This window comes from Prosthecobacter sp. (assembly GCF_044232965.1).
Classification (GTDB): domain Bacteria; phylum Verrucomicrobiota; class Verrucomicrobiia; order Verrucomicrobiales; family Verrucomicrobiaceae; genus Prosthecobacter.
This window is the reverse complement of sequence record NZ_JBIIKX010000003.1, coordinates 1-57,399: the sequence shown is the minus strand read 5'-3', so window position 1 is coordinate 57,399 and position 57,399 is coordinate 1. Positions and strand designations below refer to the sequence as shown.

Here is a 57,399-nt window from a genome sequence, read left to right as displayed (position 1 = left end):
TCGAGGTCGATTTCGGCGCGGTCCACATGCAGCAGGCTGTTGGGCTTGCCTTTGGCAAGAGCGGCGGCCTCCTCACGGTTGACGACATCGTACGGAACGGCGGCGACTTCGGGGGCGAACTTGGGGGCGGGGACGAGACCTTTGAATGTGCGAATGCGCATGATTCGAGATAAAACGCGGGGGGTGCTTGTCAATCCGCACTCTTGGGCTGAGCTGCCTCAAAGCTCTCCCGCGCCACTTTTCGCGCGGCGGAGACGATGTGGGTGCAGGCTTCGATGCAGAGCAGGGGGATCGCGTTCGAATCGTGATTCGGCTGCGTTTTTGACGCAGCTTCGTTGGCCATTGGTTGTGAGGTCGTCAGCGGCCACAAAATGCGGCGCAGGCATTTCGTGTTCGCGCAGCATTTGCCGATCATGGCATGCGCCTGATCATCGGTGATGTTGTTGGCGAAGCGATACATGCCGGTCTGACGGCCGAGCACCTCCCGCAGCGGCACCGAGGCCAGTTTGCCCTGCTCCAAGGCATGCGCCATGCCGAGCGCGGCAGGATAGAAGAAGTCCAGGGCCAGGCGCAGCTCGTCGAGCGTGGCGAGATCGAGCCTCCACCCGCGATTCAACGTGGGCGCGGAGTGCAGCGGACGAAAAGCGCCGCTGGCGTCATTGCGCGCGATGAACAAGGCATCATGAGCCGCGTGATGGACTTGCAGGCCGTCTTGATCGCGATCCGCGATGTGACAGAGCGAAAAACTGCCATCCGCATTCGTGGCGATGGCGATTTCGCCGATGGAGTCGCGACCTTGCTGCAACCACGCGGCTAGCGTGTCATTCAACGGCGAACCGCGAACCGTGAACTGCGAACTGATCCGGTGCTTTATGTCAAAATCATTCACTTGATCCAGAATCACGTCCGCCATGTGCGGCTCGGTGCCGATGGCACCGCTGTAGTAGAGCAGGCGGCCTTGAAGCTGGTGGGGATTGTGATGGAAGACGCCGCTTTCACTCAGGGCGGCACCGATTTCCTCGCGCATGCCGAGCAGGACGGGGATGTCTTGGAAGCTGTGCAGGCCGTCGGCGATGAAAAACGGGACGATGACGACATCGGGCGAGGTGGTCAGTTTGGCCCATTCGGCGACGAAGGGAGCTTCCTCCATGTAAGTGTCAATGACCTCGGCAAATCCATAGTGACCGCCACGGATGAGGGCGACCTGGTCCTGGATGGCCTTGGTGGAGTTTTCGTTCAGGCTGGTGCCGTGACCGACGATGACGAGGCTGGTGCGATCACGCGGCACGCCGGGAGCCACTTCATCCGCACGCTGCAAGATGAGGCGCGTCATGTTCGGGTGGATGCCCACGGGATCGCAATAATAGATCGTTTTGCCATCGCGGTGGGTGACCGGGCCGTCGAGTCGCAGTTCACGCGGCAGCACCTGCTGGCAGAAGTAGCCTTCACTGATGAAGTTCGGCACGATGTAGATGACATCGCTGTCCACCATTTCGAACACCTCGCGCATGTTCGGCTCCTCTTTCCAAAAGCAGCAGGCGACTTCACGAAAAATGCCGCGCTGGCGGATGGCGTCGGCGTGCAGGTGTGTCGGGGCGCTGGAGTCCGGGTTCACGGTAGAACCGTGACCGACGATGATAAGGGCGGCGTGCTGATGGGAGTTCAAAGGCTTGAAGGAAGGTGGGGATGGCGAATGCAGAATGACGAATTAAGTCCGAATTACGACCGTGGCGTCATGGTTGGAAGCAATTCGTCATTCGGCATTCGGATTTCGTCATTTTCCCTCACCCGTGGCGAAACCGGATGTCGCGGATCTTGGCGTCGGGCAGTTTGGCCTGCAGGCGCTTGAGGATTTTGCCTTTTTCGAGCATCAGCGCATGATGGGCGGTGGGCTGCATGAGGCGCACGGTCAGCACGCCGCGCTCGATGGAGTCCGGGCGCGAGAGTTTGAACAAGAAAAGGCCAACGATCTCCTCCCAAGCCTCAAGCACATCCTCCAGCTTCACACGATTGGCCAAACCACACTGCGCGACGATTTTCGGAGCCAGATCGGCCACGCTCAGCGTGGGCAGGTCCATCAGCGGCCCGTCCGCCACGCCACGCCAAGCCGCCACCAGCCGGTGGCGCAGGATTTGGTGGGCGGTGGGTTTACGGTCGCTCATGGGCCGCAGGCTAGCCGGTAATGAGCCGGTGCTAAATCACAAAATCACCTTTTGCAGGTGGGTGACGGCGCTGGCTTTTTGCTGTGTCCATCTTCGCTTAGCGAAGTGGTACCCCCGGTAGGATTCGAACCTACGACAAATTGATTAAGAGTCAACTGCTCTACCAACTGAGCTACGGAGGCATTGACTGTCGCTTGCGAGACAGGGTCGGTGAAGGGCGCGAGTAATAGCCGTCTCAGCCCATCGTGCAAGCGCGTTTTGCCCGCTCACGGTGAAACTTTCAGGTGCTGGAGCAGAAACTTGACCGCATCCGGCTTCGGTTCTTGTGCATCCTGTGCCACGATGCAGGGCACACCATCCGCAGAGCACTCTTTTTGAACTTCGCGGGCATGGTGAATGCAATGCAGCCACTCGCCGCGATTCGTGGGGGCCGGCACGACCTGAGGATTGCTCAAAAACAGCGGAGGATCATCCTTGGTGATCCAGTGCAGCATGTCGCACTCTCGCAGGATGGTTTGCCCCTTTTCGGTGCTGAAATCGGCCGTCGAGGAGAGGTGGTAAAACAGCGCACCCTCGGTCTCGCTGGTGTTGAACTCCGGTTTCGCTGGACCGAGGAAGGATTCCCAGCGCGTAAGGTTGTAGGTGGCCTGGGTGCCGTTGCAAACCGCACAGCTCAGACGTGTCGATTCGCGCAGCACGGGGTCGCTTGCCTTCGGATCAGCTAGATCATCGTGCGTGGCCAGCCAGAGAGACGTTCCGGCCCCGGCGGAGCCGCCCATGGAGGCAAACCGCGTTTTATCCAGCTTCCACTCACCCGCCTTGGACCGCACAAATTGCACGGCGCGGGCGCACTGCCGCAGGATGTCCTGGATCGGCATGGCATCGAGAAACGGATAGTTCACCGCCACGCATGACACGCCGCTGGCGAGGAGCTGGCTCATTTGTTTGTCGGATGCCCAGCGGCTCTTGTCCCCGTTCCGAAATCCGCCGCCGTGAATCATGAACACCACCGGCATCGGCTGCTCGGACTTCGCCAGATAGAGGTCGATCTTGTTCCGCGCATGTGGGCCGTAAGCCACATCAGAGAAATCCGGTTTGAGGCCGTTTGTCGCCGGCTTTGCCTCCCCGCCTGGCTTTTTCTTCATCTTCGCTAGAAAGGTGCGGCCTTCGTCGAGTGAGAGCACACCGTCCTTGTTCGTATCAGCCTCCGGGTAGCGTTTCAGCCCTTCACGGAGCTGTTCGTTGTTTTCGGAAGTGACCTGCGCGGCTGCAACGACGGCTAGGGTGAGGAAGATGATCCCATGTTTCATGACGCCGATCACAACGACTTGGCGCCTGCGTGTCCAGCATGAAATTTGCATGCCTTTGCTCCGGCCTCGTGGTAACTCCCGCTCATGCGTCTTCTGTTTTTTGCATTTCTCGTTTTGCTTCATTTTGCTGCTGCTGCCGAATTACCGCTCAGCATTTCGATTTCCGGCGAGGCCGGGCCTTACACCAAGGAACGTTGGAAGGCCGACTGGCCGGGCTGTGAGTTTGAAGGCGGGATCAAAGAAGGACGTGTGACTGTGACTGAGCGTGAATCGCAAAAATGGCTTCGCGTGAACTTCACCACCGGCAAGATCGGCCCCGAGGAAGGCGGTGCGGGCTGGCGCATGCCGTTTGGCAGGCATGAGGCGGCGGAGATGAGTTACACGCTCCGCTTTAGCAAGGACTTCGACTTCGTTAAAGGAGGCAAGCTGCCCGGACTCTGCGGCGGACCTGAAAACGTGAGTGGAGGACGACCAGCGAACGGCAAAAACGGCTTCTCCGCCCGCCTGATGTGGCGCAGGGATGGACGCGGCGAGGCCTATGTCTATCACAAGAATCAAAAGGGCGATTATGGCGACAGCTTTGCCTTTCCCGCCGACTTCCGTTTTCCCACTGACTCACCAGTCAAGGTGCGCATCGCCGTGAGCATGAACACGCCTGGAATACGCGACGGTGTATTGCGAGTGTGGATCGATGAACAGCTTCTCGTCGAACGCACCGACATGGAATGGCGCAGCGTGGATACCTTCGGTGTGGACGGACTCTACTTCGAAACTTTTCACGGCGGCGGTGACAAGTCTTGGGCTCCGACAAAACCTTGTTGGGCCGAGTTTGCGGAGATGAAGGTGAAAAAATAACCGCCTGAGTCTTTCAGAAAGGTTCAACTGAAGCATTGACCTTCTCCGGCCAAACCGGGACACTCGGGCTCATTGCAACCAGGGAGGTCAATCATGAACGAACCGCAATCCCGTCGCGAGTTCCTTGCCGATGTCGGCAAAGGCACTCTTCTCGCCACCATCGGCCCCGCGCTGGCCGCTGAACTTGGCATCACCACGGCTGGTGCTGTCGAAGCTCCAGCGGTTCTCAACTTCGGCGGCATGGAGTCGCTCGTCTGCTTCATGCAGGAGACGCCTGTGTCGAAACTCCAGCCCGCGCTCGCCGCGAAGCTCAAGGACGGCGTGCCATTGAAACAACTCGTGGCCGCAGGCGTGCTCGCCAACGCGCGCACCTTTGGCGGTGAGGATTACATCGGCTTCCACACGCTCATGGCGCTGCATCCCGCGCTGAGAATGGCCGGTTCCATGCCGGACAAACAGGCGGCGCTTCCAGTGTTCAAGGTTCTTTATCGTAACACCAACCGCATTCAGGAAAACGGTGGTCGTGATGAGGAGGTGCTGCATCCCGTGGCCGCAGGTTCGGACAAACCAAACGCGCAGCAACTTCACGACACGGTGAAACGCAAAGACACCGCCGGTGCGGAGAAAATGTTCGCCACGATGATGCAAAACAGCGCGGACGACGGTTTTAACGCGCTGCTCGAATGCGTGCAGGACAATCCCGAGGTGCATCGCACCGTGCTGCCGTATCGCGCCTGGGATCTGCTCGATCTCGTGGGCCGTGAGCATGCCACCACCCTGCTGCGCATGTCGTTGCGCTACTGTCTGAACTCGGAAAAGTATCGCCGCCCTGAATGGGACGAGCACAGCAAGGCGTTGACGAAGCTGATCGACGAACACAAGCTCATGGGACGCGACCCCGGCACGCGCTCGATGGAGGACGGTGTCATGGAGAAGCTCAGCATGACCATCTTCAGCGACACGCCCGAAACTGCTGCCGGCGCGGTGGCCGCCGCGCTGGCGGAAGGATTTGATCCGCATGAAATCGGCGAGGCCATCTCGCTCGCGGCGAATCAACTCGTGCTACGCGACCATGGCCGCCCGCCGGAGTGGGAGTCACCCGGCAAACCGGCTGGCAGCACGCACGGCGACTCTGTTGGCGTGCATGCGAGCGATTCGGTGCATGCGTGGCGCAATCTCTCGCAGGTTAGCAAAGGTCGAAATGTCTTCGCCTGCCTCATCCTCGGGGCTTGGCAGGTCGCGCGTGATCGCGGCGGTAATGGCGTCCAGCGTTTCCTCGAATGGGAGCCGCTTCCTGTGAAGCGCCAGATCAGCGCGTCCACGGATCAGGCGAAACTGCTCGCCGAGCTCGATGAGAATATCCGCCTGAATCTCCAAGGTCACGCCGCTGGCGTGGTGCATCGCTGTGGCATGCAGGGGATCGCCCCGGAGGCTGTGTTCCAGACCTTGCTGCGCTACGCCGTCAGTGAGGATGGCGCGCTGCATGCGGAGAAATACTTCCAGACTACCTGGGACGAGTTTCACCGCACGCGTCCCGCCTTCCGCTGGCGTCACCTCATCGCGCTCGCCCGCGTTACTGCCAGTGAGTTTGGTCGTCCGGCACCCGGACAGGCGGAGGCGCGTGAATTGCTCGGCGTTTGAGCCACCATTTCATCCTTGCAGCCCAGGGTTCGCCAGAACCCTGGGTTTTGCTTTTGCTACACGGTTCAGCCATGCCGCCCTTTGAACGTCAACTCGGCGATGCCGCTCTTGTCGAGCCCGCCGAGGCCCAGCGTGACCATTTTTTCATACTGCGCCTTCGTGGCGTCGTTGAGCGGCAGATTGAGGCCGACGGTCTTCGCCACATCGGCGGCGATGCCGCTGTCCTTGGCGGCGTGTTCGGCGGAGAACCAGCAGTCGTGCTCGCGGGCCACCATGTCGCCGCCGTCGGTTTCCAGCACGCGGGAATTGGCGCCCGTTTGGCTGAAGACCTCGCGGATCATGTTCAAATCGTGGCCGAGGGCGTCTGCGAGGCCCAAACCTTCGGCCAGACCGGCGGTGTTGATGTTCATGACCATGTTCACCAGCGCTTTCACTTCCGCCGCACGGCCCGGACCGCCGATGAAGCGGCGGTTCACGCTCATCTGCTCGATCATTGGCTGCACCTGCTGGTAGATCGCTTCATCACCGGCCAGCATGAGGTAAAGCTTGCCTTCGCGTGCATGACTGATGCTGGAGGCCATGCAGGCTTCCAAGCTGTGCGCGCCGACTTTTTCAGCGGCGGCATAGACCTCGCGATGGATCGCGGGAGAGAGCGTGGCGCAGTTGATGAAGATCTTGCCCTTGGCGTTGGTGAGCAGGCTGTCGCCACTGCCGAAGAAGATGCCGCGCATGGAGGCGTCATTGGTCACGACGGTGAAGATGACATCCGCCGCTGCGGTGACATCGGCCAGCGTGGTGCAGGCTTTGCAGCCGAGTTCGGCGGCCAGTTCAGCGGCGGCCTGCGTGTTCACATCGAGCACAGCGGTGACGCTGTAGCCCACTTCTTTGAGGCGGCGGGCCATGTTGGCCCCCATTTTGCCGACTCCGACGAATGCAACGGTTTGGGACATGAGATGGAAGATAGTGATGGGTTGTGAGTGAGGAGCAGAACGGTCAAGCTTGTCAAAAGGGTCAAGTGTGTGACTTGAACTCTGGATAAAACGGATTGTGCGCCTTTTCCTCTCCGACGGTGGTCAGTGGGCCGTGGCCGGGGCAGAGGACGGTGTGATCTGGCAAAGTGAAGATTTCCTTTCGGTTCGTGGCGAGGGCGTCGCTGAACGAAACCATGCCGCCGCCCATGCTGGAGGCGAATAGGGCATCGCCCACGATGGCGACTGGTTTGGACAAACCGCTGACCACATAGGTGATGCCGCCCTTCGAATGGCCCCAGGTGCTGCGAGGCTCGATTTTCAGGCCGCCGCTCTCCCAGGACTCTGTTTCGCCCAGTTCAAAGGTTTTGGCCCCGGCGCAGGCCTCACGCGCATGCACAAAGACGGTCACGGCTCCATCGGCGGACAGTTTGGCCAGATCCATGATGTGATCGGGATGTGTGTGCGTGAGGAAGATGAGGCTGAGGTTGAGGCCGTGCTTCTCGATGAAGTCGATCATCGGTCCGGCATCGGCCCCCGTGTCAAAGGCGACCGCGTTCTTCGTTTCGGCGTCCCACACGAGGTAAGCGTTCACCGTCATGTCGTGATACGTCGTGTTGAACTGCGCCAGGCCCGGCAGGCTGAGGTCGGCTGGTTTCCAGGCGTTGTGCGCCATCGTGGCGAGCGAGGGACCGTGCAGGTTCAAATGTGGGGCGATCTTGAGCAGCACCGCGTCATCCACCGCGCCGGATTTGGCCGCCGCAATCGCTTCAGCGCTTGCACCAGACTTGGCGGTGAGATCAGCATCGCTGAGGCCAAGTCCGCGCATGGACTTGGCGATGACATCGTTGAAAAGGTCTTCGAGAGGAATCGACATGGGCCGCGATTCAATGCGATCTGGCTGCGATGGCAAGACTTTATGTGCCGCTGTGCAGAATCGCTGCCTTGCGAGTTGGTGAAAGGCAAGCCGTCAGGCAGTCCCGCAAATCAGGGGGCTTTGGTAGTTTTTGTGAGTTTATTCATTTCCAAAAGCCGTGGCAGTATAGGACTCTTGTTTCGCCTTACCATCTCGATGAATTCGAGTCGTTCCTGTTCTGATTTCAGACGACGGGGCAATCCATAGAAAAAAGGCCGCTTGTACATCCAGACATCGAGTGATTGCCGGGACTTTTCGTGATGGAAGCTTTCGTGTCCCATTTGAAAGACAAAAGAGTGGTATCCTTCAGGGTAGATTACAGGCCCTTCCCGTTCTCCAATTTGGTAAATGCCAGCAAGGTAAGGTGCGGAAACGTATGCGATGAGCAGGCAGGCTACCAAAGTGCTACGGCGGTGCTTCATGGGGCTATGCATTCGATCAAGTGATTGGTTTATAGGAGAAACCGTCCCGTCACGCTGTTCTCGTTCGCTGCAATCTGCCTCGGCGTTCCCGTGGCGAGGATGTGGCCGCCTTCGGTGCCGCCGCCGGGGCCGAGGTCGATGATCCAGTCGGCGCAGCGGATGACGTCGAGGTGGTGCTCGATAACGATGAGGGTGTTCCCGGCATCGCGCAGACGCAGCAGGACCCCGAGCAGCGTCTGGATGTCGGCGCTGTGGAGGCCGGTGGTGGGCTCGTCGAGAACGTAGAGTGTGCGGCCAGTGCTGCGTTTGGCGAGTTCGGCGCTGAGCTTGATGCGCTGGGCCTCGCCGCCGGAGAGCGAGGCACCGCTTTGGCCGAGCTTGATGTAGCCGAGGCCGGTGTCTTCGAGCGTGCGCAGTTTTGGGGCGATGGCGTTGTTGCGGTCAAAGAAGCGTGCGGCTTCGCTGACGGTCATTTCGAGCACGTCGGCGATGTTTTTGCCTTTGAAGGTGACCTCCAGTGTTTCCGCGCCGTAACGGCGGCCTTTGCAGGACTCGCAGGTGACATAGACATCGGCGAGGAAGTGCATGTCGATCTTGATGACGCCGTCGCCCTCGCATTTTTCGCAACGACCGCCGGGGGTGTTGAAGCTGAAGCGTCCGGCATCGTAACCGCGCATGCGGGCGAGCGGAAGCTGCGCGAACAGCTCACGGATGGGGCCAAACGCGCCGGTGTAAGTGGCGGGATTCGAGCGCGGACTGCGGCCGATGGGCGACTGGTCGATGACGACGACTTTGTCGAGATGTTCGAGGCCAGTGATGCGCTCGTGCTTGCCGGGGATGTCTTTGGCGTCGTAAAAATGGCGGCGCAACGCGCGCATGAGGATGTCATCGACCAAGGTCGATTTGCCACTGCCAGACGGCCCGGTGACACAGGTGAAGCTGCCGAGCGGGAAGACGGCGGTGACATTGCGCAGGTTGTGCTCGCTGGCACCGTGGATCGTTAACGAGTTCTGGGTTCTGGGGCCTTGGTTCTCGGTCAAGAGCGTTTGCGGCAATGCGGTGGCCTGGATACGGGTTTTACCGCTCAAGTAGGAGCCGGTGATGGAATTCGGATTCGCGGCGATTTCAGCGGGCGTGCCTTGGGCGACGAGCTTGCCGCCATGCGGGCCGGCGGCGGGGCCGAGTTCGATGATGTGATCGGCGGCACGCATCGTGGCCTCATCGTGTTCGACGACGAGCACGGTGTTGCCGAGATCACGCAGGCGTAGCAGCGTTTGGATCAAGCGCTCGTTGTCGCTGGCGTGCAGGCCGATGCTGGGCTCGTCCAAGACATAAAGCACTCCCGCAAGTCCGGCTCCGATTTGCGAAGCGAGACGAATGCGCTGCATCTCGCCGCCGGAAAGCGTGCCGCTTTCGCGATTCAACGCGAGATAGCCGAGCCCGACTTGCTCCAGGAACTCGATGCGCTTCGCGATCTCACGCTGCAACTCGCCCACATACACTTTCTGCTGCTCGGTGACTTCCAAGTCGCGCATCCAGCCGAGTGCATCGCGGATTTGCAGCGAGGTGAGCTCGTGGATGTTGAGTTCCTTCGCCTGTGAACTCAATCGGACCGCCAGCGACTGCGGTTTCAACCGTTTGCCATCGCATGTCCCACATGCATGCGGATTCATGAGTCGCGTGAGGGCGGCTCGCAGCGCGTCGCTTTCGGCGCTTTGATAAAGACGGGCGATTTCGGGCAACAGGCCTTCAAACGGTTTCGCCACGCTACGTGTGTGGTCGGATTTCTTCCAACCCGTGGCGATGGCAACATCGCCGGTGCCGTGAAACAGCGCGTCTTTGAAGGCCTGCGGCAGAGTTTGGAAAGGAACATCCATCGCGGCACCGAAGTGCTTCGCCAGTGCTTCCACGCTTTGGTTGAAAATGACGCGAACCTTTGGATGTCGCGCCCACCAAGCCTTGATCGCGCCATCGGCGAGTGATTTGGATTCGTCAGGCACCAGCAGCGTCGCATCCGGCGTCGGGATCATGCCGGTGCCTTCGCAGGTGGGGCAGGCACCGAGATGCGTGTTGAAGGAGAAATGCTGCGGCGTGAGACGCTCAATGACGTAGCCGGTGCGTGGATTGGCGAATGCGGTGGTGTAGCTGAGGATTTCATCGCTGCCGTCGAGGTTCACGAGGAACTGCACCTCGCGCTCGTTCCAGTGTAGCGAGCTTTCGATGGCCTCCATGAGCCGCTGGCGTGAATCTGTGCGCAGCACGAGGCGGTCGATGACGATCTGCACCTGCTGCTGTTCTTCGGCGGCGAGTTTGAGCGAATCCTCCAGTTCCACGATTTCGCCATTCAAACGCACGCGGACGAAGCCCTGGCGTTTGAGCTTTTCAAACAGCGTGCGTGTGTCCGCGCCGTTCGCTGGAGGTTGCGGGGAAAGCACCATGACGCGCGTGCCTTCACCGAGCGCCAAAACCTTGTTCGCGATCTCCGGTGGCGTGCTGCGAAGGAGTTTTTCGCCGGTTTGCGGGTCGTGCGGCTGCCCGGCCACGGCGTAGAGCACGCGGAGGTAGTCGTAGATCTCCGTCACCGTGGCGATGGTGCTGCGCGGGTTCGGATTCGAGTGAACCTGCTCGATGGCGACCGCCGGAGAGAGCCCTTCGATGAAATCCACGTCCGGCTTCTGCATTTGGTCGAGAAACTGCCGTGCGTAGGCCGATAGGCTCTGCACATAGCGTCGCTGCCCCTCGGCAAACAGCGTATCAAACGCCAGCGACGACTTCCCGCTGCCGCTCACGCCGGTGAGCACCACGAGCTTATGCCGTGGGATGTCCACGTCAATATTCTGGAGGTTGTGCTGCCGTGCGCCACGCACGCGGATCACGTCTTCTGGCATGCGTCACACAAGCCGCGTGGGGCAGGGGAGATCAAGCCCAAGAAATGCGGGGCCGGGCCGTTGCTTGGCTGGAAGTGTCACCGGGGTTGCAATTCACCGCCGTCCTCCTAAACTCCACCTACCATGAAACCCCTCATCGTCATCATCCTGGCCGCCGCCGTCGGCTACGTCGCCTACGAGTATGTGTATCCGCCCTTCGCTGATGCCATGAAGTTCACGAAGCATGTGCCGCCAGCGCCGCCGAAGAAGGTGGTGGCCGCCGCCCCGGTGCCAAAGCCGGTTGTCAAAGAGGAGCCAAAGCCCGAGCCGATGGCGGAGGTCAAGCCCGAGCCAAAGCCCGAGCCGAAGCCGGAGATGCCGAAGCTGCCCGAGCCGCCGCCGCCTGACCCGAACGCTTTCGTTGCTCCTGTCTTCCCCTCAGTCGATGAGGTCACAAAGAACTGGGCTGCCGTGCCCAAAGGCTTCTTCACCTCGCCGAAGCAGGTGACGATGAAAAAGGATCTGGAAATCAAGATGCAGATGGGCAAGGCCACCGCCGCCTCCAGTTTCAAAACCGGCGCGAAAATCTTCGTCATGGGGCAGCAGGGCGCAAATCTCGAGGTCGGTGCCTCCCCAGGCTCCCCCATGCGCGGTCTGGTGGCCATGGATGACACCGATTTCAAAGAAGTCTTCGCCGCCGCCTACGAGCAGATCAAAGTCGCCCAGACCGAGCAGGCCCGCAAAGCGCACGAATACAAGCTCGCCGCCGCCGACCGTGCCAAGAACGCCCCGGCCATGACCACGGGAGGCAGCGCCAGTGACGACAAGCCGGCCAAGGCCGAGGACGGCACCTACCCGCTTCTGGTTGCCAGCATGAAGGCCGGCGAGGTCACCGAGATCAAGCTCGACAGCATCAAGTCCTGGGGAGACGTGCAGCGTGAAAAGATCGACGGCGCGGATTACTGGACGGTGAATGTGAAATACGAGACCCAGACCATGTTTGGCAAGTTCGAGACCGAGGCCCAGGCCCGCATCAAAAACGGACGTGTCGAAAAATGGGTGTACACCGGCTCCGGCGAAGTCGTCCCCTGACACGGGCACGCCAAGGCACCACCCGGTGAACTTGCCCTGAGATCAAATCGAGTGCATCAGGCGGGCGCAAACCAGCGCCCGCTTTTTCGTCACCCTCGTAGAATCATTCATCGCTTCCTTCCCATTCCCCGCATTCTTGTCTGATGAAAGTCATCCGCCCCACCGATCCTGACTACGCCAGCGCCATCACCGCTTTGAATCGTCGTGCGGAGGCCAGCGATGCCGTGCGAGAAGTCGTGGCAGGTGTCATCAAGGCCGTGCGTGAGCGTGGTGATGCCGCCGTGCTCGAACTCACCGAGAAATTCGACGGGGCCAAACTTACCGCAGGGCAAATGCGCATCCCACAGGCCGAACTCGATGCCGCTTGGAATGCTGCCGATGCCACGTTGAAGAGCGCTCTCGAAGCCTCGCATCGCAATGTGATGGCCTTTGCCAAACGCAGCATGCGCCAGGCCTGGAGCTACCAGAATGAGCAGGGTGCCGATGTCGGCGAAGTCTTCCACCCCTTCGAGCGCGTCGGTTGTTATGTGCCCGGCGGCACCGCGCCGCTGGTTTCGACCTCCATCATGACGGTCACCTTCGCTGCGGCGGCCGGAGTGCCGGAAATCGTCGTCTGCACGCCCTGCGGGCGGGATGGCAATGTCAATCCCGGCCTGCTCGCGGCCCTGAAACTCGCCGGAGCCACCGAGGTCTATAAAATCGGCGGTTCGCAGGCCATCGCCGCGCTCGCCTTCGGCACAGAGACGATTCGCCCTGTCACAAAGATCTTTGGCCCCGGCAACAGCTATGTGGTTGAAGCCAAGCGTCAGGCATTCGGCGTTGTTTCCATCGATCTGCTGCCCGGGCCCAGTGAAGTCCTCATTCTCGCCGACAAATCCGGCAATCCCGCCTTCATCGCCGCCGACATTCTCGCTCAGGCCGAACACGGCAAGGACAGCATGGCCGGGTTCATCACCGATGACGCCACCTTGCTCGACGCTGTCGTCGCAGAGGTGGATTCGCAGTCAAAAACGCTCAGTCGCCAAGCCCAGCTAGCCCCCGTGCTCGAAAAAGGCGTCTTCTGCATGCTCGTGCCGAGTTTGAAAGAGGGGGCGCGCCTCGTGAATGATTTCGCGCCCGAGCATCTCACGCTCATCACCATGCGGGAAGATGTCATCCTGCCGCTCATCCGCACCGCTGGTGCCATCTTCCTGGGCAATCACTCGCCCGTCGCCGTGGGCGATTTCCTCGCCGGGCCCAGCCACACGCTGCCCACCGGCGGTTCCGGCAAGTCCTTTCCCGGCATCACCGCCGACATGTTCCAGCGTCGCACCAGCATCATCCGCCTGGATCGTGAAAGCTGCGTCAAATCCGAGCCCATCGTTCGCGCCTTCAGCAAGGTCGAAGGCCTCGACGCGCACGGCCGTTCCGTTTCCATCCGCTGCTCATGAAATGCCTCGTCCTTCTCGCGGGCCTGCTTCTTGTCTCTTGCGGCAAAGAGGAGGCGAAACCGCAGCCCCAGGCGGTCGTGACTCCCAAACCCGCGCCCGAAAAAAATGCGCCGCCGCCCGTTCCCCAAGGCAAACTGCCCGTGATGGACCTGGAGAAAGCCAAGTTCATCGCCGTGCCGAATACGCCCAAGGATCCCGAGGTCAAAAAAGCCGAAAAGCCTGCGGTGGAATCCAAGAAGTGATGCTGGAGACGCTCCCGCAAATCCCATAAGACCGTTGGGCTTGGAGAGCGGTTGTTGCCGCTCTGTTTTTGCCCAGCGCTCGATTTGATCCTCAGGGTGCCTGGGCAGCGATGTCTCGGATCAACAGTCTTGAAAATAAAGGCAACACAGGAAGCTCTGAAGAGCCGTAAACCAAAAGGAGGATCGCGATGATTAAGTATTTCAGGTCCTTCATCACAGATGGAACCGCATTCATCAAGATCTGCCACAGAAGAATCCAATGCATCGGTTCCCAACGCTTGTTTGGAGAGGCCTGAGACAATGGCTTTCGTGAGCGCCTGGGTTTCATGCCTGCCTACCATAGTCACATTCTAACTGCGGCAACCAGTTTGGTAAATTGGGAGATAAACAACAGATTCAGAATCTGTTGTTCAATGCTTGTCTTTCCCAGTGACTGTTGGCTGCTATAGGTCCTGCTATAACCAAACTTTTTTCGTCAGGCGTCTCAAATCACCCGGTCATTCCCGCCATCGACCGGAATCTGTGCTCCGGTGACCTTGGCGAACAAGGGGGAGGCCATGGCGCTGACCATGTTGCCGATGTCCTTGCTCTTGATCTCGACCTTCATGAGGTTCTTGGTCTTGTACTCCTCGACGGTCATGTTGTAGCGCGTGGCGCTCTTGAGCAGGGCCTCGGGGGTCCAGAGCTTGGTGTCGAAGACGGCGTCGGGATGCACGATGTTGACGCGGATCTTGTGCGGGGCGAGTTCGAGCGCGGCGACGCGGCAGAGCTGGGTGAGCGCGGCCTTGCTGCAGGAGTAGGCGCTGGCTCCCGGGCCGGGGGCTTTGAAGTTGCGGCTGCCGACGAAGATGATGCTGGCGTCGATGCCCTGCTTCACGAACGGGATGACCTTGTTCATGAGCTTCTGATGGCTCGTGAGGTTGATCATGAGGGTGCGGTCCCAATCGGACTGGGCCATCATGTCGAGGTGATCGTTCTTCGGGAAGATGCCGGCGTTGCTGACGACGATGTCGATGCCGCCGAACTCGCGCACGGTGAAATCAATCGCGTCCTGGACGGGCTGGTCTTCCGTGAGGTTCACGACGATGCCGATGCCGCCGATCTTGGCCATGATTGCGGGGATGTCCTTGTCGATGTCGAGTCCGACGACCTGCGCGCCTTGCTCGGCCAGCGACTCTGCGATGGCGAAGCCGATGCCCGCCGCGCAGCCGGTGACGAGCGCCACCTTGCCCTGATGTACCTTGCGGGCCGGGCCTTTGCGCAGCTTGGCCTGCTCCAGATCCCAATACTCGATTTCAAAGATGTCCTTTTCCGGCAGCGGCTCCCAGCCGCCGACGCTTTCACCGAGTTGAACCGTCGCAGCCGTCGATTCGGCGATGTCGAAGACGATCTTGGCGTCCTTCAACGTGTCGCCGAAGCTCACGATGCCTTTGCCGGGCCAGATCGCAAAACGCGGGGCCGCATCAAGCATCGTCTGGCTCTTGGCGTGGCGATTGAAGTAAGCCGCATAGTCGTCGGCGAACTTTTGCACGCTCGCGTCGATGTCCTCGCTGATGAACGCGGGCGCGCGCTTCGTGCGAATGCTGTGATCAGGTGTCAACGGGCCGCGAGTGCCGAAGTCGGCGACGTTTGGAAGGTTCGCATAGCCAACGGCTTCGGGTGAGGCGTTGAGCCGCGCGATCTGCGGGAACCCGCGTGCTTTGGACACTACTTGACGAAGTTTTGCCAAAGCCATGAGGTCTTCGCTCGCCACTGCCTTGACGGCGTCAGCCTTGACCTTCTTGACCAGATATTCCTCGGCCATCGTGACAAGTTCGATGTGCTTCTCGTAGCTCGCCTTCGCGTCATCGGCGAAAGTGAAGAGTCCGTGTTTCAGCAGCACGATGCCTTCGATGCCTTCTTGGCGGAGATCGGTTTTTTGAAGCACTTCGAAGACCTGCTTGGCGAGCATAAAGCCGGGCATCACATAGGGCAGCACGAGCACGCGCTTGCCGAAAAGCTCCTTGGTGCGTGCCTCGCCATCAGCGGCGCAGGTGAGCGCGGAAATGGCGTTCGCGTGGCTGTGATCGACGAAACGGAAGGGCAGGATGGCGTGCAGAATGGCCTCGATGCTCGCGGCGGGCGCGTTTGGGTTCGTCATCGCGGCGCGTTGTTGCAGCACCATGTCCTCATCGCTCATCGTGGCGAGCTGGGACATCTTGAGCAGTGCCGCCATGCGCACGGGGGAGAAACCGGCGCGTTCAATCGTCGTCAAGTCCCAGCCGCTGCCTTTGACGTAGCAAATCTCGACCGAATCGCCGAAAAAGTCCTGCTCCGTGACCTTCACCGAGGTGTTGCCGCCGCCATGGAGGACGAGAGCGGGATTGCGGCCGAGCAGACGGGAGGTATAGACGCGCTGACCGAGCAGATCGGTTCCGAAAGTGGCGGCTTCAGTGTCGTTCCAGAGGGATTGCATGATGGGAAAATGGGAGTGGCAGACTTGGGGGAAAGGAGGGGGGATGTCAAGAGGTCAAGGCATGGTCAGGAAGTGGTTAGGCAGGTCGGCCACACGACGCTTGACCGCCTGGACCCTTCCTTGACGGCCGTCAGGCCTCCTTGACCGTCAATTCGCGCTTTCCCATCTCGCCCAGCGTCCATTCATACTCCTTCACCAACTGATCGACGACATCTCCGCTGCGCATCTCCTGCGGCAGGACTTCCCAGGTGTAGGTTTCCATTTCGATGTGCTGGCATTTCGTCGGGTTCGCGGCCAGCCAATCCATCGCGCCAATCAAATGATCGCGCGTGCTGTCAAAGCCGCCGCCGGGCTGGGCGTGGATCGGGATATGGAAGTGGACGCGCCATTCCTCACCGAGCTGGTTGGGATTCGTCTGGGCGAACTGCAACGCGTCCGGCAGGTCTTTGAAACGACGCAGGGGCTCATCCTTGCCGTAACTGGCGATGACCTGATGAAAATAGACCGGTTCATCGAAGGCATGGAGCTTCGCGACGTTTTCGGCGGTCGGCTGCAATTTCAGCGCTGAGCTGAAATGCAGCTTGCTGAGCCGGATGCCGGCACCGCTGATGCGGTCGAGCGCGGTTTTGGCGTCTTCAAACTCAATGGCGAGATGGCAGGTGTCGTAATTGAGGCCGATGAATTTGAAGAAGTCGCGGTCCTGCGGATTGCGGTCGAGGTAGAGGCCGAAAAACTTCAGCGTCTCGCCGCTGGTCTCGAACAAGCCGAGCGGTTCGGGTTCGAGGCCGAGATGCAGGTCGTGTCCGCTTTTCTCGGCGACTTTCTCGATGTGCTCGCGGCAGAGGCGCAGATTCGTGAAGATCGCCTGCAATTCATCAGCACCGACATTGAAGGTCTTATGGGAACCCGGCAGTGTGCTGACGCTGCCGCTGACTCCCGGTGGGAGAAGCTGCGCGAGGATGTTGAAGAGCAGGTTCGTGTAAACAAGACGCTCTTGCGTGCTCCAGTCCGGTTTGAAGACTTGTTCCTTCACGCGGGTGCCATGGAACGAGCCATAAGGGAAGCCATTGATGGTGAAAACGTAGCAGCCGTTCGCATCAAGCCACGCTTTGAACTCGGCGATTTTGCCCGGTGCGCTCAGTTCACGCGCCGCCTGCTCACTGAGGCGCAAACCGATGCCGTACGGCCTGCCGCCGCTGACGCGGTCTTTGACGCGGAGCGTGTAGTTCTGGAGGCCATTCCACGTTTCTTCCCACGTCTCTCCGCGATGGATGTTGGTGCAGTAGCCGAGGTGAATGTCGTGGTTGAGGCGCATGCTTTTCAGTGCTGAGCACCCGGTCCTCCGTCAAATGAATCGTCTGCCAAGTTGGTTCACTATCTGCCAGCGGTGGTTGGATTGGACCAAGTCAGCGCTGGTGCTGCCTCACTCGCCCGGCAGCGGCTCGGTGGGCCAGGTTTCGAGCCAGGGGAGGCCGTAGGCGTTGAGGTCGGCCATGAAGGGGTCGGGATTGAGCTGCTCGACGTTCCAGACGCCGGGCTGGCGGTATTCGGCGGGATTGGTGAGGAGCTGGCGGGCGGCGATCATGGCGGGGACGCCGGTGGTGTAGCTGACACCCTGGCTGTTGGTCTCGCGGTAGCACTCCTGGTGGTCGCAGATGTTATAGACGTAGTAGCGCTTCGGCTGGCCGTCTTTGCCGGTGCCTTCGATCCAGTTGCCGATGCAGGTCTTGCCCTTGGTGTCGGCCCCGAGGGTGCCGGGTTCTGGCAGCAGCGTCTTCAAGAACTCAATCGGAATGATGTCCACGCCCTTGTGTTTGACGGGATGAATGCCGGTCATGCCGACGTTCACGAGGACTTCCATGTGCTTGATGTAGGCGTCGCCAAAGGTCATCCAGAAGCGGGCGCGGCGCATCGGGATGTGCTTGGTCAGCGACTCAAGCTCTTCGTGGTAGAGGCAGTAGATGTTCTTCGGGCCGATGCCGTCGGGGAAGGGGAAGCTGCGCTTGATTTCGAGCGGCTTGGTCTCCACCCACTTGCCGTTTTCCCAATAGCGGCCGTTGGCGGTGACTTCGCGCAGGTTGATCTCGGGATTGAAATTGGTGGCGAAGGCCTTGCCGTGGTCGCCAGCGTTGCAGTCGAGGATGTCGAGGGTGTCGATCTTGCTGAAGTGGTGCTTCAAGGCGTAGGCGGTGTACACATTGGTGACACCGGGGTCAAAGCCGCAGCCGAGCAGCGCGGTGAGGCCGGCTTTCTTGAACTTGTCCTGGTAGGCCCACTGCCAGTGGTACTCGAACTTGGCCACATCACGCGGTTCGTAGTTCGCGGTGTCGATGTAATGCACGCCAGCTTCCAAGCAGGCGTCCATGATGGTGAGGTCCTGGTAGGGCAGCGCCACGTTGATGACGACCTCGGGTTTGAAGCTTTGCAGCAGCTTCACCAGCTCGGGGACGTTGTCGGCATCGACGGCGGCGGTTTGAATCGGGCGCTTCAACTCGGCGGCGATGCTGTCACACTTGGTCTTGGTGCGGGAGGCCAGCATGATCTCACCGAAGACCTCGGGAAGCTGGGCGCATTTATGAGTGACGACACGGCCGACGCCGCCGGCTCCGATGATGAGGACTTTATGAGACATGAGAAGGAAATGACGAAATCAGAATGATGAATGCCGAATGTGAAGACGGAGGGCGAGTCTAGCAGGGGCGGGGGGATTGCAAGCGACGGAAACGCCGCCTGCGAAATGATCCCTCCCGCCCCGCGGACCGCCGCAGTGCGCGGCATCAATGGGTGTAGGCGGTCTCGCCGTGCTCGGCGAGGTCGGCTCCCATGCTTTCTTCCTCGGGGCTTATGCGCAGGCCGATGGTGAGGTCGATGACCTTCAGGATCGCGTAGCTGGCGAGGCCGGAGAGCACGATGGTGTAAATGGAGGCGAGGAGCTGTGTCATGAGCTGCTTGCCGATGGAGAAATCGCCCAGACCACCTGCGAAGGCGGTGGAACCGAAGACCGCGACGAGGAGGGTGCCGACAAAGCCGCCCACGCCATGCACGCCGAAGACGTCGAGCGAGTCATCGTAGCCGAATTTCTTCTTCAGTTTCGCGCAGGCCAGCCAGCACAGCAACGCGGAGAGGCTGCCGATGCAAAGGGCGCCGATCGGCCCCACCTTTCCCGAGGCCGGGGTGATGGCCGCCAGACCGGCGATGGAGCCGGTGGCGATACCCAGCGCACTAGGTTTGCCGCCGCGCACCCATTCGATGAGCATCCAAACCACCGAGGCCGCGCAGGCGGAGAGATGCGTGACCACGAGCGTCATGGCCGCCGCACCATTTGCCGCGAGTTGACTGCCCGCATTGAAGCCAAACCAGCCGACCCACAGCATGCCCGCGCCAGTGATGGTCAAAGGCAGATTGTGCGGCATGAACTGTCCATGCGGGAAGCCGACGCGAGGTCCCACCATCACGCAGGCCACCAACGCCGCCACACCGGCGGTGATGTGAACGACGATGCCGCCCGCGAGGTCGATCACGCCCGTCAGGCCGAGGAACGCGCCCGCCTTGTGCCACACGCCGTAGCAGCAGGGCACATAGACCACGAGGCTCCAAACGATGCTGAAGACGAGAATGGCTTTGAACTTCATGCGCTCTGCAAACGCGCCGATGAAGAGCCCCGGCGTGATGAGGAAGAACATCATCTGGTAGGCGAAGTGCAGCAGCTCAGGAATCGTGGGGCAGTCGGCGCGGGTTGAGGCGGTCGTCACGCCGCTGAGGAAAGTTTTGCCGAAGCCGCCGATGAACGAGCTGCCATCGGAGAATGAAAGTGAGTAACCGCAGGCCAGCCAGACCAGGCTCATCACCGCCGTGAGCGCAAAGCACTGCATCAGGATGGAGAGCACATTCTTGGACCGCACCAAACCCGCGTAAAACAGGGAAAGGCCCGGAATCATCATGAAGAGCACCAGCGCTGTCGAGACCAGCAGCCAGGCCGTGTCCCCGCTGTTGAGGGTGGAACCGTCGGCGGCATGGACGGTGGTGGTGGCGAAACAGAGCGCGGCCATCACGGAAAAGCTCCGCTTGGCTCCGCTCCCGAGGCGCTTAGGCATGGGATGGGTCATGGTTGGTTGGGTTGGAAGCCGCGATGCTAGGCGGCTCGCCCCAGGTGACAACTTTGTTTCCATCGGTGGAATCGGGTGACCATTGGCCGTCTAAAAGATACTGGCGCATGGAATCTGCCGCGCTGTCAGGATCGCTCTTGCCCCACACCCGCCGGACGGGCTAGTTTGCGGCATGGCACAGGCAATCATGAATCCCGAGGAGGTCCGGCGTTTTGCGCAGGAGCTGAAGCGCTTCAACACGGACATGCAGCAGCGCGCCTCGTCGCTGCAAAGCCGCTTCGCCGCGCTGGGGGACACCTGGCAGGATGCTGAGCATGAAAAATTTGCCGCCGAGTTCCACACCACCATGCGGACGATCAAAAAATTCATGGAGATGTCCGAACAGCACACGCCCTTCCTGCTGCGGAAAGCGCAGCGCATTGAGGACTATCTCAACCAGCGCTGAGTCATGGCCGACCAAGCCCGCATCTCGAATCTCGACGCCATCGAGTCCTTCCGCTCCGCTCTGATCATTTTCATCAGCAAGACGCGGCAGTCGCTCGAAACGGCGCAGGACGCGGTGAAGAAGACGCGCTCCTGGTTGCAACTGGAGCAGCCGGCTTACTGGTCGTCGCAGATCAAGCTGCGGCAGAAAAAGCTCGACCAAGCGCAGCAGGAACTCATGAGCGCGCGGTTGTCCGAGTTTGTGGACACGCCGAGCATGCAGCAGATGGCCGTGCGGAAGGCGCGGGCCGCGTTGGAGGAGGCGCAGGCCAAGCTGCAGCGCACCAAGACCTGGGCGCGTGATTATGACCGCACGGTCGATCCGCTGGCCCGCAAGCTGGATTCCTTCCGCGACTTCATCGAGAACGACCTCGCTCTCGCGGTGGCGCACCTCGTGGAGATCCAAAAAATACTCGACGCCTACAACGAAACCCCGGCCCCGGTCGCGAGTTCAGAAACCGCGAACAAACCATGAACCTCATCCAAACCGCCCGCGAACTCTCCGAGCAGTGGCATGCCACCAAGGCGCACTGGCGCGATGCCAAGGCGCTGGAGTTTGAAAAACGTTACCTGGAGCCGCTGCCGGGGCTTGTCAGCCGCACCGGGGCGGTCATGAATGAGCTCGAAACCATCCTGAAAAAGATCCGCAAAGACTGTGAGCAGCTCCCTTGACCTACGCGCCTCGCGCATTCACACGCTTCACATCTCGTTACGCGATGCGGTCGGCGGCTTTGTGCGGCACAGCGAGCAAATCCTGCGCGAGACTCGCGCCCGCCGCTATTCCACCGAGCAGAGCCACCTTCAGGAACTCGAAACCTTCGACTCGCAGACCGCCGCAGCCCTGGAGGCGATGTCCCATGAGTGGGACGAGTTCGCCGCCAAGGTGCGCCAGCGGCATGCGGCGCGCGCGACTTCGTTCAAACGCTATGAGGATCGCATCCGGCGTGATCTGCCGGTGATGACGCAGGACGCGCGTGAGAGCTGGCTGGGCAAGCAGCAGCTTCGCCGCAAGCAGGCCGAAGTTTTGAAGATTCATCAGCTCGCGCAGACGCGTGAGTTGGCCAACGCGCTACTCGAACGATTGGAAAAGGTGATGGAGCGACTGCTCGCCGTGCAGAAGGCCTCGGGAGAGCGTCTGCAACGCAAGGAGAACGCCCGGCCGGAGCCACAGATCGCGCTGGAGGACATGACGGCGCGTGTCGAGGGCATCGAACGGCACGCCACGCTGCTGGAAGGTCAGATCGCCGCCACTCAGACGACGGGGCTGAAGAAACTGTTCTCGCGTCCGACGGTGGACATCCAGCAGCTCAGCCGTGCCGTGCTCGACTATGAAAAGTGTGCCGCCGAGATGAACGCCTCGCGAGATGCCGCTGAAGCGCAGGTGCAGGCGGCGTTTGATCAAACCGACGCGCAGATCACGGCTGAGTGGAACCGGGCGGATGAAGTGGCGGAGAACTACCGCACGGCGATGCAAAAACGCCTCGCCAAGCAGATTCCCGCCTGCCTTGAGCGCAACGCTCGATTGCTGGCCCGCAACTTGGAAAGCCTGGCGGAGCAGAAGACCGAGCATCTGCATGACGAGGTGAGCGCTCCTGCCGCGCAGCAGCGCCAGCAGATGCTCGACCAGCATGCGAGCGCTCTTGCGGCACTGGATGCGGTGGCAGAAAAGCGTTGGAAAGATCTGGTGGCGGAGTGGAATCAAAAGGTTCTGCCCTTGCTCGCCGAAGTGGATGAGATCAGCTCCAACACTGCTTCTCATTTCGTGCCGTGGAGCGCGGAGTATCAGCCATGCGCGGTGTTTCCTCGCTCCTGCCGTCTGGGAAAGTTAGAACTCGATCTGAGTGCCGCCGCCGAGCTGTTTGCGAAGGAAACACCGCTGAGTCTCGCCAGCCACGAGCACATCACGTTGCCGCTCGCGCTCGTGTTTCCGCAGGAAGGCTCGTTGCTCATCGAAACCGATGACGACGGTGGCAAATGGGTGGCCGAGGTGATGAACGGCGTGCTGTTTCGTCTGCTGAGTCTCGCCCCGCCCGGCAAAGCGGCACTGACCATCATTGATCCCGTCGGTCTGGGGCAAAACTTCGCCGGACTGATGCATTTGGCCGATTACGAGCCCGCGCTCATCAATCGCCGCATCTGGACCCAGCGCGATCACATTGAGGAGCGTCTCGCCGAGTTGAACGAGCACGTCGAGAAGGTCATCCAGATGTATCTTCGGAATGAATACGCGACGATCACCGAGTACAACGAACAGGCGGGCAGCGTGGCGGAGAAGTATCACTTTCTTGTCATCGCCGGCCTGCCTGCCGGTTTCAGCGAGACGGGCATGGCGCGGCTGAAAAGCATCGCGGCCAGCGGTGCGCGCTGCGGTGTCTTCACGCTCATTCATTGGGATCGCCGTCACAACCTGCCAGAGGGCCTCAGCGCCGAGGATTTGCGCAAAGGCAGCCTGCGCCTTGTGCGTGAGAAGGGCGTGGTGAGTTTCAACGGCATCAGCACGATCATGCTCGATCCCGCGCCGTCGGACGCCATCGCCGCTGAGCTGGCACATCAGATTGGGCAGTCCAGCATCGACTCAAACCGCGTGCAGGTGCCGTTCAGCGTCGTCGCGCCGAAGGAGATGTGGTCGGAAAGCACCACCAACGAGCTGCGCATCGCGGTGGGCCGCACGGGAGCCACAAAACTGCAATATCTCGCCATCGGCAAAGGCACGCGACAGCACGCGCTGCTCGCGGGCAAGACCGGTTCCGGTAAATCGACGCTGCTGCACATCATCATCACCAATCTCGCGCTCACATGCAGCCCGGACGAGGTGGAGTTCTACCTCATCGACTTCAAAAAAGGCGTGGAGTTCAAGTGCTACGCCGACGCGAAGCTGCCGCACGCCAAGGTCATCGCCATCGAGAGCGACCGCGAGTTCGCGCTCAGCGTGCTGCAACGCATCGACGAGGAGCTGCGCCGTCGTGGTGAGATGTTCCGCAAGCTCGGCGTGCAAGACTTGGCCGGTTACAAGAAAGCGGGCGGCACCGAGCCGATGCCGCGCACCCTGCTCCTCATCGACGAGTTCCAGGAGTTCTTCGTCGAAGACGACGCCGTTGCGCAGGGAGCCGCGCTGTTGCTGGACCGCATCGTGCGTCAGGGCCGTGCCTTTGGCATTCATGTCTTCCTCGGTTCGCAGACGCTCGGTGGAGCTTACACGCTGGCCCGCACGACCTTGGGGCAGATGGTCATCCGTATTGCGCTTCAGTGCAATGAGGCCGACGCCGCGCTCATCATGGACGACGGCAACACGGCGGCGCGTCTGCTCTCCCGGCCCGGTGAAGGCATCTACAACGACGCCGCAGGCGCCATCGAAGGGAACAGTCCCTTCCAGGTCGTGTGGCTCACGGATGAGGAACGCGATGCGCACCTCGCCAAAGTCGCCCAACTGGCCCAGGAGCGTGGGTTCGGCGCGAAAAAGCCGATTGTCTTCGAAGGCAACATGCCCGCCGATGTGCGCGACAACGCGCTGCTTGCCAACGTGCTCGCCACTCCGGCCACGAAGCCGCCCGCCGATCCGAAATGCTGGCTGGGTCTGCCAAATGCTATCAAAGGCCCCACCGAGGCGCTGTTCCCGCGTCAGAGCGGCCGACATCTGCTGCTCATCGGTCAAAATGACGAGGCCATCGCCGCGATCATGGGCCTGGGCATCCTCGCGCTCGCGGCGCAGCATCCGCGTGAGCGCCTGCCGAAGTTTTATCTCATCCACGGTGCTCTCGCGGGCACGGCAGAGTGCGAGTTCCTCGAAAACGCTGCCCAAGGCCGCGCCAAGGTCTCGCAAGGCCATGAGGCCGCCGAATTCATCGCTGAAATCCACGCGGAGATGAAGCGCCGTGCTGACGAGGGCAGCGCGGGCGATCCGCCGGTCTTCCTGCTCGTGCATGGCCTGCAAAAGTTCCGCAAGCTGCGCTACGAGGAGGATTTCTCCTTCGGCGGCGACGACACGCCGAAGCCGGGCAATCAGCTCAACGAAATCATCGCCGAGGGCCCGCCGCTGGGGATTCATCTCATCACCAGCCTCGACACGCTTAACAACCTCAACCGCAGCCTCAGCCGCAAAGCCGTGAGCGAGCTGGGCATGCGCGTGCTGTTCCAGATGAGTGCCAACGATAGCGCCAGCCTGATCGACTCCCCCAAAGCCGGCTCCCTCGGCCTGCACCGCGCCTTATTCTACTCCGAGCACGAGTCACGCCTGGAAACCTTCAGGCCGTTTGCGTTGCCAGATGCCGTTTGGGTAAGTGATGCGGTTCAAAGGTTGGGGTGACCGTTGAACGGGGGTGCTCTTATAAATTTAATCTCGAGCGCGATGGAAACCATGTCCCCCATTTTCATAGTGCTGCTGCTATTTCTCGTGCCTCTGGCATGCTGTTGGTATGTCATTTCTGTGATCAAATGGCATAGGAGTCAAACCAGCGCTCCTTCTGTCGGCCGACAGTTGGTGGTGTTCGCACTGCACCTGTTTCTTTTTGCGATATTGGGGTCCGCCTTGATTGCACCCACTGGGCCTGGATCTGGCACACCTCTTTTTGTGGCTCCTCTTTTGCCATGCCTTCTTTTTCTCATCATGGGGCCGCGCTTCAGTCGCATATTGGCTGTGTTAACTGCCTCTGGCCTTGTGGCCGGGATTGTGAACGAGTCTCGGGAAAAGAGAGGCAGTCTTGAACGCATGCGACTCCGTCAGGAAAGTAAAATGCGAAAAGCCTCTGAGTCACGGGATTGAGCCCCGTGCGTGAAGCATTGGCTCGATCATCACTTGGAATGATGACAGCTACTACATCTCAAGATCCAGCGCTTCGACGCCTTCGTAGCGCTCGCAGAGCGCGGCGATCTCGTCGGGGGCCATGACCATGAAGGCGGTGGAGAGGGCGTCGGACAGGGCGGCGGTGGGGGCGAGGGCGTAGGTGCGGCGGTTTTTGAGCGGAACGGGCGTGAAGAGGCGCGGGTTCATGATGTGCGCGCCTTTGACGGCGAACCCGGAGCCGCTGACGGCGCGGTTGGTGAGAGCGAGTGATTTGGCACCTGCGCCGAGGGTGATGGACCAAGCGTCTTTGCCGCTGGGAGCACCGAGGGCGAGGATGGTGCTGTCTCCGGCGTTGAGGACGAAGTTGGTGATCTTCCAGTCTTGCAAGAGATCGGCGGCCTGGTCGAGGGCGTAGCCTTTGCCCATGGCACCGAGGTCGAAGATCATGTTCGAGGCATGCACGGTGACGCGCATGGTTTCCTCATCGAGGTCAAAGCGATGGCTACCAATGATGGTCTGCGCCTGGGCGAGGACTTCCTTGCTGACCTGGCGCGGCTCGCCCTCGTGCGTGACGAAAAGGCTCATGAGCGGCCCGATGGTGATGTCGAATGCGCCTGCCGTCTCCTGATGCATGGCTTTGGCGAGGGAGAGGCAGTCCCACGCGGCCATGCCGACGAGAAGGCTTTCGCCTGCCTGGAGCTGGCCGAGGCGGTAGATGTCGCTGCTGGCGCGGAAACGGCTGAGTTCGTCCTCAAGCCGGGCGATTTCCTGAAACACGGCCTGGGCGGCCTGCGCGGCGTAGGTTTCATCCGAGTCGGCGTGATTGATGATCACGTCAAAGGTGGTGGCCATCGCGTGCTGGGTGAAGCGATGATGCTGGGGCGCGGCCTCGCTCACGGTTTCGCGGCCTCCGGCTGTTTGCGCAGGTTGTAGCGCTCCCAGAGGGATTGCTCGACCCAGAGATTGAGCATGACGCCAGGACGCAGGCCGAACGGACCCTGCATGTGGTAGGTTTTACCGGCAAATTTGGCCTCCAGCGCGGGCTGCATGTCGAGTTCGGCGACGATGACGCGCGCGTCGATGGTTTCGGGCAGCGTGGTCGTGTAGCGGACGGACTGGATGTCACGCCAGTACCACGGCAGCGGCCAGCCGGCATCGCGGTTAATGACGAGGACGTCAAAGGCTGCATCCGGCGCGGTTTGCTGAAGCTCACGCACATGTGGCAGGAGGCGCAGCAGGTTGCTGGAGGTGTGCGAATAGACGTAGGGATTGCGCGAGTCGGCGGCGTAAAGATGAATGGCAAGACTGGTCTGCGCGATGAGGTGGTAGAGACCGAGACCGATGGCGATGCGGAAGACCAGACGCATGATTTTTCCACTGATGGCCTGCGAGATGGCCGCCGCGCCGACACCTGCCAGCAGAATGAGCGCGTGCTGGCCGCTGAGGATGGACCAGGGCGTCTTGTAGGCGAGGAAGGAGTAGATGGCGAACAGCACGACGGTGTACACCGTGAGGAAGACGAGGAAGGCCTGCCGCGAGGCGTTCTTCATGTGGTTGCCGAGGAAGGCGTGGGCCATGCCGATGATGGCGAGGCCGCCGATCAGCGCCTCGCTCCAGACGACGCCGTCCTTCCGCCAGAAGATGAGCGTGAGGTAGTAGTGCCAGGGTTTTTCATGCCCGCTGCCGCCGGAGCGTTCGAGGTAGTTCAGGTAGGTGAGCGCGCTGTCCTTCACCGCCTGCCAGTCTTTGAAGAAGCCGGAGTAAATCGTGATGCTGGTGAAAACGGCCACCAGGCTTACCCACAGCCAGGGCTTGGTGGAGCGACCCCGCGCCGACCCCATGGAAAAACCGCTCTGACGCGGGGCGAAGTCGCCGATCAACAGTTTCGCGACCACGAGGCCGACCACGCCGGCGACGACGTTGATGACGAAGGTTTCCTTGGTCGCATGCTGCATGCCGAGTGCAAAACCGGCGAGCAGGAGCCACCAACGGCTGCCACCTTGAGACCAACGCCACAGCGCCGCGATGGTGAGCGTGATGAACAGCACCAAAGGCACCTCCATGATGAAGTAACGCGAGTAATAGACCATCATCGGCGAGACGGCCATGAACAGCATGGCATAGCCCGCCCCGAGCCTGCCGAGCGCGTCCCGCAGCAGCAGGGTGGTGAGCAGCAGCAGCAGGCCGCACATCACCGTCACGGTGCGGAGCTGGGCTTCCGTCCAGGTCGAGGAATCCCCCCAACCGGCGAGTTTGGACCAGGTGTTGGTGATGAAATGCAGGCCGGGGCCGTGGAAGTCCTTCGGATCGTATTGGAAATGGCCGCTGCTTTGGAAGTCGGCGAACTTCATCGCCAGAATGGCCTCATCCGTGTGCATGGGCCGCTCGCCGCGTGCTGGCAGGCGGTAATAAGCGCCGATGGCGAGCGAGACGATGGTGAAGATCGTCAGGCCGAGAAGACCAAGGGAGTTTTTTGGGGGAGGGGGCATGAAGCAATGACAAAGCCAAAAGGCTGGGGATTAGACGAGCTGGCGGCGCTCCACAAAAAGCTGGGTGCGACGGTTCCGACGAAGCATGAACTGCTCCTGGACGGGCGGGAGCGTTTCGCTGCCGCCGTGCTCAATGACGAGCGTGACGGCCTGCGGCTGCACGTTCATCTCGACGAAGCGGAGCACCGGCGTGCCGCGTGTGCGGAAGAAGCAGTGCAGGGGGATGTGCGGATGCGCGGCGTTCCACAGCCAGCGGGCGGGCGAGAAGCGCTCCTCGTCCATGAGTGCGCAGAGGATTTCGCGGATGAGCAGCTCACCGTGCTTGCGGGACCATTTCCAGGCCTCGCGGCGGTTCATCAGCTCGTTGAACTTGGCCACGAGCGGGTTCGTGTGCGCCTGCTCCATCTCCTGGATGATCTCACGCGCATGCACGGCCATCGACTGACGAAACTCCTCAGGCGTGATGCGCCCGTTGTCCAGCCAGCGGAACAACTGCTGCGGTGTGGGAACGGGGTCGGTGGGAGTCATCGCGTGAACGCGAAAAGTGGCGTGCTCGCGGCGCTTCGCAAACGGGATGGGAGCTGTTGAGGCGGAAAGCTGCACACCGGCAACCCTGGGACGTTTTTCCCTCCATCCTCATTAAAAGATCATTCAAAAAATCAGGGGTCGTCTTCATCCTCCGGCACCACGTTCCATGGGATGTCGAGAATGCGCAGGAGATTGTGGTAGCGGTCGGTCCAGAGGCGGACGTCGTGCTTCAGCACGATTTCGTTGCCGAGCAGGCTGGGTGGATGGTCGGCGAGGAAGGGCTCGTTGTGGGTCACGAGGATGTAGTCGGTCGAATCATGGTCACCATCGCTCGATGTGGCGACGCGGGTGGTCTTGAATCCGATGTCAGCGGCGATCTTTTCGATCACGGGGGCCAGGACGAGATAAGAATTGGTGATGTGGACGGCGATGATGCCGTCCGGTTTCATGTGGCGCTGGTAGATGGCGAAGGCCTCACGGGTGAGGAGATGCACGGGTACGGAGTCTCCGCTGAAGGCGTCGAGTAGGAGCACATCGAACTGCTGGTCTGGCTCGCGTTCCATGGCGAGGCGCGCATCGGCGACGACAATCTCCAGCTTTGCACCACGTTTTTTGAGGTCGTCGAGGTAGGTGAAGTGTTTTTGCGCGATGCGGACGACGTCGGGATTGATGTCGTAAAAGCGGTAGCGGTGCCCACTTTTGGCATAGCAGGAGACGGTGCCCGCTCCCATGCCGACGACACCCACATGGGCGTCGGGTTTGTCTTTGAGGCTCTCCAAAGCCTTGCCGATGCCGGTGTGGCGGCCGTAGTAGGTGGTGGGTTCCTCGCGCAGGCTGTCGCCGAAGTTTTGCAGGCCGTGGATGATGCCACCGTTGCTGAGCTGGCGGTATTTCATGTCGAGGCCGCTGTCGTGATCCTCGGTGACGGAGAGCATGCCGTAGAAGTTGCGCACGCGCTCCAGCTTCTCCTCGCGCTTGAAGCCGAGGTCGCACATCAGCAGAACGGCGACGCTGAATTGAATGCCGAGCAGCAGCATGGTGACCAGGCCGATGCGCAGGCCGCCACGGCGAATGGCGCGGATGAGCAGCAACAGGATGCAGGCCCCGATCACGCCGAGGACCACCCAAAGCGTTCCCATGGGCACTGCGGCGTCCATTTTGAGCTTCTCCTGAATCTGCGCCTGCGTGATGACGCCCTGCTTCACGATCACCCAGCCCTCGTAGGCCAGCAGCGGAGCGACCACGGCCAAAATGAGCCATTCCCAGACAGATTTGACCCGCCAGACTGAGCGAAGCATCACTATGCAGGCGAGAACGAACACCGCGATGAGTGTGATTGGCCATTCAGCGAAGGTGGTGAAGAAACGCGGCGCTCCCAGGCTCACAAACAAGCCGCCCAGCGCACCACCGGCGGACATGAGCAGGTAAAACTCCGTCAGCCTGCGTGGTGCGGGCTTGAGGCGTGTCAGCTCGCCATGACAGAGCATGCAGGCGAAAAACATCGCCCCAAAAGCCCAGCCGAGTTCCCAGAGGTAATTCGGCGTCCAGTCAAAGTGCCACCAACCCTGTTTCTCCAATCGTTCCTGCGTGCAGGTGAAGAAGATGAGCGGCAGCGCGGGCAGCGCCCACAAGGCGGAAACCCGCGCATACCAGCGCTCGTGCTCGAAGCAGATGATGAAGGTCAGCAGGTAGAGGCTCAGTGGCACGACCCAGAGGAAGGGAATGACCGCCACGTCCTGGCAGACGTGGTTCGTGGCTGAAAGCAGCACGCAACTTGCCAGCGCGGGCAGCAGAACCCACAGGATGCGCCGCAGCCAGCCGGGATGATCGGCGGCGGTGTCGATTGTGACCGGCGGTTTGGACGCCACATCAAGAGCATGACGGCGGTCCATCCACACGCCGGAGAGCGAAAGCACAACGAATGCGCCAAAGGCCACCGACCACAGCGTCGTCTGCTCCACCACATCCCACCGCACCTCAAAAAACAGCGGATAGCTCAGCAGCGCCGCGAGGGAGCCGATGTTTGACAGCGCATACAGCCGCCACGGGCTGCCACCGCCGCTGGTGCGCGTAAACCACACCTGCACGAGCGGACTGGTGCTGGAGAGCACGAAATACGGCAGCCCCACGCTCACCGCGAGCAGCAGCAGGATGCGGAGGGCGGGATCTTCGGTGCCGGTGGGCTTCCACACCGCATCCGGCGCGATGGGCAGCAGCGCGATGGCCGCGCCGAGCAGCAGACCATGCAGAATGCCCTGCCATTTCCTTGGCAGCAAAGTCAGCGTGTGCGCGTAGGCGTAACCGGCGAACAGTACGATCTGGAAGAACAGCATGCACGTCGTCCACACGCCCGGACTGCCGCCAAACCACGGCAGGATGAACTTGCTGATGATCGGCTGCACCTGGAACAGCAAAAACGCGCTGAGCAGGCTCAGAGCGCCGAGAATCAGGCCGGGAATGACGCGGGAGGCGGTCGGAGAGGACATGCGGGTGGGTGAAAGCGCAGGCTCACACAGGGGCTTCTGCTTGGGAAGCAAAAAGGATGTAAGCGCCGCGTCAAAATCCCGCGCACCGGACCAAGCCTCTTGCCCATGGCCAGTGCCGCGACATCATGCACCATGCCGCAGCCCCCTCGTCGTCCGTTCCGCCCTCGTCCTCCGCAAGCGCAAGCTCGTGAGCACGGCACGTCCTGGGAAAAATCAGCGGACTGGTATGACCGCATCATCGGCGAGCGCGGTTCCGAGTTGTATCAAGCCGTTGTCATCCCGCAGGCGCTGCAATTGCTCAATCCAAAGCGTGGCGAGCGCGTACTCGATCTCGGCTGCGGCCAGGGTGTGTTTTCCCGTGCCTTGGCGCAGAAAGGCTGCCAGGTGACCGGTGTGGATGCCGCGCCGACCTTGATTCAAAAAGCGCGGACCTATCCGGTGAAGCCGCCGGTGCGTTATCTCGCTCGTGACGCGGCGCAAATCGAGGACTTGGGCGAGTTCGACGCCGCCTCGGCCATTCTGTGCGTGCAAAACATGGAGCACCTGGATGTCGTGAGCGCCGCCGCCGCGAAAGTGCTCAAGCCCGGCGGGCGCATGCTCTGGGTGGTGAATCATCCTGCCTTCCGCATCCCGCGCCAGTCGAGCTGGGGCATCGACGAGCCGCGCAAGATTCAATACCGCCGCACCGACGCCTACAGCAGCACGCTGAGCATTCCCATCATCATGCATCCCGGCAAGGCCGACAGCGAGAGCACGGTTTCCTTCCATCGTAGCCTGGAAACACTCACCGCTTGCGGTTTCAGCTCGGGACTGCGGCTCAGCGGCATCCGCGAATGGTATTCTCACAAGGAAAGCCAGCCCGGGCCGCGGGCGAAGGCGGAGAACCGGGCGCGGAAAGAGTTTCCGCTGTTCCTGGCGCTGCTGTGGGAGAAGCCTGCGGCAGCGGCGGCAGGTGTTTGAAGCAGACGTGCTTCAATCCGCACGCTGATTCAACATCAGGGCGACGATGGCCGAAATGAGGAGCAGCAGGTAACCGGTCATGTAGGAGCGCAGGAAATCTCCCAGTATGATCGTGCGCAGGTCCTCCAGCGTGTGGTGCTCACGCCGCCAGAGGAAGCGCCAGACCGTCAGGTAGCTCTGCATGCGATGGTTCAGAGACAAGGTGGGACGTCCCAAGGTCTCCCAAACGAGAACATGCTGTTTGCGCAGCCTGGAGAGAAACCAATGCTGCAAGACCAGTCCGACCAAGGCGCTGAAGGCCAGCACGGCGAGCAAGATCAAGAAGGTGGTGCTCATGGATGTTTGGTCGTTCTGCCTGAAGGCGGAACCACTGTGCGAGGAGCGCTACTTCTGATAAATCGGCAGGAAGTGATGATGCACCGAGAGGCTGAGCAGCGCGAGCGAGGTGGCATACACGGCACCGGCGCTTTTTTCGTTCCCATTGCGCGGATACCAGCTCCCATCCGGTGACTGCGCGGCGATGAGGGTTTGCTCGGTCTTCTGCCGTGCGGTCGCGGCGTGGTCGCCGCCGCGTTGATACATGCCCTGGGCGTAGTAGTAACAGCCGTAGAAGAACCAGGGCTCGTTGATCTCCGGCGGAGATTTGAGCAGCCAGTTGGCGGAGCCGAGCACCTCCGGCGTGTCATACTGGCCGCAGACTTGGAGCGAGAGCAGGCCGGCCGCCGTGGTGGAGAAGGTCTGTCTGCCGCCGTACGGCTCGTAGCTGAACGCAGCGGCATCGCTCTTCGGGTTGCCGTTGGAATCACGCTCCACGCGGTAGCTGCGCTTAATGTAGGCCACGGCGTTGTCGATGCCTTCTTTGGGCACCTCAAAGCCGGCGTTCTTGGCCGCACGCAGGGACATGACCTGCCAGACGCTCACGGAAATGTCGCTGTCGCTGGAACTTGGCTCATAGCGCCAGCCGCCGCGGTTCGCTTCGCTCTTCGGCACCTGCTGGGAGCGCAGAATGAGCTGGACGGCTCCCTTCAACATGCCCTGCATGCGCTTGTCCGTGGCCTCGTCCGGCGCGTGGCCGATCATCTCCGCGAGCATGAGGGTGATGATGCCGTGGCCGTACATGCGGGAGCGGTCGCTGCGGCCCAGGTAGCCGTTTTCATCGGGCTCAATGCCCTCCACCACATAACGCAGCGCCCGGCCGCATGCCTGGCCCTCGGGGGTCGGATCGTCCGGCATGTGGCCGACGGAAGCCAGGCCCATGAGCGCGAGCGAGGTCATCGCCGCGCTGTGGGAGGGCAGGTCGCCGCGCTTCGGCTTCGAGTCGGATTTTTCATCCACGATGTGGCCGGAGGCTTTCTGCTGGCGGATCAGCCAGCCCACGGCCTTTTCCACCGCCGCCTTGACCTGCGGGGAGATCAACTCCGGCTTCGGGGTCTGGGCGACGAGGCCGCTCGTCGCGATGAGAAGGATAAAAAGAGGCCGGAAAATGCGCATGCGGGTCAAAAACGATCCCATGCACCCTCATCGTGCGTTCATCCACGGAATTTGCGGCTCATGGCGCAGTTGCTTCCAGTTGTTCCAGGCCAGCATGCCGAAAATGATCAGCGTGAAGATGCCGCCGCCCACGCGAGTGCCAGCGCGGATGTCCAGCAGGTTGAGGACGCGGTTTTGCAGGCCCAGCCAGAGGGAATGCTCAAACGAAAGCACGGCCAGCACCACCGCGCTCACGATGCTGATGACCAGCGCCTGCCGCAGCTTGCCAGCGCCCAGCAAAGCCTGGCACAGCCGCCCTCCGTCCAGCGGAATGACCGGCACCAGATTCAGCAGCGCCCAGAAAATGCTCATCACCGTGAAGCCATCCAGCGTCTCCCGCAGCCAGGGGGAGGGGACACGCCACAGCGTCATCGCCCAGCCCACGGCCAGACCCACCAAAATCTGCAAGACCGGCCCCGCCGCGCTCACCATCAGATCCTCCTGGCGTGCCAGACCCCGACTGCCCTGCGCCAGTCCGCCGAAGGCATAGAGCACGATCCCCACGCGCCGGTCGCCGAAATTTCGCATCGTCAGCGCATGCCCAAGCTCATGGATCAGGATGGAGACAAACACCGCCGCCACCCAGCCGAGCAGCCCGCGCAACTGCTCCGGCGAGCTCGCATTCAGCGCGCCGCCCATCAGCGAGGTGTTCAGCCAGAACATCCAGTGGATCATGATGGGGAAGCCGAGGAAGGTGAAGCGGAGCATGGTTGTTGGAACGGCAGGGGTGAGCGGTCAGAGGCGGAATCTTAGATGTTCAGCAGTGAACGTTCAAAGCGCGATGTTCGCTTTTCCTCCACGGAAATCCATTTGCCGAATCTTGCTGGGCGTGTACTATCGCGGCCCTTCAGAATGCCAACATAGCTCAGCGGTAGAGCAGCGGTTTTGTAAACCGCCGGTCGTCGGTTCAATTCCGACTGTTGGCTCCACTTTCGCCGCTTGAACGCGGCTGGTCGAAAATGGGTGGGTAAGATGCTGATTTCTTAACCCTTCGCTCAATCGTCCTCTTCCCATTCCTCCATCAGGCGGGCGAGTTTGCGTTTGATGCTGACTTTGGCGACGGCGTTGAGGCGGTCGATGAAGAGGATGCCGTTGAGGTGGTCGATCTCGTGCTGGAAGGCGCGGGCGAGCAGGCCGTCGCTCTCGACGGTGACGGTTTGGCCGTCGAGGTCGGTGTAGCTGACCTTGATCTTGCTGGAGCGGCGGATGTCTCCGCGCAGGCGTGGGAAGCTGAGGCAGCCCTCTTCGCCGATTTCCTTGTCGCTGCCGAGTTCGAGCTGCGGATTGATCAAAACGACGGGCATGTGCTTCACCATCTCGACTTTCTCGCCGTTGACCTTCATGAAGGTGATGCAGTCGGGATTGTGGGAGACGTCGATGACCGCCAATTGCAGGTCCACGGCGACCTGGGGGGCCGCCAAGCCGACGCCGTTGGCCTCGCGCATGGTTTCGAGCATGTCAGCGGCCAGGGTGCGGATTTCCGCTGTGATCTCAGTCACAGGGCGGCATTTGGCGCGGAGCACCGGTTCGGGGTAGCGGACGATTTTGCGGACCATGCCTGCCCTTATCACCGGCTTTAGCCACGCTCAAGCGCGGGAGTGGTTTTGTCCTTGCCAAAAGGAGGCCGACTTCCTAGCCTCGCGGCCACTTATGACCGACACCGCCGCGCAATCGTCCATCAAGATCAAGCTGTTCCTCATGATGATCCTCGAGATCGCCATCTGGGGGGCGTGGCAGATCAAAATCTTCTCCTACATGGGCATGCTGGGCTTCAACCAGGATCAGCAGTGGCTGGTGGGCAGCGCGTTTGGCATCGCGTCGATCGTGGGCATCTTCTTCAGCAACCAGTTCGCCGACCGCAACTTCTCTGCCGAGCGCTTCCTGGCCTTCAGCCATGTGGTGGGCGGCATCGCGCTGGTGGCTACGGCGTTTCAGACCCAGTTCTGGCCGTTCTTCGCCTGCTTTGTGACTTACTGCCTGCTCTACGTGCCGACGATCTCGGTGACGAACTCGCTGGCCTTCGCGAATCTCAAGGATCCGGCGAAGGACTTCGGCTTTGTGCGCATGGGCGGCACCATCGGCTGGATCGTGGTGAGCTGGCCGTTCATCTTCCTGCTCAGTGAGAACGCGGGCGCTGCGGAGACGAAGTGGGTCTTCATCGTGGCGGGCATCATCTCCTTTGTGCTGGCGGCCTTCAGCCTGACGCTGCCACACACGCCGCCGCGCAAGGATGTGGCAGCGGCGGACAAGGTGGCCTGGCTCAAGGCGCTCAAGCTGCTAAAAAATCCCTTCGTGCTGGTGCTGTTCATCGTGACGTTCATCGACTCGACGATCCACAACGGTTACTTCGTGGTGATTGATCCATTCCTGCAACGGGTGGGCATTTCAGCGAACATGAGCATGGTGGTCAGTAGCATCGGCCAGGTGGCGGAGATTCTGACCATGCTCATCCTCGGCACCGTGCTCAAGAAGTTCGGCTGGAAGACCACTCTGATCCTTGGCATTTGCGGTCACGCGGCCCGCTTTGGCATCTTCGCCTTCTTCGGCACGCCGGAGAACCAATGGCTCATCATTGCCGTCCAGGTGCTGCACGGCATCTGTTACGCGTTCTTCTTTGTGACGGTGTACATCTTCGTCGATGAGGTGTTCCCGAAGGACATCCGCTCCAGCGCCCAGGGCCTGTTCAACCTGCTCATTCTCGGTGTGGGCATGGTCGTGGCGAGCAAGCTCTTCCCCTATGTGCGTGATCTTTACACGACCAATGGCGTCGTGGACTACAAGCAGCTCTTCCTCGTGCCTTCGGGCATGGCGCTGGCCGGCATCGTGCTGCTGGCGCTGTTCTTCCGCCCGCCGACGCACGGGCCGGAGGGCGAGGTGAAGCATTGATCAAAATGCAGCGCACGGCTTGAGCGTGGAGGTTCCACGCTTTAGTCTGGTGGATGAACCCACCCGGACTCGACCATCTTCTTACCTGCCTGCGCTTTCCTTCTGTTTCCACTGACTCGACACGCACTTCCGATGTGCGGGCGTGCGCCGAGTGGCTGCTGGGCAAAGTGCGTGAGATGGGTTTGACGGGTGAGCTGCATGAGACGCCCGGCCACCCGGTGTTGCTGGCAAAAAACAAGCACCTCGCCAGTCGGCGCACGGTGCTGCTGTATGCGCACTATGACGTGCAGCCTGCGGAGCCGCTGGGAGAGTGGAAAACGCCCGCGTTCGAGCCGACGATCCGCGATGGTCGCATCTTCTGCCGTGGCGCGACGGACAACAAAGGCCAGCTCATGGCGCACATGCAGGGTTTGGCCGAAACGCTGGCGAAGCATGCCGATCTGCCGGTGAATTTGACGCTGCTGTTTGAAGGCGAGGAGGAAATCGGCAGTCCGAACTTGAAGCCGTTTCTCGAACAGCATCGCGACGAGCTGAAGTGCGATGTGGTGGCGATTTCTGACACTGGCATGGTCGCTCCAGGTGTGGGCACGTTCACTTACGGCCTGCGTGGCATCGCCTGCATGGAAGCGAAGGTGCATGGCCCGGCGATTGACCTGCACAGCGGCATTTTCGGCGGCGCTGTGGCAAATCCGGTCACGGCGGTCGCACGTTTGACGGCCACACTGCATGATGCGGAAGGCCGCGTCATGATTGATGGATTTTACGACGGTGTGCGGCCCATCGCGGACTGGGAGCGCACGGCTTGGGCCGCGCTGGGAGATGGCGATGCCGAAATGCTGGAACTCACCGGTTCGCCTGCGCTGTTCGGCGAACCTGGCTATACCGAGCGCGAACGCCGCTGGGCGCGTCCTACCGCAGAAGTGAACGGCATCGGCGGCGGCTATCAAGGCGAAGGCTCGAAGACGGTAATCGGTCGTGAAGCCTTCGTGAAGCTCTCCTTCCGCCTCGTGCCGGACCAAAACCCCGATGTCGTGCTGAAGCGTGCGGAGGCGCATCTGCGCAAGCATTTGCCTCAAGGCGTGCGGCTCGAGATCAAGCCGGGCCACACTGGCATGCCGTATCTGATGGACCCGCATTCCACGCTCGGCACGGCGGCGCAGCGTGCTTTGAAGAAGGTGTTTGGCGACAAGATCGCGCTCATTCGTGAAGGCGGCAGCATTCCCATCGTGCAGGCGTTCAAAGACGTGCTGCATGCCGACACGCTGCTGCTTGGGCTCGCGCTGCCGGATTGTCAGGCGCATGCGCCGAATGAGAACTTCCCCATAGCGAATTTCGAGGCTGGCGTGCGTTTGAACCAGGCGCTGCTGGCCGAACTCGCGTGATTTTTTTCACGTGGTTCGCAACCAAGTCGTGAGGCGTTTGTTTGAGCCGTCGTGCTTCCAACAACCAAACGCACTCACGACATGAAACTCAAAAAATCACTCATCTACGGCCTCGGAATCCTGTGCCTGACCTGCTTTGCCAGCGCTCAGGAAGGCGAACGCAAAGGTCCGCCTCCTGAAGGCGGTCAGCCCGGCAGGCCTCCCGGCGGCCCACAAGGCGGCGATCCTGGCGCACGTCTCGCCGAATTCATCAAACGTGCTGACGCCGATGGTGATGGCAAGATCAGCAAGGATGAATTTGCCGGCATGGGCCGCAAGGAGAGCGAGGAGCGCTTTGGCAAAATGGACGCCAACAGCGACGGCTTCGTCGATCAGGAGGAGATCGGCAAGATCTCCCAAATGATGCGCCGTGGTGCTGAAGGGCAGGGGATGCGCCGCCCAGAAGGCGGCCCTCCAGGTGGTTCTCCCGGCGGTGAAGGCGGTTTCCGTCGTCCCCCAGGCGCTGAGGGCGACAAGCCCAAGGACTCTCCCGAAGGAGATCGTCCACGCGGTTCTCCTGAAGGCGCAGGTCGTCCTGGCGGCCCCGGCGGACCCGAAGGCGGGCGTCCCGGCATGTTTGGTGATCCCAAGGAAATGTTCAAACGCATGGACGCCGACGCCAATGGCAGCGTCTCCGAAGAGGAATACATCAAGGCCACCGAGAAGATGCGTGAGATGATGCGCAGTCGTGGAGGCCAGCCTGGGCAACCCGGTCAGCCCGGCCAAGGTGGGGGCTTCCGGCGTCCAGAAGGCGGTCCTCCCGCTGGTGGTGGTGAAGGCGGCTTCCGTCGTCCGCCCACCGAAGGCGATGCGCCAAAGCCTGAAGGCGACAAGCCAAAAGATCCGGCCTGATCATTCAGCGTTTCATTCTTAAATCACATCGCGGGGTGGCCGAAAGGTCATCCCGCTTTTGTTTGTTGGTGCTCGATTGACGGCAGGGCTTGTGATGCGCCGAGAGAGGTTTATGGATGAGGCATGGTCGCAGTCGCTGACTTCAGCCGCAAAAACGAAATCCCCCGCCTCAGGCAATCGCTCCGCCTGCTGCCTCTCGCATGGGGGGCCGCTTGCGCGGCAGTGGCGTCATCACTCTCACATGCACAGGAGGCTCCGGTTGCGGGGTTTGTGCCAGGCACTGGCTCGCGCGCGGATGTGAAGCCTTTCTATTTTGCCGTGCCCGCTCCTCGTGGACAAATCCTGGACCGCAAGGGTCGTCCGCTGGCGCAAAACACGGTGGTGCGCCACTTGCAACTGACGGTGCCGGCCGCACAGCGGAGCACGCTGGAGACGTACACTGCTTGGCTGGAGAAGACCCTCGCCGAACTCAGCACGGATCTGCCTGCGGCCCGTATGCCGGACGCGGAGCAGTTGAAGCGGCATTATGAAGATCGTCGCGAACTGCCTGTGACGGTGAGTGATGTGCTGCCCGATGAGGCGGTCATCGATGCGAAAAAACACCCGCACGCCAACGTGCGCACGGAGTATGTGCGGCACTATCCGCAGGGAGATATGGCGGCGCATCTCCTGGGCTATGTCTCGTCGGAGGGGGCTCCGCCCGCCGGCCCTGTCCTGCGCGGTGAGCCGCTCTGGCAGCGGACGCGCGGCGCAGCGGGACTCGAGGCGGCATTCAACACGCAACTCACCGGCACCGACGGCACGCTGTGCGTCATGATGTCCGATGCGGGCACCGTCGCGTACGAGCAGGTCTTTGCCGCGCCTCAGGCCGGCCGGGACGTCGTCACCACGCTGAATCTCGACACACAGAAGGTCGCCGAAAATGCCCTGAACCAGTCTGGCAAGCGCGGTGCCATCGTCATCGTGGACGCGTTCACCGGCGACATCCGCGCGATGGCGAGCAATCCACGCTTTGATCCCAATGCCTTCGCGCGTGGCATCTCCAGCAGCGACTTCGCAGCGCTCACGCAGAACATCGACGGCCCGCTCTTTGATCGCGCCGTGCAGGGCAGTTATCCTCCGGGTTCGGTCTTCAAGCCGATCGTTGTCATGGCCGGACTACGCGCAGCGACGGTGGACGCTTTTCGTGAGTTTGAGTGCGGCCCCACGCTCATGATTGACGGGCGCGAGTTCGACAACTGGTCCAAGGATGACCACGGCAGATTCAATGCGCGTGCTGCCATCATCCGCTCTTGCAACACCTACTTTTATCAGTCCGCGATGGTGACGCGGGACATGCCCATTCTCTACATGGCGCGTGAGTTCGGCTTTGGAACACCACCGGTGCTGCCGTTGAAAGCCTCCGCAGGTTCTCTGCCGAAGCGCGCACCGTCGAATCATGATCTCGCGAACTTGTCCATCGGCCAGGGCGTCACGGAAGCCTCGCCGCTGCAAATGGCGATGGCGATGGCCACCATTGCCAATGGAGCTTGCCGACCACGCCCGCGACTCGTGATGCAGACACAATCCCAGACCGGGCAGGTCGGCGATGTCATCAGCCCGTGCCGGGAAGCCCTCATTCCCGTGAGCGACGTGGACCTCGATACCGTGCGGCACGCGCTGTTCGGCGTGGTGAATCATGCGAACGGCACCGGCAAGGCGGCTCGCTTGAAAAACGTGCCCGTCCATGGAAAAACCGGCACCGCCCAGTGGGTCCTGCGCGGTGAGAAAGCCAACGTCGTCTGGTTTGCCGGCTATGTGGGCACCAATCCGCCGCTGGCCTTCGCCGTCACCATCGAGGGAAATGCCAGCGAGGGCGGTCTCTCGGGCGGTGGCACGGCGGCACCTGTTATCGCGAAGGTTTTGCGAGACATCCAGGAGCGGCCAGCCGTCCACGCCGTCAGTTATGAGAAGAGCGCAGTCATCGTGGAAACGGATGCTCTCATCGCGCCTTTGGTTCCTGCCTTCATGCTGGGCGAGCCACCGGTAAGGGTTCGTGAGAATCCCGTTCAGGGCTTTTTCTCGCGCCTCTTCCGTTAGTGAACCCTGCGCACCATTGCCGACCACCCATGCTTCCCTTTCTCCACAAGCTTCGTGACCGCTGGCGGCGTTTTCCCACCTGGCTGCGTCGTCTGGGCGGCGCGTGTACCATCTTGCTTCTCATCGGTCTGGTGCCCCTGGGCATTGTCTGGCAGCACTACGCCAGCCGTGCCTCCACCTACGACATGGAGGCGCTCACCCGTGGGCAGAACGAGACCCTTATCGTGGATGTCAGGGGCGAGCTCATCGGCAGCGCCAGCGAGATCGAGCGAGAGCCGGTCACCCTTCAGAACGTGCCGCAGCATTTGATCCTGGCCGTCATCGCCACGGAAGATGCGCGGTTTTACTCCCATCCCGGCTTCGATCTCGTCGGGCTCACCCGCGCCGCTGTGGCGAACTTCACCTCGAAAGGCATCCGGCAGGGAGGGAGCACCATCACCCAGCAGCTCGCGCGCAATGCCTTCGGTCTTCAAGGCCGGACGTATGAGCGGAAGCTGACGGAAATCTTCCTGGCCATGCGCATCGAGCGCGAGCACACGAAGGATCAAATCCTCACGCACTACCTCAACCGCATCTACCTCGGCCACGGCTGCAGCGGTGTGGGGGCCGCGGCGCGCTGCTACTTTGGCAAAGATGTGCGCGACATCACGCTCATCGAGTCTGCCACGCTGGCCGGCATCATCAAGGCACCCGTGGCATTCTCGCCCATCACCCAGCCGAAGCTGGCCCGTCAAAAGCGTGACCTCACGCTGAAGCGCATGGTGGAAATTGGTGCCATCACCGAGGCGGAGGCCGCTGTTGCCATCGACCAGCCGGTGGTTGTCAGGTATGACAAGACCCGCGTGCGCACCGGCTACATGCTGGCCGCCGCCCGCGCGGAATTTCAGCGCATGGGCCTCAAGCCGGGCACTCCGCCAACCATGTCGATGACCCCGCGCCTGGACTGGCAGCATCGCCTTGATGACATGATGCGCCAGCATCTGGACGCTCTCGCGCCGAAGGACAAAAACGGGCTGCAAGGAGTCGTGATCGTGCTGGACAACCGAACCGGTGCAATCCTCGCCATGCAAGGCGGCCGTGACTTCACCACCAGCCCCTTTAATCGCGCCCTTGAGGGGATCCGGCCTCCAGGCACCGCCCTTTTGCCCCTCGTTTATGCCGCCGCGCTCACCTTGGAGCCTGATGTCACGGATGCCCCCATGATCGACGGCCCGCTCGACAACAAACAGGCCATGATCGGCGGCCTCGTGGGTACTCTTGGCGAGTGGGGTGCTGATGGTGAGCCAGTCACTTACACCGGGGGCACCATCACTCCCATGCAGGCTTTGCTTGAGGGCCGCACCGCCGCTACCGTCCGTCTCGGTTATCAAGTCGGCCTCGATCCTCTACGCGCCGCCCTCAGCCGCTGCAGTTTCACCACGCCTCTGCGCACTGAGGCGGCCTTCACCCTCGGCCAGAGCCATGCGCACCTCATGGAGTTGGCACGGGCCTTCACCGCCATCGCCAATGAAGGTCGCCCGTGTGCACAGCCCCACCTGTTGTTATCATCCTCTTCGGCGCGCAGTGATGAAGTCTTCACTCCTGCCGCCGCCTCCCATGTTCGCAACACCATGATCTCAGGCATGACACGGCCGGAATACCGCAAGCCCCTCGTCGAGCACAAGCTCGCGAAAAAAAGCATCGCCGGCTACGGCGGCATCACCTACGACCGCACCGATGCTTGGTTCATCGGCTCAGACCGCGTCCTCACCTGCCTTGTCTGGATCGGCCACGACAAAGACATCCCCATCGGTCCCAAGGCCACCGCCGCGACTGTTGCTCTTCCACTCTGGGCCGCTGTCTTTGAGATGGTCACTGCGGGCCAGCCCAAGGGCTGGGATGCCAAAGCAAGCTCCCCAAAACTCCTCGCCGTTCCCCTTCGTGCTCTGCCCGTGGAGGATGAAGTCCGCGTGCCTGCCATCCCGCCCGCCTCCACCGTGGTGCTCGGCAACGATCCATACCGTGCTGCCGAAGCCACTGCGGCTCCAGTTGTCCCATAGGCTGCAAATCGACGCGGTGGGAGCCTTAAAGTCCCATCACCTGCTTCAGATACGCGATGCTCTGACGTGCGATCGTTGGCGCATCTGGCGTGTAATCGAACACTTCGACCGAGAGGTAGCCGTCATACTTGGTCTCGCGCAGCGCGGCGATGATTGGCTCGTACTTCACTTCGCCCTGGCCTGGGCCGCGCAGATTCGGATCGTTCGTGTGGAAATGCACGGTCCACTCCTTGCTGTCGCGGATGATGTCGGGGATCGACTTCGATTCATCGCTCATCGCCTTCACGTCGAGATGCAGCTTGCAGGACGGATGGTCCACCAGTTTGCACAGGCGGATGGTTTCCTCGGCGGTGTTCAAAAAGTTCGTTTCCTTGCGGCCCAGCGGCTCCATGGCGATCACCACGCCGTATTTGCCGCATTCCTCGGCCACTTCGCGCACGCAATCGGCTGCGCGTTTGAAGGCGTCCTCGTAATTCCACTCCGGCAGCACGTTGCGCGCCTTCGGACTGCCCCAGACCATGATTCTGCCGCCTGTGGCACCGCAGAACTGCGCCAGATGCCTGCCAAACTTCACCGTCTCCTTGCGCTGGAGCGCATCCGGCGTCGTGATGTGAAACCAGGTGGGTTTCGTCAGTAGCCAGTGCAGGCCGAGGATTTCCAGCCCGAACGATTTCGCCTTCGCGCAAAGCGTCAGCGCCTCCTCCACCGTTAGCTCACGCGGGTCGTCTTTGAGCGTGAAGGGTGCCAGTTCGATGGCGTGATAACCCGCCGCTGCGGCGTCCTCACACATTTTTTCAAAGCTCCAGTTCTGGTAGGTCTCGTTGCAGATCGCGAATCGCATAGGGTGTGGAGCTTGGGCGGATGACTTCCCGCGTCAACCTGCTTGCACAAAGCGTCTGTTGTTGTGCTATGTTTCTGCATGCCAGTCTTCCGTCTCATCCTCCTTGCGCTCGCCAGCAGCGCCATCGCCCATGCCGAACTCACGCTCGGCGTGCCGGCGATTGAGCTGAAACCGAAGCCCGAGGACGAGGAGGTTGAGACCACCTTCAAGTTCCGCAACAGCGGCGACAAAACGGTGAAGATCCGCGGCCTCGAAAGCGCCTGCTCCTGCCTCAGCTCAGAACTCGACAAGGCTGAGTACCAACCAGGTGAGGAGGGGACAGGGCGAGCCTCGTTCAAAGTGTCCACCTTTGTCGGCAGGCATGAGAAATTTGTCACCGTCAGCACCGACGATCCGAAACAGCCGGAATGGCAGATCAACTTCATCCTCGACGTGCCTGCGGTTGTGGACATCAAGCCAAAGACCCTGCAATGGTTCATTGGTGATGAGGCCAAGCCCAAATCCTGCCTGGTGCAGTTCACTGGCGAGGAGCCGATGAAAATCGTCAAAATCACGGCCACCCGTGAAAATGTCAGCTTTGACTGGAAGGAGCTGAAGGAGGGGCGCGAGTATCTTGTCACCGTGACGCCTAAAACCACGCAGGACATCACGATGGGGGCCTTGAAGATCGAGACCAACAGCGCCATCGCCAAATATCGCCACCAGCTCGCTTTCTTCTCGATCAGTCGAAAGCCTGAAACTCAGGCCGCCAATCCCTAAACCCGGTTGAACCCATGCTGGCCACGATTCGTCAGGCTTTGATCCTTTTCCTGCTGGCCGTCGCTGCCGCCTGGGGTACGCACACATGGCATCCGCGTGCCCCGGCTTTTTATCTAGTGCAGGAGCCGCTGCGGGATGACGAGGTCTCCATGCAGGCCATCCAGGGACGCTGGAAAGGCGACGTGCTGTGGATCGACGCCCGCATTCAAGAGCAGTTCGACGCCGGGCATGTGCCTGGGGCGCTGCTGTTGAACGAGCAGAAGTTTGATGAGCAACTCTTCGGCCATCTCGACACGCTGCAAGCCAACACCAAGCCCATTATCATCTACTGCAGCGCCGCGAAATGCGAGGCCAGCCGTCATGTCCTCGAACGTCTCAAGCAGACGCTGCCGGTGGAGAACGTCTTTGTGCTCAAAGGCGGCTGGCAGGCGTGGAAGGCCGCTGGTAAATGAGATTGACGCCGCGTCGCTTTTTTTTGTAGCATGCGGTTTCTATGACACTTCAAGCACTTCTCATCTGGTCCGCGCTCGGCTTTGTGGCGGGATTTCTGGCCAAGCTTATCATGCCGGGCAGGCAGGGCATCAATCCCATCACCACTGTGCTTCTTGGCATCATTGGCAGCATCATCGGCGGCTATCTGGGTTCCCTGATGGGCATCGGCGATGCTTCCGGCACCTTCAGCCTCAAAGGCATCGCCGTCGCCGTGGGCGGGGCCTTGGTGTTGATGTTTGTCTGGCGGCTGCTGTTTGGGAAAAAAGGCTGAAGCGCTGTGGGTTGCGATTTGAGATTCACAAACGTAGTCTCAGGCATGCAAACCCTCCGCATCTTCCTGCTGGCTTTCCTGGCGGTCTTCTCTGCCCGTGCGAATGAACCCACGCTGGCGGGCAAGTTTGCCCGTGTGGTCGTGACCGACTCCGATCTCGACGACCTGCGCCGCTGGCAGGCGCTGCGGCATTGGATGGATGAGGCCGTCAAGCAAGGCGCATCAGGGGTGATTCTTGAGCTTCAGGTGACCCAAAGCCCGGCGCAGGCGGTGCTGCCGCTCGCGGAAGAACTGGCCCGGCTTAAAATCAAAACACAGGCTTTTGTCAACACCTCCGCCATCGGCGGCGGGGCGCTGCTGGCTCTGGCCTGCGATGAAATCTGGATGGCGCCCGGTTCCCGCATCGGGGCTGCGCCGCCGAAGATTCAGGCAGACGAATCGCTTTCGATCAAAGCCCAGGACACGCTGTTATCCGAGGCGCTTGCTGTGCTGAAGGCCGGGGCGCGCAGTTTGTGCAAGCTGAAAGGGCATCGCCCTGAAATCGCCGATGCCTTCGTGGATCGTGACAAAGGTCTGGTGCTGGGAGGCACCGCGTTCGCTGAAAAAGGCGAACTGCTGCTTCTGGATGCCGATGCCGCAGTGCAGCCGGTGGATGGCAAGCCTTTGCTGGCACGCGCCGTCATTGCAGATGCGCTGTCACTGGCCAAATCGGCCACGCCGTCGGGATCACTCTTGACCTTGGACGCAGCCTGGTTTGAGAAACGCGGTGAAGCGAAACTGGTGGTGAAGCCTGTGAGCGAATCTGCGCCCCAACCTCCGGTGGAAGCGAAAAAACCCGTGATCACACGCTCGCAGAGCTACAAGGGCAGGGTGGTGGTGATTCCCGTGGGCGAGGATGACCTCATCATCCCGGCACGCTTTGAGTTCATGAAGCGCACGCTCAATCTCTGCAACGAGCAGGGCGCTGAGGCGGTCATCTTCGATCTCGACACACCCGGCGGACTGGCCTGGGACACGATCTCCCTCATGATGAAAGACCTGCAAGCTCTCAAGACGCGCAGCTTTTCCTATGTGAACACCCGGGCCATTTCCGCTGGTGCCATGATCGCCATGGCCACGGACACGATTTACATGGCCCCCGCCAGCGCCATCGGCGCTTCCACGCCTGTCTCAGGGGATGGTACCCCGCTCGCCGAGGCCGAACGTGCCAAGAACAACTCCGCCTTCATGGGCATGGCGCGCACAGTGGTGCGCGAGAAAGGCCACGACGTACGAATCATCGAAGGCATGATCGACATGGACCGCGGCCTCATCATTAACGGACGCGTTATCATTCCGAAGGGAGAGATCGTCACGCTCGACTCCGAGCAGGCCACCATGCTGGTGGATGGCAAGCCGCTGCTCGCCAAAGGCTTCGCCAAAAGCATCGACGAGATCAAGCTGCGCGAGTCTCTGAAAGGCGAGGTCATCACTGCCGAGCCGACAGGTTTTGAAATGATCGCCATCTGGGTCACACGCTATGCGGCCATTTTGATCCTGATCGGCCTCGCGGGTGGCTATTTGGAGATGCAGACGCCCGGTTTCGGCATTCCCGGCTTCATTTCCGTAGGCGCGTTCGCCTTGTTCTTCTTTGGACACTACGTCGCCGGAAGTCTGGCTGGGCAGGAGACCCTGGTGGTCGCCATGATCTTCATCCTTGGCATCGTTTTGATCGGTGTGGAGTTGCTCGCCGCTCCGGGCACGATTCTGCCAGGCCTCATCGGGTTCGTTTGCGTGATGGTGGCGCTTGTTTATGCCATGTCCGGCTGGGAAGTCGCTCCACCGGCGGGAGAAGCACCAGCCTCCGGCGGTTTTTCATTCAACTTCGCCACCTACGCCACAGGCTTCCGTCATTTCGCGCTGGGGGTCAGTGGCGCGGCGGTGCTGATCACGGTGCTGGCCCTCTGGCTTCCCGCGTTGCGCCCGTTTCGTGCCATGGTGCTGGAAACGGCCGCTGGCGGCACCTTGAGCGACTCCCCTGTCATGCAGGCTGCCGCCAGGGCGAAAGCTGGCGACACCGGCCTCGCGCGCAGTGCCTTGAGGCCCTATGGCACCATCGAGATCAGCGGACACCTAGTCGAGGCTGCCGCAGAGGGGGATTACATCCAGAGCGGTGCCGCCGTCCGTGTGCGCGAGATTAGGGGCGAAAAGATCATCGTGGAGGCGGGATAGTCGTTACTTTCCGCAATGCGCTTGGTAAAATCCGCGTTAATTGGCACCCCCAACGCATGTCCAAAAACCTCAGTGCTCTCTCTTTCCGTAAAGGCGTCGAAAAGAACGTTTTCGAACGCATGGTCGAAGCCGCCGATAAGGCTGGCACAGCCGAAAAAAACGATCTCGTCCATCAGATGGGCCAGGATCATCTTTTCGGCGATGCCATCACACTCGGTGCGGTATCGTTCTACGACTTCCTGAAAAAGGAAAACGAGGGCAAGAAGGTCTTCGTCTGCAATGGCAGCGCCTGCTTGTGCGCAGGGACGCAGGACAAGCTCCACCACACGCTCGAAGGCCATTTCAAGAAGGACGAGATCGGCCACATCTGCTGCCTCGGCCGCTGCCACGAAGGCGGTGCGCTGCAATACCAAGGCAAGAACTACTCCGGCCAGAGCGACTCCGCGCTCGGCGATCTTTTCAAAATCGGGCAAGGCGACTCCGAGGACCGCTACGCAGTTGTTTCCCATCTCCAGCCTGCGCAGCTCACCGCCGAGTTCCCTGGCATTGATGCTTATTATGCGCCCTTCAAGAAACTCATCACCGAAGGCACTCGTGACGCGCTAGGCTCTGAATTAAAAGACAGCGGCCTGCGTGGTCGTGGTGGTGCGGGTTTCCCGCTGCATTTCAAATGGTCGAGCTGCCGTGCCGCCGAGGGTGCAGTGAAATACATCGTCTGCAATGCTGACGAGGGCGATCCCGGTGCCTACATCGACAAATACCTCATGGAGAAGCAACCGCACAGCGTCCTGCTCGGCATGATGGTCGCCGGTTGGTTCGCGGGTGCTGAGAACGGCATCCTCTACATCCGCGCCGAGTATCCCGACTCAGTCACGATCATCAACAAAGCCATCGAAGACCTCCGCGCCGCCGGACTTCTCGGCCAGAATATCCTCGGCACCGGCTTCAACTTCATGCTGAAGTCCATCAAAGGCGCGGGAGCCTACATCTGTGGCGAGGAAACGGCTCTACTCGCCAGTCTCGAAGGTCAGCGCCCCGAAGTGCGCACGCGCCCGCCGTTTCCGACTATCGAGGGGCTGTTCCGCAAGCCGACCATCGTCAACAACGTCGAGACATTCTCGAACATCCACGCTGTCCTCACGCTCGGCGGCAAAGCTTACGCAAAGATTGGCACGTCGCAGTCCACCGGCCCGAAATTGCTCTCGCTCGACAGCCATTTCGTGAAACCCGGCATCTACGAGGTCGCCATGGGCACGCCGCTGCAAACGGTGATTGATCTCGCGGGCGGCTTCAAAACCAAGATCAAGGCCATCCAGATCGGCGGCCCTCTCGGTGGCATTGTTCCGATGTCGCATATAAGCCAGCTCACCGTCGATTTCGAGAGCTTCAAGAAAGCCGGCTTCCTCCTCGGCCACGCCGGTGTTGTCAGCATCCCGGAGACGATGCCGATGATCGAGTACATCCAGCATCTCTTCCAGTTCACCGCTGACGAGAGCTGCGGCAAATGCTTCCCCTGCCGCCTCGGCAGCACGCGTGGCAAAGAACTCATCGCCAAAGCCCGTGGCGACAGCAGCTACAAGATCGACCGCGAACTCATCACCGACCTGCTCGACACGATGGAGCAAACCAGCCTCTGCGCCCTCGGTGGCGGTGTCCCGCTGCCGATCAAGAACGCGCTGGAGCATTTCCAGACTGAACTCTCCCCCTTCTTCAAAGCCTAACTTCAAACGCGCACTGTTATGGTCCAGGATCTCTCCACCCTCACCGCATTCATCGACGGCGAACCGCATCGTTTCGAGAACGGCGAAACCTTGCTCAACTTCATCGACCGCCACAAAGGCCGCGGCTTTGTGCCGACCCTGTGTGATGCGCCGCAGCTCGAGCCGTATGGCGCGTGCCGTGTCTGTTCGGTTGAAGTCGCGTTGCAACCTGATGGACCGCGTCGTGTTGTTGCCTCATGCCACACGCCTTTGTCAGCGGGCATGCATGTCTTTACCGAGTCTCCGAAAGTGCGGAAGCTACGGAAGAACATCGTCGAACTCGTGCTCACCGACCATCCTCTGGACTGCCTGACTTGCGAAGTGAGCGGAAACTGCGAACTCCAGACCGTGGCGGCCAAGGTGGGAATTCGTGGCGTGCGGTATCCGGCGGGGGCGAATCATCTGGATCGTACGAAGGACCATTCGCACGCCTACATGACCTCCGAACTGGCGAAGTGCATCAACTGCTCCCGCTGCGTGCGTGCTTGCGATGAGATTCAGGGCCAGCATGTGCTCTCGATGCATGGTCGCGGTTTCAACGCGAAGATCATCAAGGGCCTCGACCAGTCCTTCGCGGACTCGGAGTGCGTTTCCTGCGGCGCTTGTGCGCAGGCCTGCCCGACTTCGGCCATCAGCGATGTGTTCTTCTCCAAATCCATCGAAGCGACGAAGAAGACGCGCACCATCTGCACCTACTGCGGTGTCGGCTGCAATCTCAACGTGGCGACCAAGGGCGACCAGGTGCTCAGCATCCAGGCTCCCGTCGATGCGGAGGTGAATCACGCGCATACCTGCCTCAAAGGCCGCTTTGCCTTCAAGTTCTACAATCACCGCGACCGCCTGCGGAAGCCCCTCATCAAGCAGGTGGATGGTTCCTTCAAGGAATCGACCTGGGACGAGGCCTATGATCACATCGTCGCCAATCTCACTCGCATCAAAAACGAGCATGGCGGCAACGCAGTGGCGGGCATTTCCTCCGCACGCTGCACCAACGAGGAAAACTACCTCATGCAAAAGTTCATCCGCCATGTGATGGGCACGAACAACATCGACTGCTGCGCCCGCGTTTGCCATTCGCCGACCGCGTGGGGCATGCAGCATTCGTTTGGCACCGGCGCGGCCACAAACAGCTACGAGGACATCGAGCACACGCGCTGCATCATGGTCATCGGCGCGAATCCGACCGAGGGACATCCCGTCACTGGTGCACGCTTGAAGCAGCACATCATGAAAGGCACGCCGCTCATCGTGATCGACCCGCGCAAGATCGAGCTTGTGCCGTATGCGAAGCATCACCTCCAGCTCCGCCCCGGCACGAACGTGGCGCTGCTGAACATGTTCGCCCGCTGCATCCTTGATGCCGGATTGGTGAAAACCGAGTTTGTGCGCAAGCGCTGCGAGAACTGGGAGGAGTTTGAAACCGGCCTGCGTGCGCTCGATTTGGACGAACTGGCCAAAATCACCGGAGTGGCCGTAGAGACCGTCCGTGCCGCTGCCATCGAATACGCCAGCGCGGAGGCCGCCATGAGCTTCCACGGTCTCGGCGTCACCGAGCATGAGCAGGGCGCGAAGACCGTCATGCTCATCTCCAATTTGGCGATGATGACCGGGAACATCGGTCGTCCAGGCGTCGGCGTGAATCCGCTGCGCGGTCAAAACAACGTGCAAGGCGCTGCCGACATGGGCTGCCAGCCACATCAGGGCGCAGGCTACTTTGAAATGGACGATGTGACCGTCCAGAAGCGCTACACCGACTTCTACGGCACTCCCGCTCCCACCGAGCCCGGTTGGAAGATCCCGCAGATGTTTGATGCCGCCATTGAAGGCAAACTGAAAGCCCTCTGGCTCATGGGCGAGGACGTCGTGCAGACCGACCCCGACGTGCATCACGTCCGCCATGCCATGGAAAGCCTCGAATTCCTCGTCGTGCAGGAGATTTTCATGACCGAAACGGCGAAGTATGCGCACGTCATTCTTCCCGCCTCCAGCTTCCTTGAAAAGAGCGGCACCTTCACCAATGCCGAGCGCCGCGTGCAGCGCGTGAACGCCGCAGTGAAGCCGCTCGAAGGCACCAAGCCCGACGGCCAGATCATGTGCGAGATTTTGCAGCGCTTCGGCTTCCCCCAAGCCGATTATACGCCCGATGGCGTGCTGGCTGAGATCGCGCAGATCGTGCCCTTCTTCAAAGGCGCCACCTGGGAAAACCTCAGCATCAATGGCAAGCAATGGCCCGTCAAAGAAGGCGGCGTGGACACGCAGATCATGCACCAAGAGCAGTTCACACGCGGCAAAGGCCACTTCCACTACTTCGACTGGAAAGAGAGCGCCGAACTCAAGACCAACGGAGCCGAGTTCCCCTTCATCCTCACCACCGGTCGCATCTTGGAGCACTACAACTGCGGCACCATGACCCGCCGCACCGGCAACAGCGAGATCGTCACCCAGGACCTTCTTTCCATCAATCCCGCCGACGCCCAGCGCAAATCCATCCGCAGCGGCGATCGCGTCCGCCTCAGCAGCGCCCGTGGCGAGGTCGAACTCGAAGCCCGCGTCACCGATGAAGTGAAGCCCGGCATCCTCTACACCACCTTCCACTTCCCCGACGCCATGGTGAACAACGTCACCGGCCAAGGCTGTGACGGCGACACCATGTGCCCCGAGTACAAAGTCATCGCCGCCGATGTCGAGTTTGTCAGCGCCGGCAGGCCAAAGAAGAAGCGGATGATGGAAATGGTGTGATGAGTATCACCCAAACCGCACGCAATACACCGGCGGAAGATCGGCGCTGAGCCGCTGCCACGAATCACCACTGTTTTCGCTGATCCAAACCGAGCCGGTGGTGCTGCCGAAGGCCAGGGTGCGGCCGTCACCGGTCACATCAAGGCAGTGGCGATACACGAGATGGTATGCGTTCTGCTGCGGCAGGCCGTTGCGCACCGCTTTAAAGGTCTTGCCACCATCGCGGGTGCGCATGACGCATAGGGAGGCGTCCACGGGCACGCGCCTGTCGTCGTTGGCGCCGGGCACAAACCACGCGGTGAGCGGATCTTGCGGATGCACGGCCACGGCGAAGCCAAAGTCAGACGGATCGGCGCTGTGGATGCGTTCCCAGGTCTTCGCGGCATCGGTGCTGTAATAGATGCCGCAATGATGCTGCAACCAAAGATGATCGGGATTTGCCGCACAGCAGGCGATGCGGTGCGCGTCCTGGATGTTGGGGTTTTCTTGCTCACCCGGCGGCATGAAGTCGGCCACGAGTCCTTTGCCCAGCAGGTTCCACGTCTCGCCGCCATCGTGAGTGTCCCAAACACCACCGCAGGAGATGCCGAGAGTCACATGGCGGCTGTCACGAGGATCGACGCAGATGGAATGAATGCCCGGCCAGTCCATGCCGCCGCCGAACCATTCTTTTCTCTCGGGGCGGTTCCACAGGCCCTCCACGATTTGCCAGCTAGCGCCGCCATCGGCGGATTTGAAAAGCGCACCTGGCACCGTGCCGCACCATAACACACTCGGTTCATCGACCCCGCCTGCCTCCAGCACCCAAATTTTCTCCAGGCTCTGTGGAATCGGCTTCTGGCTCATGGCGCAGATCACCGGTTCATCGCCTTGCGGATACACTGGCACGGCGATCTCAGCCCAGGTCGATCCATCATCGCCTGAAGCATGCAGTTTGCCGCCATAATGTCCGTGCTCGACCGCCGCGATCAGTCGGCCATCGCGTGAATCCGGCAGGAGCATGGGCACCGGCACGCCGAGGAATGAGGTACGCTTGATTTCCCAGCCGTTCGGGCTGCCTTCGACGTGGATCAGTCCTTTGCGTGTGCCGAGGTACAGTTTCGTGCTCATGATGTTAACCTCCTGACAGCGCCTGCATGACAAAAATCTCCGACGCGGGACTCACCGCATCCGAGAGCCGCGAACGGTCCCTGATCGCCGTGCCATCGACAAACACGACGACATGCTTGCGCACCGCGCCCTGGTCATCCAGCACATAGCCACGCAGCGCCGGATGCAGGGCAAAGACGGCGTCCAGACATTCGAGCACCGTCTCGCCTGCGACTTCACAGGTCGGAGCCGTCGTCTGGCGGGCGAGGTTCGCGGTGAATTGGACGGTGGGCATGGCGGGTGGCGCGAATGACAAACTCAGAATGACGAATGAAGGCCGAAGCCGCAATGCCGAAACTCTGTTTCACGCCTCCGGCAGTTCTTGTCCTTTTGTTTCGGGCAGCAGTGAGAGCACGAGAATGCCAATCACAAACAATCCTGAGAGCATCGTGATGGCCACGGGCAGATCGAAGGCGGCCTTGAGCTTGCCGGAGGTGAACAAAATCGGCGCGGCGAGCAGGCGGCCGGTGTTGAAGCAGAAGCTCGATCCGGTGGCCCGCAGGTGATCGGGGAAAAGCTCCGGGAAATACACGGCGAAGCCGGCGTGGATGCTCAGCGTGACGAATCCCATCACCGGCAGCGCGACGAGCATCTGCCAGTGCGTTTGCGGCAGGAAGCAGACGATGGGGATCACGATGAGCGACAGCATCTGCATCAGATAAAAGGTGCGCTTGCGGCCGATGCGCTCGCAGATCGGCCCGAAGGCCAGCATGCCCAAACCGCCGCCCGTGGCCTGCACGATGCCGTAGGCGAACTTCGATTCTGTCTCGATGGTCTCCTTTGCCCAGCCCAGTTTGGCGAGCAGATGGCTCATCAAATCCTGCCCGGCCACGGTCACTCCCCAAAAGGTGCCGAGGCCCACCGCCGCGAGCGTCATGCCGCACAGCGCCCGCAATCGCCATGTCGGATGACTGAACAACTCGCGGAAACTGCCCACGCGATCTCCCATGGACTTCTGCGCGGCTTGAAGACGCTCGGGTTCTTTGATGGAAGCCCGCACCCAGAGGGTGAGCAGCGCTGGAATCACGCCGATGAGATAACCGTAGCGCCAGTTCGCGCCCACCCACATGCCGGTGATGCCGGCCATCCATGTGGCGAGCACACTCGTTGAATGGAAGATGCCGGAGGCCCGCGCCCGCGCCTCCTTTGGAAACACTTCGGCCACCAATGCCGCCGCCACGGCCCATTCGCCCCCCACGCCCATCGCCACGAGGAAACGCAGCGTGCAAACATGCCATAGATCCGTTGCGAAGTAGGTCAGGCCGGAAAAAATCGAGTAAAACAGGATCGTGACGATCATCGTCGGACTGCGGCCCCAGCGATCTGCCAGCATGCCGAAGAGCCACCCGCCCAGCGTGCCGCCGACAAGGAAGAAGCCCAGCACGATGTCGCCCCATTCCTTCACCCCCGCTGAATCCGGCGATTGCTGCAAAATCTCCGCCAGCATCGCCTTCCGTGTGATGTTGAAGATCTGCCCCTCAAACGCATCAAAGACCCAGCCTAGCGAGGCGACGACGAGCACGAGCCACTGGTAGCGAGTGACGGAGGAGTACCATTTGGCGGGAGCGGCGTTCATCGTGAGGTGGAAAAAAGAATGACGAATGAGTAAATCCGAATGACGAGGGAATGTCGAAACCAGAACGCCGAAAAAGAGCCGCTTTCTCCTGTCCATGCTTTCACCTGCCTTTTTATCCGAGTCACATGTCCGTGTTGTCGGCAGTTTTGAGGAACTCATCGCCACGCCCTTTCGTGATGGCGTGAACGCCTTGTGCTGGCCGCGCACGCTGGTCGGCGATTTCGGCGAAGTTGTGGACAAGCTCGGCCTGGGGCAGGGGATCACGACTCTCGATGCCGAGATGCTTCACGCGCTGCCTTTGAGCGTGGCAGGCCAGGCGGCGGTCGAGTCAATGCTTGCCGATCATCGTCTGCTCACCGAACACGGGCTCGAACCGGTGTTGAATGGCATCAACGGTTACGTGCAGCCGGAGGAAACCGGCCTCGTGCGCACCGATGTCTGCTCCTGGCATGCCGACAGCGCCACCGCCGAGGTGGACACCTGGCTCTGCACCTACCAAGGCGCTTCTTCCGAGGGCCTGCCCAATGAGCAAGCCATCCGCCGTGTCGATGTGCCCGAGACGCGAACGTTGCTCCTCAAAGCTTACGGCGGAGCTGATGACGAAGCCTTTCGCGAATGGCTGAACGACCACTACTACGATCTCCATTACGCTCCACTGCCCGACGCAAAGCCTTACTCCTTTGGCATCGGCCATCTCTGGCGCGTCGCCACGCTGCATGAGGGCTGCGCGGTGCCGCCCTGCATTCACCGCGCTCCTGATCCGGCGCCGGGGCAGGTGAGGTTGCTTCTCATCTCATAAGGAGTGGCGATGAGTCGTCGCCATCCACGACAAGCTGGAAAAGCTTGGTCTGATTTCCATTCTTTCTGCTATGGCGACGAGTCGTCGCCACTCCATAGGATTCACCCCACTATCGTCGTCCCCGGAATGGCCACGGGATACCATCCCTCCTCATCCGGCTTCACCGGGGGCTCGGTGTCCCAGGTGAGGTTGTCCGGCGCGAGGCTTTCCTGCGAGGCCATGACCTGCTCCCAGGTGATCACCTGGCCCGTGTAGGTCGCCATGCGGCCCATCACGCCCATCAGCGTGGAATGTGCGGCGTATTCGGCGTCGATGCGCACTTTGCCGGTACGAATATTCTCAAAGAACGCGTCGTGTTCGAGCTGATACGGGTCTTCCTTGTTGCGCGTGCGCTTCCCGCCCGGAGGCTGGCCGTTGAGGAGGAACTTGCCGCCGTTCGCCAGGTCTGCTGCGCCCTTTGTGCCGTGGAAATGCTCGCTCACATCGCGTGCGCACTTCCCGCCGATCTGGCAGCACTGGCTCAGGATGCGCATGCCGTTCGCGTATTCGAACTCCACCGTGTGGTGGTCAAAGATCGTGCCGTTCTCCTTCGCCCGCCGCACCTGCCTTCCGCCCTGGCCGGTGGCCTTGATCGGCATCTCGCCCTTCATGACCCAGTTTGCCACGTCCAGGTTGTGGCAATGCTGCTCCAGAATGTGGTCCCCGCTCATCCAGGTGAAGAAGTACCAGTTGCGGATCTGGTAATGCAGCTCGCTCTCCCCCGGCTCACGCGGAAATCCGGGGCGCGACGTGCCGTTCCAATACACACGACCGTAAATCAGGTCGCCGATCTCGCCCGCGTGAATGCGGCTGATCATGTCGAGGTAGCTCGGCTGGTAACGGCGCTGGAAACCCACGCAAACATTCAGCTTTTTCTGCTTCGCCACCTGCGCTGCCGCGATCACCCGTTTCGCGCCCATCGCATCCACCGCCACCGGCTTCTCCATGAAGACATGTTTTCCCGCCTGGATCGCCTGCTCAAACAGAAACGGCCTTGGCCCCGGCGGCGTGGTGATCAGCACCACGTCCGCCAGCGCAAAGGCCTTCGTGTAGTCCTCGAAGTTCGTGAACACCTGATCCGGCGGCACCTCCACCTGGCCCTCATGCTTCGCCTTCAGGATGTCCAGCGCCGCCTGCGCCTTGCCTTCGAGCGGATCGACGACAGCCACGAGTTTGATCGTGGAGCCGGCACTGAGCGCCTGATGGCAGGCCCCGGTCCCACGTCCGCCGCAGCCGATGAGGGCAATCTTTATATCGTTGTCTTTTGGAGCCGCAAACGCATGCGTCGCGGCGGTCAGGGCGGTGGTGGTCAGGAAAGTGCGGCGAGTGGGCATGGTCGTGGATTGACTCCTCCATGAAACCGATGCCGCCACAGGCATATTTCATGATGCCGTAGGTGCCTTAGAGGACGCTTATTCGTTCACGTCAGATGGTTACGTTGAGGTTTAGCGGCTTGCTCTTATTCACGACAGGCTTGGCGACGGCTGGGAGGTTTGTTACTCCGAGCGCGGCAGCAAGAATTGGTTGCTTGTCTTTCGCTCCGAGTCCGAAGCGTGCGATGAGTTCCTGCGCTGTCTTTTCCAAGACACCACCACCCGCCGTTCAGCGTTCTCGCAGCCATGAACCCAACATCGTTCAACCCGGATTATGCAATGGAGTAGGCGAAGGGTGGTGGCCGGGCCTCGATTTGGCGGAAGATCGCGTCCATCCAGGGGCGCTTTTTCTGAGGCAGCGAGAGCTTGAGCACCCGTTTGCGTGCGTGCT

Annotated in this window: 48 protein-coding genes and 2 tRNA genes (1 of these 50 only partly in view); 23 read left to right on the top strand and 27 right to left on the bottom strand. The window is 61.0% G+C overall.

The window, feature by feature from the left end:
- From ACILSI_RS02020 to ACILSI_RS02000, 5 genes are all read right to left on the bottom strand, one after another.
- Positions 1–161, bottom strand: the 5' end (the start) of a protein-coding gene (locus tag ACILSI_RS02020; RefSeq protein WP_395720166.1) for a DUF1015 domain-containing protein. 1,075 nt of this gene lie to the left of the window's left edge; 161 of the gene's 1,236 nt are visible here — the first part of the coding sequence; it begins with the start codon at positions 159–161; its stop codon lies off the left edge, out of view.
- A gap of 29 nt (positions 162–190) precedes the next feature.
- Entirely contained in the window at positions 191–1,666 is a 1,476-nt protein-coding gene (locus tag ACILSI_RS02015; RefSeq protein WP_395720165.1) for a CbiX/SirB N-terminal domain-containing protein, read from the bottom strand.
- 118 nt (positions 1,667–1,784) lie between these two features.
- Positions 1,785–2,162 carry a DUF721 domain-containing protein gene (locus ACILSI_RS02010; RefSeq protein ID WP_395720164.1) on the bottom strand — a complete coding sequence of 126 codons (378 nt, stop codon included), beginning with the start codon at positions 2,160–2,162 and terminating at the stop codon, positions 1,785–1,787.
- Positions 2,163–2,268: 106 nt separating this feature from the next.
- Positions 2,269–2,344, bottom strand: a tRNA-Lys gene (locus tag ACILSI_RS02005).
- 84 nt (positions 2,345–2,428) lie between these two features.
- The gene (locus ACILSI_RS02000) at positions 2,429–3,472 is read right to left on the bottom strand and encodes an alpha/beta hydrolase (protein WP_395720163.1); all 1,044 of its coding nucleotides are present in this window, start codon (positions 3,470–3,472) and stop codon (positions 2,429–2,431) included.
- An 84-nt stretch (positions 3,473–3,556) separates the two neighbouring features.
- Here ACILSI_RS02000 and ACILSI_RS01995 point away from each other — a divergent pair, with 84 nt between their 5' ends.
- Together ACILSI_RS01995 and ACILSI_RS01990 are read left to right on the top strand one after the other, a co-directional pair.
- A complete protein-coding gene (locus ACILSI_RS01995) occupies positions 3,557–4,327 on the top strand; it encodes a polysaccharide lyase (RefSeq protein WP_395720162.1) in 771 nt (256 codons plus the stop codon).
- Positions 4,328–4,420: 93 nt separating this feature from the next.
- On the top strand, positions 4,421–5,968 hold the full coding sequence (locus ACILSI_RS01990; protein ID WP_395720161.1) for a hypothetical protein: 1,548 nt from the start codon (positions 4,421–4,423) through the stop codon (positions 5,966–5,968).
- A 65-nt stretch (positions 5,969–6,033) separates the two neighbouring features.
- Here the strand turns inward: ACILSI_RS01990 and ACILSI_RS01985 are convergent, their stop codons facing one another.
- The 4 genes from ACILSI_RS01985 to uvrA form a co-directional block, all read right to left on the bottom strand.
- Positions 6,034–6,930: an NAD(P)-dependent oxidoreductase gene (locus ACILSI_RS01985; protein ID WP_395720294.1), complete on the bottom strand. Its 897-nt coding sequence runs from the start codon at positions 6,928–6,930 to the stop codon at positions 6,034–6,036.
- A gap of 49 nt (positions 6,931–6,979) precedes the next feature.
- Positions 6,980–7,813 (bottom strand): MBL fold metallo-hydrolase, encoded by an 834-nt coding sequence (locus ACILSI_RS01980; RefSeq protein ID WP_395720160.1) that lies wholly within the window; start codon positions 7,811–7,813, stop codon positions 6,980–6,982.
- Between the two features lie 110 nt (positions 7,814–7,923).
- Positions 7,924–8,274 carry a hypothetical protein gene (locus ACILSI_RS01975; protein ID WP_395720159.1) on the bottom strand — a complete coding sequence of 117 codons (351 nt, stop codon included), beginning with the start codon at positions 8,272–8,274 and terminating at the stop codon, positions 7,924–7,926.
- 29 nt (positions 8,275–8,303) lie between these two features.
- On the bottom strand, positions 8,304–11,162 hold the full coding sequence (gene uvrA, locus ACILSI_RS01970; RefSeq protein WP_395720158.1) for an excinuclease ABC subunit UvrA: 2,859 nt from the start codon (positions 11,160–11,162) through the stop codon (positions 8,304–8,306).
- Positions 11,163–11,285: 123 nt separating this feature from the next.
- Here uvrA and ACILSI_RS01965 point away from each other — a divergent pair, with 123 nt between their 5' ends.
- The 3 genes from ACILSI_RS01965 to ACILSI_RS01955 all read left to right on the top strand — a co-directional run bounded on the left by ACILSI_RS01965 (position 11,286) and on the right by ACILSI_RS01955 (position 13,905).
- A complete protein-coding gene (locus ACILSI_RS01965; protein WP_395720157.1) occupies positions 11,286–12,233 on the top strand; it encodes a hypothetical protein in 948 nt (315 codons plus the stop codon).
- A 143-nt stretch (positions 12,234–12,376) separates the two neighbouring features.
- A complete protein-coding gene (gene hisD, locus ACILSI_RS01960) occupies positions 12,377–13,663 on the top strand; it encodes a histidinol dehydrogenase (protein WP_395720156.1) in 1,287 nt (428 codons plus the stop codon).
- Positions 13,660–13,905, top strand: a complete 246-nt coding sequence (locus ACILSI_RS01955; RefSeq protein ID WP_395720155.1) for a hypothetical protein — start codon at positions 13,660–13,662, stop codon at positions 13,903–13,905. Before hisD ends, ACILSI_RS01955 begins: the two co-directional genes overlap by 4 nt.
- 91 nt (positions 13,906–13,996) lie before the next feature.
- Here ACILSI_RS01955 and ACILSI_RS01950 read toward each other — a convergent pair whose 3' ends face one another.
- From ACILSI_RS01950 to ACILSI_RS01930, 5 genes are all read right to left on the bottom strand, one after another.
- Positions 13,997–14,233 carry a hypothetical protein gene (locus tag ACILSI_RS01950; protein ID WP_395720154.1) on the bottom strand — a complete coding sequence of 79 codons (237 nt, stop codon included), beginning with the start codon at positions 14,231–14,233 and terminating at the stop codon, positions 13,997–13,999.
- A gap of 156 nt (positions 14,234–14,389) precedes the next feature.
- A complete protein-coding gene (locus tag ACILSI_RS01945; RefSeq protein WP_395720153.1) occupies positions 14,390–16,360 on the bottom strand; it encodes a bifunctional aldolase/short-chain dehydrogenase in 1,971 nt (656 codons plus the stop codon).
- Between the two features lie 130 nt (positions 16,361–16,490).
- Positions 16,491–17,675, bottom strand: a complete 1,185-nt coding sequence (gene eboE, locus ACILSI_RS01940) for a metabolite traffic protein EboE (protein ID WP_395720152.1) — start codon at positions 17,673–17,675, stop codon at positions 16,491–16,493.
- 108 nt (positions 17,676–17,783) lie between these two features.
- Positions 17,784–18,992: a saccharopine dehydrogenase family protein gene (locus tag ACILSI_RS01935; RefSeq protein WP_395720151.1), complete on the bottom strand. Its 1,209-nt coding sequence runs from the start codon at positions 18,990–18,992 to the stop codon at positions 17,784–17,786.
- A 145-nt stretch (positions 18,993–19,137) separates the two neighbouring features.
- On the bottom strand, positions 19,138–20,454 hold the full coding sequence (locus ACILSI_RS01930) for an ammonium transporter (protein ID WP_395720150.1): 1,317 nt from the start codon (positions 20,452–20,454) through the stop codon (positions 19,138–19,140).
- A gap of 184 nt (positions 20,455–20,638) precedes the next feature.
- Here ACILSI_RS01930 and ACILSI_RS01925 point away from each other — a divergent pair, with 184 nt between their 5' ends.
- From ACILSI_RS01925 to ACILSI_RS01910, 4 genes are read left to right on the top strand one after another with little or no spacing between them, the layout of a single operon-like run.
- Positions 20,639–20,911: a WXG100 family type VII secretion target gene (locus ACILSI_RS01925; RefSeq protein ID WP_395720149.1), complete on the top strand. Its 273-nt coding sequence runs from the start codon at positions 20,639–20,641 to the stop codon at positions 20,909–20,911.
- Between the two features lie 3 nt (positions 20,912–20,914).
- Complete coding sequence (locus ACILSI_RS01920; RefSeq protein ID WP_395720148.1) at positions 20,915–21,424, top strand: hypothetical protein; 510 nt, start codon at positions 20,915–20,917, stop codon at positions 21,422–21,424.
- Positions 21,421–21,621 (top strand): hypothetical protein, encoded by a 201-nt coding sequence (locus tag ACILSI_RS01915; RefSeq protein WP_395720147.1) that lies wholly within the window; start codon positions 21,421–21,423, stop codon positions 21,619–21,621. The genes ACILSI_RS01920 and ACILSI_RS01915 overlap by 4 nt, the downstream gene beginning before the upstream one ends.
- On the top strand, positions 21,605–25,252 hold the full coding sequence (locus tag ACILSI_RS01910) for an FtsK/SpoIIIE domain-containing protein (protein WP_395720146.1): 3,648 nt from the start codon (positions 21,605–21,607) through the stop codon (positions 25,250–25,252). Before ACILSI_RS01915 ends, ACILSI_RS01910 begins: the two co-directional genes overlap by 17 nt.
- Before the next feature lie 507 nt (positions 25,253–25,759).
- Here the strand turns inward: ACILSI_RS01910 and ACILSI_RS01905 are convergent.
- The 4 genes from ACILSI_RS01905 to ACILSI_RS01890 form a co-directional block, all read right to left on the bottom strand.
- A complete protein-coding gene (locus ACILSI_RS01905; RefSeq protein WP_395720145.1) occupies positions 25,760–26,626 on the bottom strand; it encodes an FAD:protein FMN transferase in 867 nt (288 codons plus the stop codon).
- Positions 26,623–28,218, bottom strand: coding sequence for a flippase activity-associated protein Agl23 (locus tag ACILSI_RS01900; protein WP_395720144.1), 1,596 nt, complete (start codon positions 28,216–28,218; stop codon positions 26,623–26,625). The genes ACILSI_RS01905 and ACILSI_RS01900 overlap by 4 nt, the downstream gene beginning before the upstream one ends.
- Before the next feature lie 30 nt (positions 28,219–28,248).
- Positions 28,249–28,746: a hypothetical protein gene (locus ACILSI_RS01895; RefSeq protein ID WP_395720143.1), complete on the bottom strand. Its 498-nt coding sequence runs from the start codon at positions 28,744–28,746 to the stop codon at positions 28,249–28,251.
- Positions 28,747–28,877: 131 nt separating this feature from the next.
- Complete coding sequence (locus ACILSI_RS01890; protein ID WP_395720142.1) at positions 28,878–31,232, bottom strand: spermidine synthase; 2,355 nt, start codon at positions 31,230–31,232, stop codon at positions 28,878–28,880.
- 132 nt (positions 31,233–31,364) lie between these two features.
- Between ACILSI_RS01890 and ACILSI_RS01885 the strand changes: the two genes are divergently transcribed.
- Complete coding sequence (locus ACILSI_RS01885) at positions 31,365–32,192, top strand: class I SAM-dependent methyltransferase (protein WP_395720141.1); 828 nt, start codon at positions 31,365–31,367, stop codon at positions 32,190–32,192.
- Positions 32,193–32,204: 12 nt separating this feature from the next.
- Here ACILSI_RS01885 and ACILSI_RS01880 read toward each other — a convergent pair whose 3' ends face one another.
- Genes ACILSI_RS01880 through ACILSI_RS01870 form a run of 3 tightly spaced genes read right to left on the bottom strand, consistent with a single transcriptional unit; the run spans position 32,205 to position 34,430 of the window.
- Entirely contained in the window at positions 32,205–32,528 is a 324-nt protein-coding gene (locus tag ACILSI_RS01880; protein ID WP_395720140.1) for a hypothetical protein, read from the bottom strand.
- A 48-nt stretch (positions 32,529–32,576) separates the two neighbouring features.
- On the bottom strand, positions 32,577–33,704 hold the full coding sequence (locus ACILSI_RS01875) for a hypothetical protein (RefSeq protein WP_395720139.1): 1,128 nt from the start codon (positions 33,702–33,704) through the stop codon (positions 32,577–32,579).
- A 6-nt stretch (positions 33,705–33,710) separates the two neighbouring features.
- Complete coding sequence (locus tag ACILSI_RS01870; protein WP_395720138.1) at positions 33,711–34,430, bottom strand: site-2 protease family protein; 720 nt, start codon at positions 34,428–34,430, stop codon at positions 33,711–33,713.
- A gap of 146 nt (positions 34,431–34,576) precedes the next feature.
- Between ACILSI_RS01870 and ACILSI_RS01865 the strand changes: the two genes are divergently transcribed.
- Positions 34,577–34,651, top strand: a tRNA-Thr gene (locus ACILSI_RS01865).
- A 66-nt stretch (positions 34,652–34,717) separates the two neighbouring features.
- Here the strand turns inward: ACILSI_RS01865 and def are convergent.
- A complete protein-coding gene (def, locus tag ACILSI_RS01860; RefSeq protein ID WP_395720137.1) occupies positions 34,718–35,278 on the bottom strand; it encodes a peptide deformylase in 561 nt (186 codons plus the stop codon).
- Between the two features lie 94 nt (positions 35,279–35,372).
- On the opposite strand from def, the gene ACILSI_RS01855 reads away from it, so the two are divergent.
- From ACILSI_RS01855 to ACILSI_RS01835, 5 genes are all read left to right on the top strand, one after another.
- Complete coding sequence (locus ACILSI_RS01855; protein ID WP_395720136.1) at positions 35,373–36,608, top strand: nucleoside permease; 1,236 nt, start codon at positions 35,373–35,375, stop codon at positions 36,606–36,608.
- 53 nt (positions 36,609–36,661) lie between these two features.
- Complete coding sequence (locus ACILSI_RS01850; RefSeq protein WP_395720135.1) at positions 36,662–37,990, top strand: dipeptidase; 1,329 nt, start codon at positions 36,662–36,664, stop codon at positions 37,988–37,990.
- A gap of 81 nt (positions 37,991–38,071) precedes the next feature.
- A complete protein-coding gene (locus ACILSI_RS01845; RefSeq protein WP_395720134.1) occupies positions 38,072–38,881 on the top strand; it encodes a hypothetical protein in 810 nt (269 codons plus the stop codon).
- A gap of 318 nt (positions 38,882–39,199) precedes the next feature.
- Complete coding sequence (locus tag ACILSI_RS01840) at positions 39,200–40,960, top strand: peptidoglycan D,D-transpeptidase FtsI family protein (protein WP_395720133.1); 1,761 nt, start codon at positions 39,200–39,202, stop codon at positions 40,958–40,960.
- A 29-nt stretch (positions 40,961–40,989) separates the two neighbouring features.
- The gene (locus ACILSI_RS01835; RefSeq protein WP_395720132.1) at positions 40,990–42,999 is read left to right on the top strand and encodes a transglycosylase domain-containing protein; all 2,010 of its coding nucleotides are present in this window, start codon (positions 40,990–40,992) and stop codon (positions 42,997–42,999) included.
- Positions 43,000–43,024: 25 nt separating this feature from the next.
- Here ACILSI_RS01835 and ACILSI_RS01830 read toward each other — a convergent pair whose 3' ends face one another.
- Complete coding sequence (locus tag ACILSI_RS01830; RefSeq protein WP_395720131.1) at positions 43,025–43,840, bottom strand: sugar phosphate isomerase/epimerase family protein; 816 nt, start codon at positions 43,838–43,840, stop codon at positions 43,025–43,027.
- A 78-nt stretch (positions 43,841–43,918) separates the two neighbouring features.
- Here ACILSI_RS01830 and ACILSI_RS01825 point away from each other — a divergent pair, with 78 nt between their 5' ends.
- The 6 genes from ACILSI_RS01825 to fdhF are packed head-to-tail and all read left to right on the top strand — an operon-like array spanning position 43,919 to position 52,072.
- On the top strand, positions 43,919–44,599 hold the full coding sequence (locus tag ACILSI_RS01825) for a DUF1573 domain-containing protein (RefSeq protein ID WP_395720130.1): 681 nt from the start codon (positions 43,919–43,921) through the stop codon (positions 44,597–44,599).
- A gap of 14 nt (positions 44,600–44,613) precedes the next feature.
- Positions 44,614–45,051, top strand: a complete 438-nt coding sequence (locus ACILSI_RS01820) for a rhodanese-like domain-containing protein (RefSeq protein WP_395720129.1) — start codon at positions 44,614–44,616, stop codon at positions 45,049–45,051.
- A gap of 41 nt (positions 45,052–45,092) precedes the next feature.
- Positions 45,093–45,362, top strand: coding sequence for a GlsB/YeaQ/YmgE family stress response membrane protein (locus ACILSI_RS01815; protein WP_395720128.1), 270 nt, complete (start codon positions 45,093–45,095; stop codon positions 45,360–45,362).
- A gap of 45 nt (positions 45,363–45,407) precedes the next feature.
- Positions 45,408–47,573, top strand: coding sequence for an NfeD family protein (locus tag ACILSI_RS01810; RefSeq protein WP_395720127.1), 2,166 nt, complete (start codon positions 45,408–45,410; stop codon positions 47,571–47,573).
- 56 nt (positions 47,574–47,629) lie between these two features.
- Entirely contained in the window at positions 47,630–49,294 is a 1,665-nt protein-coding gene (locus tag ACILSI_RS01805) for an NADH-ubiquinone oxidoreductase-F iron-sulfur binding region domain-containing protein (protein WP_395720126.1), read from the top strand.
- Positions 49,295–49,312: 18 nt separating this feature from the next.
- Positions 49,313–52,072: a formate dehydrogenase subunit alpha gene (gene fdhF, locus ACILSI_RS01800; RefSeq protein ID WP_395720125.1), complete on the top strand. Its 2,760-nt coding sequence runs from the start codon at positions 49,313–49,315 to the stop codon at positions 52,070–52,072.
- A gap of 6 nt (positions 52,073–52,078) precedes the next feature.
- Here fdhF and ACILSI_RS01795 read toward each other — a convergent pair whose 3' ends face one another.
- The 3 genes from ACILSI_RS01795 to ACILSI_RS01785 form a co-directional block, all read right to left on the bottom strand.
- A complete protein-coding gene (locus ACILSI_RS01795; RefSeq protein WP_395720124.1) occupies positions 52,079–53,182 on the bottom strand; it encodes a WD40/YVTN/BNR-like repeat-containing protein in 1,104 nt (367 codons plus the stop codon).
- A 4-nt stretch (positions 53,183–53,186) separates the two neighbouring features.
- A complete protein-coding gene (locus tag ACILSI_RS01790) occupies positions 53,187–53,456 on the bottom strand; it encodes a MoaD/ThiS family protein (protein ID WP_395720123.1) in 270 nt (89 codons plus the stop codon).
- Between the two features lie 69 nt (positions 53,457–53,525).
- Positions 53,526–54,797 carry an MFS transporter gene (locus ACILSI_RS01785; RefSeq protein ID WP_395720122.1) on the bottom strand — a complete coding sequence of 424 codons (1,272 nt, stop codon included), beginning with the start codon at positions 54,795–54,797 and terminating at the stop codon, positions 53,526–53,528.
- 94 nt (positions 54,798–54,891) lie between these two features.
- On the opposite strand from ACILSI_RS01785, the gene ACILSI_RS01780 reads away from it, so the two are divergent.
- Entirely contained in the window at positions 54,892–55,596 is a 705-nt protein-coding gene (locus ACILSI_RS01780) for a hypothetical protein (protein ID WP_395720121.1), read from the top strand.
- 101 nt (positions 55,597–55,697) lie between these two features.
- On the opposite strand, the gene ACILSI_RS01775 is transcribed toward ACILSI_RS01780, so the two are convergent.
- Positions 55,698–56,969: a Gfo/Idh/MocA family protein gene (locus tag ACILSI_RS01775; protein WP_395720120.1), complete on the bottom strand. Its 1,272-nt coding sequence runs from the start codon at positions 56,967–56,969 to the stop codon at positions 55,698–55,700.
- Positions 56,970–57,399 lie beyond the last annotated feature (430 nt).

Bases quoted from the DNA above. Each gene is read 5' to 3' on its own strand.
- ACILSI_RS01810 (WP_395720127.1), top strand. From the start codon at position 45,408: ATGCAAACCCTCCGCATCTTCCTGCTGGCTTTCCTGGCGGTCTTCTCT.
- ACILSI_RS01955 (WP_395720155.1), top strand. From the start codon at position 13,660: ATGAAATGCCTCGTCCTTCTCGCGGGCCTGCTTCTTGTCTCTTGCGGC.
- ACILSI_RS01930 (WP_395720150.1), bottom strand. From the start codon at position 20,454: ATGCCTAAGCGCCTCGGGAGCGGAGCCAAGCGGAGCTTTTCCGTGATG.
- ACILSI_RS01815 (WP_395720128.1), top strand. From the start codon at position 45,093: ATGACACTTCAAGCACTTCTCATCTGGTCCGCGCTCGGCTTTGTGGCG.
- ACILSI_RS01790 (WP_395720123.1), bottom strand. From the start codon at position 53,456: ATGCCCACCGTCCAATTCACCGCGAACCTCGCCCGCCAGACGACGGCT.
- ACILSI_RS01870 (WP_395720138.1), bottom strand. From the start codon at position 34,430: ATGCTCCGCTTCACCTTCCTCGGCTTCCCCATCATGATCCACTGGATG.
- ACILSI_RS01980 (WP_395720160.1), bottom strand. From the start codon at position 7,813: ATGTCGATTCCTCTCGAAGACCTTTTCAACGATGTCATCGCCAAGTCC.
- ACILSI_RS01925 (WP_395720149.1), top strand. From the start codon at position 20,639: ATGGCACAGGCAATCATGAATCCCGAGGAGGTCCGGCGTTTTGCGCAG.
- ACILSI_RS01850 (WP_395720135.1), top strand. From the start codon at position 36,662: ATGAACCCACCCGGACTCGACCATCTTCTTACCTGCCTGCGCTTTCCT.
- ACILSI_RS01785 (WP_395720122.1), bottom strand. From the start codon at position 54,797: ATGAACGCCGCTCCCGCCAAATGGTACTCCTCCGTCACTCGCTACCAG.
- eboE (WP_395720152.1), bottom strand. From the start codon at position 17,675: ATGCGCCTCAACCACGACATTCACCTCGGCTACTGCACCAACATCCAT.
- ACILSI_RS01975 (WP_395720159.1), bottom strand. From the start codon at position 8,274: ATGAAGCACCGCCGTAGCACTTTGGTAGCCTGCCTGCTCATCGCATAC.
- ACILSI_RS01945 (WP_395720153.1), bottom strand. From the start codon at position 16,360: ATGCAATCCCTCTGGAACGACACTGAAGCCGCCACTTTCGGAACCGAT.
- ACILSI_RS01990 (WP_395720161.1), top strand. From the start codon at position 4,421: ATGAACGAACCGCAATCCCGTCGCGAGTTCCTTGCCGATGTCGGCAAA.
- hisD (WP_395720156.1), top strand. From the start codon at position 12,377: ATGAAAGTCATCCGCCCCACCGATCCTGACTACGCCAGCGCCATCACC.
- ACILSI_RS01920 (WP_395720148.1), top strand. From the start codon at position 20,915: ATGGCCGACCAAGCCCGCATCTCGAATCTCGACGCCATCGAGTCCTTC.
- def (WP_395720137.1), bottom strand. From the start codon at position 35,278: ATGGTCCGCAAAATCGTCCGCTACCCCGAACCGGTGCTCCGCGCCAAA.
- ACILSI_RS01875 (WP_395720139.1), bottom strand. From the start codon at position 33,704: ATGGGATCGTTTTTGACCCGCATGCGCATTTTCCGGCCTCTTTTTATC.
- ACILSI_RS01950 (WP_395720154.1), bottom strand. From the start codon at position 14,233: ATGAAACCCAGGCGCTCACGAAAGCCATTGTCTCAGGCCTCTCCAAAC.
- ACILSI_RS01845 (WP_395720134.1), top strand. From the start codon at position 38,072: ATGAAACTCAAAAAATCACTCATCTACGGCCTCGGAATCCTGTGCCTG.
- ACILSI_RS01805 (WP_395720126.1), top strand. From the start codon at position 47,630: ATGTCCAAAAACCTCAGTGCTCTCTCTTTCCGTAAAGGCGTCGAAAAG.
- ACILSI_RS02000 (WP_395720163.1), bottom strand. From the start codon at position 3,472: ATGAAACATGGGATCATCTTCCTCACCCTAGCCGTCGTTGCAGCCGCG.
- ACILSI_RS01885 (WP_395720141.1), top strand. From the start codon at position 31,365: ATGCCGCAGCCCCCTCGTCGTCCGTTCCGCCCTCGTCCTCCGCAAGCG.
- ACILSI_RS01835 (WP_395720132.1), top strand. From the start codon at position 40,990: ATGCTTCCCTTTCTCCACAAGCTTCGTGACCGCTGGCGGCGTTTTCCC.
- ACILSI_RS01900 (WP_395720144.1), bottom strand. From the start codon at position 28,218: ATGCCCCCTCCCCCAAAAAACTCCCTTGGTCTTCTCGGCCTGACGATC.
- uvrA (WP_395720158.1), bottom strand. From the start codon at position 11,162: ATGCCAGAAGACGTGATCCGCGTGCGTGGCGCACGGCAGCACAACCTC.
- ACILSI_RS01915 (WP_395720147.1), top strand. From the start codon at position 21,421: ATGAACCTCATCCAAACCGCCCGCGAACTCTCCGAGCAGTGGCATGCC.
- ACILSI_RS01825 (WP_395720130.1), top strand. From the start codon at position 43,919: ATGCCAGTCTTCCGTCTCATCCTCCTTGCGCTCGCCAGCAGCGCCATC.
- ACILSI_RS01880 (WP_395720140.1), bottom strand. From the start codon at position 32,528: ATGAGCACCACCTTCTTGATCTTGCTCGCCGTGCTGGCCTTCAGCGCC.
- ACILSI_RS01795 (WP_395720124.1), bottom strand. From the start codon at position 53,182: ATGAGCACGAAACTGTACCTCGGCACACGCAAAGGACTGATCCACGTC.
- ACILSI_RS01895 (WP_395720143.1), bottom strand. From the start codon at position 28,746: ATGACTCCCACCGACCCCGTTCCCACACCGCAGCAGTTGTTCCGCTGG.
- ACILSI_RS01830 (WP_395720131.1), bottom strand. From the start codon at position 43,840: ATGCGATTCGCGATCTGCAACGAGACCTACCAGAACTGGAGCTTTGAA.
- ACILSI_RS01820 (WP_395720129.1), top strand. From the start codon at position 44,614: ATGCTGGCCACGATTCGTCAGGCTTTGATCCTTTTCCTGCTGGCCGTC.
- ACILSI_RS01995 (WP_395720162.1), top strand. From the start codon at position 3,557: ATGCGTCTTCTGTTTTTTGCATTTCTCGTTTTGCTTCATTTTGCTGCT.
- ACILSI_RS01780 (WP_395720121.1), top strand. From the start codon at position 54,892: ATGCTTTCACCTGCCTTTTTATCCGAGTCACATGTCCGTGTTGTCGGC.
- ACILSI_RS01965 (WP_395720157.1), top strand. From the start codon at position 11,286: ATGAAACCCCTCATCGTCATCATCCTGGCCGCCGCCGTCGGCTACGTC.
- ACILSI_RS01935 (WP_395720151.1), bottom strand. From the start codon at position 18,992: ATGTCTCATAAAGTCCTCATCATCGGAGCCGGCGGCGTCGGCCGTGTC.
- ACILSI_RS01855 (WP_395720136.1), top strand. From the start codon at position 35,373: ATGACCGACACCGCCGCGCAATCGTCCATCAAGATCAAGCTGTTCCTC.
- fdhF (WP_395720125.1), top strand. From the start codon at position 49,313: ATGGTCCAGGATCTCTCCACCCTCACCGCATTCATCGACGGCGAACCG.
- ACILSI_RS01775 (WP_395720120.1), bottom strand. From the start codon at position 56,969: ATGCCCACTCGCCGCACTTTCCTGACCACCACCGCCCTGACCGCCGCG.
- ACILSI_RS01890 (WP_395720142.1), bottom strand. From the start codon at position 31,232: ATGTCCTCTCCGACCGCCTCCCGCGTCATTCCCGGCCTGATTCTCGGC.
- ACILSI_RS02010 (WP_395720164.1), bottom strand. From the start codon at position 2,162: ATGAGCGACCGTAAACCCACCGCCCACCAAATCCTGCGCCACCGGCTG.